The organism is Tersicoccus phoenicis (genome assembly GCF_001968835.1).
GTDB classification, from domain to species: domain Bacteria; phylum Actinomycetota; class Actinomycetes; order Actinomycetales; family Micrococcaceae; genus Tersicoccus; species Tersicoccus phoenicis.
In genome coordinates this window covers 1-54,918 of record NZ_MRDE01000078.1, presented here as the reverse complement: position 1 = coordinate 54,918, position 54,918 = coordinate 1, and the positions used below count along the sequence as shown (strand labels likewise).

Sequence of the window (54,918 nt, the reverse complement as noted above, 5' to 3'; positions counted from 1 at the left end):
GCGGCGGCGAACGCCTTGATGCCGAGGATGAAACCGCCGTTGTACTGCACGCCCGACGGGACCTTCATGACGTAGAACAGGGCCGCGGCTCCCGCCAGCACACCACCGATGATGAACGTGGTGACGATGATCCGTTCCTTGTTCACGCCCATCAACGTCGCCGTGTCCGGGCTCTGGGCGACGGCCCGGATCCCGCGTCCGGTCTTGGACCGGGAGATGAACTGGTCGACCACGACCATCATGACCACCGCGGCCACGATGATGACGATCTGCTGGCTGTCGATGATGGTGCCGAACACGTCGAACACCGGGGTGGGCCGGAACATGATCACCGCGGGTTCGGCGGACGGACCCCGCCAGATGAAGAAGATGTACTGGATCACGAAGGACATGCCGATGGCGGTGATGAGGAACACCAGCCGGGGGGCGTTGCGTCTGCGCAGCGGCCGGTAGGCGATGCGTTCGAGCAGGAAAGCGGTCACCGCCGACGCGACCATGGCGACCAGCATGGCGATGACCAGGTTGATCAGAATAGCCCAGAACCCCAGTTGGGGGATGGACGGGCCGAAGCCGAAGCCCAGGGTCAAGGTGAACACGATGGCGTAGCACCCGACGATGAACACCTCGGAGTGGGCGAAGTTGATCAGGTTCAGCACGCCGTAGACCAGCGTGTAGCCGAGGGCCACGAGGGCGTAGATGGCGCCGAAGGTGAGGCCGTCGAACGTCGCGGGCCAGAAGTTGGCCACCAGCGTGTCGACGTCGAAACTGATCCAGTCACTGGCCATGGGCACGGCGGTCAGGGTTGCGAGCATGGACATCCTTTGGGAGGACGGGAACGGGCAGCGGAGCGGCGGTCCGCGCGCAGCGGTGCCGCGGGTCAGCGCCCGGCGCTGACCCGCGGCACCGCGGCCACGCGGCTCAGCCGATCTTGCCGACGGGGACGATCTTGCCGCCCTCGACCTTGTAGCCGTAGACGTCCGGCTTGGCCAGCTCACCGGTGGAGTCCCACTTGTAGGTCTTGGACAGACCGGGCTTGTCGTAGCTCTTCACCCAGTCCAGCAGCGCCGGCCGAGTGGTCTTGCCCGCGTCGATACCGGCCAGCAGCACCGTGGTCGCGTCGTACCCCTCGATGGAGTACGTACCCGGTGCGGCCCCGTTGGACACCTTCTTGTAGGCGTCCGCGAAGGACGGGATCAGCTCGCCGGGGATGCACGGGCAGGTGAAGTACGCGCCGTCGGACGCGTCGCCGGCCAGCTTGATGAACTGGTCGTCCTTCAGGCCGTCCGGGCCGAGGAACACCCCGGTGTAGCCCTTGCCGACCAGTTGCTGCTGGAACGGCGCCCCCTCCGCGTAGTAGCCGGAGTAGAAGACCGCGTCGGGCTTCGCGTTGATGATCTTGGAGATCACCGCGGAGAAGTCCTTCTGCCCGGTGGTCACCTTGTCGGTGCCGACGACGGCGTCACCGAGCGCCTTGGTGGTGGCGTCGCCGAGGCCGATGCCGTAGTCCGAGTCGTCCTGGACCACGTAGACCTTCTTGGCCTGCAGCTTCCCGGTCAGGAAGCTGGCCGCGGCGGGACCCTGCACGGCGTCGTTGCCGAGGCCTCGGAAGAAGGTCTTCCAGCCGTTCTGGGTCAGGCCCGGGTTGGTGGCCGCCGGCGTGATGTGCACCAGGCCCTTCTGCTCGAAGATGTTGCCGGTCGCCTTCGACTCACCGGAGAAGGGCAGCCCGACGACGCCGACGATGTTGTTCTCGCTGACGGCCTGCGTGACCGGGCCGGTGGCCTTGTTCGGGTCGCCCTCGGTGTCGAACTTCTTGAACTGCACCTGGCAGTTCGGGTTCGCGGCGTTGTGCTCGTTGATGGCCAGCTGCACGCCGTTGTAGATGTTCACGCCCAGCTGGGCGTTCGGACCGGTCTGCGCGCCCACGTACGCCAAGGTCGTGGACGGGTTACAGGTGGCTTTGCCGTTGCCCTTGGGCAGCACCGCGCCCTGCGGCGTGTCGATCGAGCTGATGGCCGGCAGGTTGACCCGTCCGCTGCCGCCTCCCGCCTGGCTGGCCCCCCCGGAAGCGCCCCCGCTCCCGGCACCCGGATTGGCGCAGCCGGCCAGGGCCAACGCGGCGATGGTCCCCGCAGCCAGTGTGGTCAAGGTTTTCCTCGACGCCATGGTGATTCCGCCTCTCACGACGAATCGGCAGCCGTTCCGAACGGTGGCTGCGCCCGATATGTGTGGTTGACACTACACACAAATTCGTCTCGCGGTGGTGAAGGTCACATTTCCGTGCTGTTGCGTGGCGGCTCTCTTGCGATCTGCGTCACCGAGTACTACCTTTTCTCTTGGTTGAGTCAGGTCGACTCAACTCAGGAGTAGCCTGCAGAGGGAAGGAGCCCGCCATGCCCATGAACTACGACCCCTTCCGGGAGCTGGATCGTGTCGCGTCCACGCTGTTCCCGGGACGGCAGAGCCCCAGCCGCATGCCCATGGACCTGTACCGGGAAGGCAGCCGCTATGTGCTCAGTGCCGACCTGCCCGGCATCGACCCGGCCAGCGTCGACATCGACGTCGACGGCCAGTTGCTGACCATCCGCGCCGAACGCCGCCTGCCCAAGGTGGAGGACGTCAAGTGGATCGCACAGGAGCGCCAGTCCCAGTCGTTCCTGCGCCAGCTCAACCTGGGCCAGGGCATCGACGTCGAGAACATCACCGCTCATTACGAGCACGGAGTGCTGTCGGTGCTGATCCCGGTCAGCCCGCGGGAGCGGCCCCGCAAGATCCAGGTGACGACCGGCGACGCCGACACCGTCGTGGGAGAGGTCACCCCCGGCTCCGGCGGCTCGTCGGGCCACTCCCCGGACGAACCGAACGATCCGGCGGCGAACACCGGGGATGACGAGGTCACCGAGGCTCGGTGATCTTCCTACCGTGGGCGGGCCGTCGGGGAACCGAACGACGGCCCGTCCCGCTGCCGTCGACCGGTGAGCGCCGGTGGCCGCGGGTTCACACGGCCGGGGGCGCCACGTTGAAGTCGAGCAGCTCGGCGCGGTGGCCCTCGATCCGCACCGTGGTGACGGAGCCGTTGCGGACCTCGGGGAAGACCGTGCGGTACCGGTCGATGTCGATCCACAGCAGCGCGCACAGCAGCAGCCGGATCAGCGTGCCGTGGGTGACGACGAGGACGTGGCCGTCGGGGTACTGGGCCTCGATCTCGCGGAGCGCGTCGGAGCCGCGGGCGATCGCCGTCGCACCCGGCTCGCCGCCCGGCAGCGGGATCACGCCGGGGTGCGCGAAGTGGGCGGCGCTCTCCTCGGGGAACCGCTCGTCCATCTCGGCATGGGTCAACCCCTCGCCCTGCCCGAAGTCCACCTCCCCCAGACGCGCGTCGGTGATCAGGTTCAGCCCGAGCGCCTCCGCGGCCGGCGCGGCGGTGTCGATGGCCCGGCGCAGGGTGGAGGACCAGACGCCGGCGAACGTCTCCTCCGTGGGCCGGGCCGTCGCCCACGCCGCCAGCGCCCGTGCCTGCCCGTGTCCGAGGTCGGTCAGTGCGACGTCGGAGACTCCGGCGTAGCGGTTCTCGTCCTGCCAGGGGGTGCGGCCGTGCCGCACGAGGGAGAAGGTGGTCACGGCCTCAACGGTACCGCCGCGCTCACCGTCGGACGAGGGCGTCGAGGATCCCGTTCAGCGTGGTCGAGGGCCGCATCACCGTGAACACCTTCGCCTCGTCCGGGCGGTAGTAGCCGCCCAGGTCCACGGGCGAGCCCTGCACCGCGAGCAACTCGTCGGTGATGGCCTGCTCGTTCTCCGCCAGTGCCGCCGCGGTGGGCGCGAACGCGGCGGCCAGCTCGGCGTCGTCGTCCTGGTCGGCCAACTCCTGCGCCCAGTACCGGGCCAGGTAGTAGTGGCTGCCCCGGTTGTCCAGCTCCCCCACCTTCCGGCTCGGGGACTTGTTCTCCAGCAGGAAGGTCCCGGTGGCCCGATCCAGGGTGTCCGCGAGCACCTGGGCCCGCGCGTTGCCGGTGGTCGTGGCGAGGTGCTCGAAGCTGACCGCCAGGGCGAGGAACTCCCCGAGGCTGTCCCAGCGCAGGTGGTTCTCCTTGACCAGCTGCTGGACGTGTTTCGGGGCGGAGCCGCCGGCGCCCGTCTCGAACAGCCCGCCGCCGTTGATCAGCGGGACGATCGAGAGCATCTTGGCGCTGGTGCCGAGCTCGAGGATCGGGAACAGGTCGGTCAGGTAGTCGCGCAGCACGTTGCCGGTGACCGAGATGGTGTCCTCGCCGGCCCGCAGCCGCTTCAGGGTGAAGGCGGTGGCCCCGACCGGGGCCATGATCTCGATCTGCAGGCCCGCGGTGTCGTGGTCGGTCAGGTACTGCCGCACCTTGGCGATCAGGTTGGCGTCGTGGGCGCGGGTCTCGTCCAGCCAGAACACGGCCGGCGTCGCCGAGGCGCGGGCCCGGGTGACGGCCAGCTTGACCCAGTCCTGGATCGGCACGTCCTTCGTCTGGCAGGCGCGCCAGACGTCGCCGGGCTCGACGGCGTGTTCGATCAGGGCGCGGCCGGCCGCGTCGACGACCTTGACGGTGCCGGGCTCGGTGATCTCGAACGTCTTGTCGTGGCTGCCGTACTCCTCGGCGGCCTGGGCCATCAGGCCGACGTTGGGGACGGTGCCCATGGTCACCGGGTCGAAGGCGCCGTTCGCGCGGCAGTCCTCGATGACGGTCTGGTAGACACCGGAGTAGGAGCTGTCCGGCAGCACGGCCAGGGTGTCGGCCTCCTCGCCGTCGGGGCCCCACATGTGGCCGGACGTGCGGATCATGGCCGGCATGGAGGCGTCGACGATGACGTCGGAGGGCACGTGCAGGTTGGTGATGCCGCGGTCGGAGTCGACCATGGCCAGCCGCGGGCCCTCCTCCAGGCCCTTCTCGATGAGCGCCTCGACGCCCTCCCTGACGTCGTCGGGCAGGTCGTCCAGGCCCGACAGGATCGCGGCCAGGCCGTGGTTGGCGCTCAGGCCGGCGGCGGCCAGATCCTCGCCGTAGGTGTCGAACAGCTCGGCGAAGTAGGCGCGCACGGTGTGGCCGAACAGGATGGGGTCGGAGATCTTCATCATGGTGGCCTTCAGGTGCACGGAGAACAGCACGCCCTCGTCCTTGGCGCGCTGCACCTGGGCGGCGAGGAACCGATCCAGCGCGGCGGCGCGCATCACGGTGCCGTCGACGACCTCACCGGCCAGGACGGGCACCTCCTTGAGCACCCGCTCGGTGCCGTCGGCGGCGACGAACACGATGGACACGGTGCCGGTGTCGTCGATCACGACGGACTGCTCGTTGGAGCGGAAGTCGTTCTCGCCCATGGTGGCGACGTTCGTCTTCGACTCACCGCTCCAGGCGCCCATCCGGTGCGGGTTCTTCCGGGCGTAGTTCTTCACCGACGCCGGTGCTCGCCGGTCGGAGTTGCCCTCACGCAGCACGGGGTTGACCGCGGAGCCCTTGATCCTGTCGTACCGGGCGCGGATCTCCCGCTCCTCGTCCGAGGCCGGCTCGTCCGGGTAGCCCGGCACGGCGTAGCCCTGGCTGTGCAGCTCGGCGATCGCGGCCTTCAGCTGCGGCACGGACGCGCTGATGTTGGGCAGCTTGATGATGTTGGCCTCGGGCGTCTTCGCCAGGTCGCCGAGTTCGGCCAGGGCATCCGGGGTGCGCTGGTCCTCGGTCAGGTGATCACCGAAGGCGGCGATGATGCGGCCGGACAACGAGATGTCGCGGGTCTCCACGTCCACCCCCACCGTGGAGGCGAAGGCCTCGATGACCGGCAGGAACGAGTGCGTGGCGAGCATCGGCGCCTCGTCCGTGTGGGTGTAGATGATCGTGGACATGAAGAGGTATCTCCTGGCGACGGTGGACGGTGGATGAGCTGGGGATCCCAGCCGTTCTCGATGCTACCCGGTGGCTGGTGGACGGCGGTCGGCACCTCTATGCGGCGAGTCAGTGGAAGAAGTGGCGGGCGCCGGTGACGTACATGGTCACCCCGGCGGCGTCGGCCGCGGCGATCACCTCGTCGTCGCGAATGGAGCCCCCGGACTGGACGACCGCGCGCACACCGGCGTCGAACAGGATCTGGGGGCCGTCGGCGAACGGGAAGAAGGCGTCCGAGGCGGCCACGGACCCGGTCACCCGGTCGACCCGCGCGCCGTCGGGCCCGGCGGGGGCGAGCTCGCGGGCGCGCTCGACGGCCAGCCGGCACGAGTCGACACGGTTCACCTGCCCCATGCCGACCCCGATGCTGGCGCCGTCGCGGGCCAGCAGGATGGCGTTGGACTTCGCCGCACGGCAGGCGCGCCACGCGAAGGACAGGTCGGCGAGGGTGGTCGCGTCGGCCGGCTCCCCCGCGACCAGCGTCCAGGTGACGGGGTCGTCACCGTCGGCGTCGAGCCGGTCGGTGATCTGGACGAGCACGCCGCCGGAGACCTGCCGGATCTCGGCCGGGTAGCGGCCGAAGCCCTCGGGCAGGGCGAGCAGGCGGATGTTCTTCTTCGCGGTCAGGATCTCCAGGGCCGCCGGCTCGAACCCGGGGGCGATGACGACCTCGGTGAAGACGTCCTTCAGGGTGGCGGCCATGCCGGCGGTGACGACCCGGTTGGCGGCCACCACGCCGCCGTACGCGGAGACCGGGTCGCAGGCGTGGGCCTTGGCGTGGGCGTCGGCGATGGGGTCCTCGGCCGCGGGGTCGCCGACGGCGATGCCGCACGGGTTGGCGTGCTTGATGACGGCGACGGCCGGTTCCTCGAAGTCGAAGGCGGCGCGCAGGGCGGCGTCGGCGTCGACGAAGTTGTTGTAGCTCATCGCCTTGCCGTGCAGCTGGTCCGCCTGGGCGATACCCGCCGGAGCCGCCTTGTCGGCGTAGAGCGCGGCCTGCTGGTGGGGGTTCTCCCCGTAGCGCAGTACCTCGGAACGCTCCAGCGCCAGCCCCGCGTACGCCGGCCAGCTGATCGTCCCGTTCTCGTCCTCGTCGAGGAACTGCCCGGCGGTCCAGGTGGCCACGGCGTTGTCGTAGCTGGCGGTGTGGGCGAAGGCGCGGGCGGCGAGCCGGCGGCGCGCGGCCAGGTCGAAGCCGCCGGCCGTCGCGGCCCGGACCACGTCCGGGTAGCTGGCCGGGTCGACGACGACGGCCACGCTGGCGTGGTTCTTCGCGGCGGCGCGGACCATTGAGGGACCGCCGATGTCGATCTGCTCGACGATCTCGTCCGCCGCCGCCCCGGAGGCGACGGTGTCGACGAAGGGGTAGAGGTTGACGATCACCAGGTCGAACGGCTCAACCTCGAGCTCGTGCAGCTGGGCGACGTGCTCGGGTCGGCGCCGGTCGGCGAGGATCCCGGCGTGTACCCGGGGGTGCAGGGTCTTGACCCGGCCGTCGAGGGTCTCGGGGAAGCCGGTGACGTCGGCGACCTCGGTGACCGGGACCCCGGCGGCGGCGATGGCCTTCGCCGTCGACCCGGTGGAGACGATCCGCACACCCGCCGCGTGCAGGCCGACGGCCAGCTCGGGCAGCCCGGTCTTGTCGTAGACGGAGATCAGGGCGCGGCGGAGGGGGACGACGTCGAACTGCTGCAGGCTCACGGGCGGTCTCCGGTCGGTCGGGAGCGGGATCGCCCTCAGCTTAGGCGGCGCCGCCCGGCCCGGGCACGTCCGTGACGACAGCCCCCGGGTGGATGCGGTCGAGGCGTGGCACGCTGTCCGCATGGAGTGGACGGACGACGTGTCCCGCGGCGCCTGGATCGGCGAGCGAACGCGCTGGGGCTCGACGGTGACCGGGACGGTGCCCGCCGGTTACCCGATGTACGCGCGGGTGTTCCACCCGGTGCCGGTGTCGTGGGTGGCCACCGACCCGGAGCAGATCGCCGCGATGCCGGTGCCGCCCGAGAGACCCGACGAACTGCGCGACGCGCCGAGGTACACGGAGGAGCAGTGGACGTGGGCGCGGGCGGCCGAAGCGCTCGGGACGACCATGCACGCCACCGCCCGCATCGGCAGCGCGATCGACGTCGACAGCACCCTGGTCGGCGGCACTCGGGAGGCGATCAGCGCGGTGGCCCGGTCGGCCGCGGTCGAGGCGCTGGTCGTCCGGCCCGACGACGACCTGTCCGCCTTCGCCGACCACGTCGACGGCTGAGCCCGACGGTTCCGCCGCGGGCGGCTCAGGCACCGGCGGGACGGGTGCTCGCCGGGAAGGCTCGGAAGGGTGGACGGCGCGTCCCCCGCGTCGTCGGTCATGAGCGGATGCTACCCGGCGCGTGACCCACGACACGCGCGAATGCGCTACAGTGGCTCCCATCTCCGGCGCCCCGTGGTGACGCAGCATGCTATCCCGGTCGGAGGTCGCCCGCTCGTCGCGGGAATCACGCCAGGAAAGAGGTCCACCGTGACCAGTCCTACCCATATCCAGAATGCCCCGCTGCCCGCCGGCGATGCCGTCGTCCAGGACCTGCCCTGGCGCTGGGGCGTGCAGGGGAAGATCTTCCTCATCGGCGGCCTCGGCTTCATGTTCGACGCCTGGGACGTCACCCTCAACGGCTTCCTCATCCCGCTGCTCTCCGCGGACTGGCAGCTCAGTCCCGGCCAGGCGGCGTGGGTGGGCACCGCCAACCTGATCGGCATGGCCGTCGGAGCGTTCGCGTGGGGCGGCATCGCCGACGCGGTGGGCCGCAAGCGTGCGTTCACCCTGACGCTGCTGATCTTCTCCGTCTTCACCCTGCTGGGGGCCCTCTCCCCCGATCTGCTCTGGTTCTGCGTGTTCCGATTCATCGCCGGGTTCGGCCTGGGCGGCTGCATCCCGGTCGACTACGCCCTGGTCGGCGAGTTCACGCCGCGGAAGCACCGCGGCCGCGTGCTGACCGCCATGGACGGCTGGTGGCCGGTCGGCGCCACCCTGTGCGGCGTCGTCTCCGCCGCGCTCGTGGCCGCCTTCGCCGACTGGCGCCCGCTGATGTTGGTGATGATCGTCCCGGCGCTGCTCGTCTTCTGGGTGCGCACCGGGGTGCCCGAGTCGCCTTTGTTCCTGGTGAGCAAGGGTCGCAGGGAGGAGGCCCGCACCGTGATCGACGGCCTGATCGCTCGCACCGGTGCGACCGTCGGCCCCTGGCGGCTACCCGACCCGGAGGAGGCGCCGAAGCTGGCGATCGGTTCCCTCACCAAGCAGGTGGGGCTGTTGTGGCGGTTCGACTGGAAGGTCACCCTGACGGCGTGGAGCCTGTTCGTCACCATCTTGCTCGTCTATTACGGCGCCCTGACCTGGATGCCGTCCATCCTGGTCAAGGCCGGCTACCCGGAGTCCAGCGCGTTCCTGCGCACGGCGGGCATGACGGCGATCGGCCTGGTCGGTGCGCTCGTCGCGGCCGCCCTGGTCGAGCGGCTCGGCCGGAAGTGGCTACTCGGGATCGCCGGCCCGCTCTCGGCGCTGAGCCTGGTGGTGTTCGCCCTGTTCCTGGACGCCGAGGCACCGCTGGCCGCCAACGCGATGCTGCTCTTCTTCGGCTTCATCGTCCAGGTGGCCATCCCGGTCCTCTACACCTACGTCTCCGAGCTGTACCCGACCCAGCTGCGCGGCTCCGGCTTCGGCTGGGCGTCGACGGCGTCACGCGTCGGCGCCGGCCTGGTGCCGTTGATCTTCGGGTCGCTGCTGTGGCCGGTCCTGGGCCTGCCGCTGACGTTCGCCGTCACCGGTGCGCTCGTCGTCGTCGCCGTCGTGGTGATGGCGGTGTGGGCGCCGGAGACCCGCGGCCGGGAGCTGACGACGCTGGAACACTGACCCCCTCTCAGACCCGGGCGCGGACGCCGTCCACGGCCTGCCGCACCAGCTCGTCCACCGGTCGGGCGATGTCCAGCACGAAGCCGGGCTCGTCGTCGGCCAGCGGTTCCAGCGTCTCCAGTTGGGACGCGAGCAGGCTGGGAGGCATGAAGTGGCCGCTGCGCCCCTCCATCCGCTCGCGCAGCACGTCCAGGGTGCCGGCCAGGTGCACGAACACCGTGGCCGGCGCCTCGGTGAGGATGGCGTTCCGGTAGACGCGCCTCAGGGCCGAGCAGGCGATGACCAGACCACCGCCGGACGTGGCCAGGCGCTCCCCGACGGTCTGCAGCCAAGGCCAGCGGTCCTCGTCGGTCAGCGGGGTGCCGGCGGCCATCTTGCGCACATTCTCGATGGGGTGCAGGCCGTCACCGTCGACGAACGGGACGCCCAACTCGTCGGCAATGAGCGCGCCGATGGTGGTCTTGCCGGACCCGGATACTCCCATCACGACGACGTGCGGGACGGCCCGTTCCTCAGCGATGGGGGCGGCGTCGGCGTCGCTCACCAGTCGTGCACCGTTCCGTCGGCGAGCCGGTTGTAGGGCAGGTAGGCGGCCTGGTACGCGTACTTCGCGGCCTCCTCCTCGTTCAACTCGACGCCCAGGCCCGGTTCGTCGCCCGGGTGCAGCAGGCCCTCGACGAAGGTCAGCGACTGCTCGAACACGCTGTTCGTCGTCGGGGAGTGTTCCATGTACTCCTGCAAGCCGAAGTTGTGGATCGCCATCCCGACGTGCATCTGGGCGGCCAGGCCGACCGGGGAGACGTCGGTGGGGCCGTGGAAGCCGGACTTGACCTGGTAGACCGCGGCGAAGTCCATCACCTTCTTCAGCGGGGTGATGCCGCCGAAATGGGTGGACGCGCACCGGACGTAGTCGATCAGCTGCTCGCTGATCAGGTCCTTGATGTCGTAGATGGTGTTGAACACCTCGCCGATCGCCAGCGGCGTCGTCGTGTGCTGGCGGACCAGCCGCAGGGCGTCCTGGTTCTCCGCCGGGGTGCAGTCCTCCAGCCAGAACAGGTCGTACGGTTCCAGGTCCTTGCCCAGCTTCGCCGCCTGCAGCGGCGTCATCCGGTGATGCCCGTCGTGCAGCAGGGCCAGTTCGGGACCGAACTCGTTGCGCACCGCCTCGAACACGCCGGGCAGGTGCCGCAGGTAGGCGCGGGTGTCCCAGTCCTCCTCGACCGGCAGCGCGGTCCGCTGGGCGGGCTCGTAGTCGTACCGTTCGCCGGAGGCCTGGGTCTGCGCGGCCACCCCGTAGAGGGCCTTGATGCCCGGGACGGAGGTCTGCACGCGGATCGCGGTGAACCCGTGCTCCTTCTCGTGCCGGATCGAGTCGAACAGTTCGGGCAGGTCCCGGCCGGAGGCGTGCCCGTAGGTGGACAGGCCGCGCCGGGAGGCACCGCCGAGCAGCTGGTACACGGGCATCCCGGCGACCTTGCCCTTGATGTCCCACAGGGCCATGTCCACGGCGGCGATCGCGGCCATGGTCACGGGGCCGCGCCGCCAGTAGCCGGAGCGGTAGAGGAACTGCCAGGTGTCCTCGATGTTGGCGGGGTCGCGGTTCAGGAGCAGCGGGACGACGTGCTCCTTCAGGTACGCGGCGACGGACAGTTCCCGGCCGTTGAGGGTGGCGTCACCGAGTCCGGTCACCCCCTCGTCCGTCGTCACCTTCAGGGTGACGAAGTTGCGGGTCGGGCTGGTGACGACGACGTCGGCTGCGACGATCTTCATGGTCGGTCTCCTTCTGCGTGGTGCGGGTGGTGCGGTGATGCTCACCGGGTCGAGCCGTCGGGCGGGGTCTGCCGGCCCGGGTGGGACCCGGTCTCGCGCTCCAGCTGTTCCTCGAGGACGACGGGGATCCGGCCGGTCTCGCGGCGGATCCGGATCTCGTCGACGATGTCCGCGTGCACCTGGTCGGTGAGCGGGTAGGCCAGCATGACGATCAGGGCGAGCAGGGAGAGCACCGCGGGGACGAGCCCGGCCGTGGTCTGGATCCCCCCGAGGGCCCGGTCCGACTGCTGTGCGGCGCCGGCGACGTAGCCGCCGAGAGCAAGGCCCCACCCGGCGATGCCGCCGCCGATGGCCTGACCGCACTTGCGGGTGAAGGAGAACACCGCGTAGATCGAACCCTCCGACCGGACACCGGTCTTCCACTCACCGTACTCCACGGTGTCCGCCTCGAGCGCGAAGACGACCACGTTGTTCGCGAGCACACCCAACAAGGAGATGACCAGGCCGATGAAGCCGACCGCGGGAGTGCTGTGCGGGGCGAGCCACACGATCAGCCCGCCGACGACGACGAGCCCAGCGAACGCCATGTACAGGGTCTTCTTGCCGAAGCGGCGCACCAGCGACGGCATGACGGCGACGAAGGCGAAGGTCAGGACCAGCTGGATGAGCGCGAGGACCGGGAAGAGGCCCGGGGCGCGCAGCACGTCGCGGATGTAGAACAGCTGCACGGTGTTCAGGGCGAGGAAGGCGCTGAGAAACAGCACCGACGAGAGCATCAGGAGCAGCAGCGGCTTGTTCCGGCCGACCGAGCGGAGGCTGTCCCGCAACGAGACGCGGGCCACGGGCCGCTGCACGCGCTCGCGAGCGGTGAAGAAGCAGACCATGTAGAGCGCGAAGCCGATGACGATCGCGACGAGCAGCACGGTCGTGAAGATGCCCTGCAGATCCGCCCCCGCCTTGAGCAGCGGCGAGACGAAGGTGCCGAGCGCCGCACTGACGAGGGTCGCGCCGACCACGCGTGCGGCGGCCAGCTTGGCACGGTCGCCGCTGACCTGGGTCATCGCCGCCGCCATCGAACCGTAGGGGATGTTGACGAGCGAGTACGCCAGTCCCATGCCCGCATAGGTCAGATAGGCGTAGACCAGCATGCCCGACTGCCCGACGGCAGGGACCTGGAAGCTGAGGAACGCGAGGATCAATAGCGGGATCGACCCAAAGGCGATGAACGGCCGGAACTTGCCCCAGCGGGTCACCTTCGCGGCATCGACGACCCGGCCGGCGAACACGTCGGCGAAGGCGTCGAAGATGCGGACGACGAGCAGCAGGGTGCCCGCCGCGGCAGCGGAGATGCCCGCGACGTCGGTGTAGTAGACGAGCAGGAACATCGTCGTGGTGGTGAACGCGACGTTGTTGGCGGCGTCACCGGCCCCGTAACCGGCGACCTGCCACCAGGGCAGCGGCCGGTGCGCGGCGTCGATCGGGGCCGCCGGCACGGCGGCGCTGGGCTGCTTCATGAGGGCTCCTTTGCCCACGGCGGAGTCCGAGGACTCCGGAGGATGAGAACGGTTCGGCCGAGAGGCCGCGGCCCGCGGTACTGCACGTGGCCTGTCTCACCATGGTGGGCGCGTCCGCATCACGGACGAAGAAGTTTCCAGCAGTTGCCGCCCGCAGGCCGGACCGAGTCGGCACGTCGAGTCGGCAAGCTCGCCGGGAGCGGCCTCAGCCGAGCGGCCTCAGCGGGGCGCGCCGGGGACGGGCCGGGCGGGGGTCGAGCTGCGTTCGACCAGGCGGGTGGGCAGCAGCACGGGCCGGTCCACCGCCGGGTGGCCGCCGCGCTCGAGCGCGAGCAGATGGTGGACGGCGGTCGCGCCGATCCGCACCAGCGGGGTGCCGATGCTGGTCAGGGCGGGGACGACGAGGCCGGCGAGGACCGAGTCGTCGAAGCCGACGACGGCGACGTCCTCGGGCACGCGCAGGCCGGCGGCCAGCACGGCGCGCTGGAACCCGATGGCCATCAGATCGTTGTACGCGAGCACGGCCGGGGTCCGTCGGGTCAGCCACGTGGCGGCTGCCGCCTCCCCGCCGGCGATGTCCGGGGCGAAGGGGCCCAGCTGCCGGACCGACAGCGCAAGGCCGGGAGCGGCGTCGACGAGAGCGCGCCAGCGCACGCCGTTCGCCCACGATGCCTCGGGCCCGGCGAGGTAGGCCACCCGGGTGCGCCCGATCGTGGCGAACAGCTCGGCGGCGCGCCGGATGCCGGTGCTGTCCCCCACGACGCAGGGCACGCCGGTGACGAACCGGTTGAGCACGACCGTCGGCTTCTGCCGGGCGATCAACCGGATCCCCGCGTCCGGCATCCGGGAACTGGTCAGCAGCAAACCGTCCACGGAGTCCAGGACCCGCTCCAGGATGCCCCGCTCGAGCCGGTCCGATTCCTGCGTGTTGGCCAGCAGCAAGGTGTAGCCGGCGGCCGTGACGGCTTCTTCCGCGCCGCGGATGATGTCGAGGAACACCGGGTTCGTGATGTCGGCGACCAGCAGGGCGATGGTGCGAGCGCGCCTGCGCTCGGCGGGGCCGCGTCGCTGGGTCATCTCCGGCCGGTACCCGACCTGGTCGGCCGCCTGCCTGACCTTCTCGGCGGTGGCCGCGGTGACCCGGCCGGGCCGGGCGAAGGCCCGCGACACGGTCGACGGAGCCACCCCCGCGGCCCGGGCTACGTCGTAGATGGTCACCCGCTGCGCACGGGCGGAACCGGCTTCTCCCGGCGGCCCGTCGACGTTCACGGCCGGTTCCTCAGGGGGAACTCACGTCGGCGGGAGCGACGTCGGCTCCGGCGGCGGCTCCGGGGGCTCCGGCGGCTCCGGCGGCTGGTCCCGATGCGGTCAGGCCGGTGAGGACGTCGAGGAGGAGCCGGTGTTCGACCTCCTTGAGCCGGGCGTGCAGTGACCCCTCGTCCTCGCCCGGCCGGATGTCCACGGCACGTTGGGCGAGGATCGGGCCGGTGTCCACCCCGTCGTCGACGACGTGCACGGTGACGCCGGTGACCTTCGCGCCGTAGGCCAGCGCGTCGCGTACCCCGTGGGCGCCCGGGAAAGCCGGTAGCAGTGCCGGGTGCGTATTGATGATGCGGAAGCGGCGAACCACGTCGGGTCCGACGATGCGCATGAAGCCGGCGAACAGGACGAGGTCGGGATCCCGCTCGGCGATGGCCGACTCGAGCGCCTCGTTCCAGGCCGCCCGGTCGACGAATCCCCCGCGGGGCACCGTGAAGGTCGGCACGCCGGCGCGGGCGGCACGATCGACACCGCCGCAGCCGGGCACGTCGGTGCCGACGGCGACGACATCGACGTCGAGCGCTCCGTCCGCCACCGCGTCCAGGACCGACTGCAGTCCCGTCCCCGAACCGGACACCATGACGAGCAGACGCATGCGCACAGTCTAGGAGTTCGCCGAACAGGTGCGGTGACGGCGGCTCAGGAGCTCGGCTGCAGGTCCTCGACCTCGACGGTCGCCGAGACCGGGTCCCGCGCGGGCACCTCCTCGAGCGGCGGCTGGCGCTCCAGCCACGGGCCCACGACGTAGCCGATGACCACTCCGACCGCCACCTCGGCGGCGATGAGCACGGCGGTCGAACCGACGGGGGGGCCGAGATCGGTGAGGCGCCCGAGGCCGATACCGCCGCCGGAGAGCCGGGCCGCCAGGCCCATCAGCAGCCCGGCGACGACCCCGACGGCACCAGCCAGGGCGAGCGTGGACAGGGGCGCGGAGACCCAGCGCACGCGGATCCGCAGGGCGAGCCAGTCGTCCAGGTGGTTCTCGGCCTCCCGCAGGAACCACCAGCCGGCGAGCATGCCCGCGACGACGGGGATCAGCAGGGTGAGCAGGGCCAAGGCGGAGGTGGACGTCGGTACCGCACCGAGGACGGGCACGGTGGGCAGGGCGCCGAGGTCGGTGGTGAACGGGTTGACCGTGGTGCCGGTGCCGAGCTGGAAGCCCGCTCCGGAAGCGTACGAAGCCGCCCAGACGGCGAGGTTCGGCAACACGGAGAGCTGGCCGATGGTCAGAGCGGTGGACCCCACCACACCGGGGTGCAAGGCCTCCGTGATCGTGATGACGTCGGCCCAGCGCACCGCGAGGGTGACGGTCAGCAGCACCGCGCCGGCCGCAAGGGTCGCCAGCACCGCGAGGCAGCCGGCCCGGAGCACCGACCGCAGGTACGATCCCGCCCAGCGTGAACGCTGGCTGCTGCGCGCGATCCGGGCGGCCGTGTCGACGCCCACGAGCCGGCACCAGGAACCGGCCTCGCGCCTGGCTCCGGCGATCAGGCCGACGGCGACCGGGACCAGCGGGACCAGCGCACCGACCGGCGTCGGGACCGACACCTCCGGCGTGGAGCAGATGTACGCGGTGGCGGCGCCGGCGAGAGCGTAGACGCCCAGGGCACCGAGGACGGCCTGCCACAGCTGGTCGGTGTAGGAGGCGCGTGCCAGGCGCCGGCCACCACGCCAGGCGAGCAGCAGGGGGACCAGCGTGCCGCCCAGCGGGATCAGGGAGAACAGGCCGGTGCCCCCGCCGCTGGACACCGTGAGCGGCGCGCCGTGCAGTAGCAGCCACACCTGACCGGCGAGCCGTGCAGCGGAGACGGCGGATCGATCCGCGAAACCGCCCGCGCCCCAGGCGGCGAACACCGGCACCAGGACCAGCACCGCGCTGATCAGGGCGGCCTGCAGGAACACGACGGCGCCCTGCAACCACAGCGGCATCGGCAGGTGGCGGTGACCGCGCGGCCCCAGTGTCATCTTCATCGACATCATGGTCCCACCGGGTGACGCCAGGACCGGGCAGGCAACGCCGCCGACCCGCCGAAACGCCCCTCTCGGCACGCCGGGACGTGTCCCGGTGTGTCGAGAGGCGATGCGGGTTCACGGGAGGTTCACGAACGCGTTGCCGGCACCTGGACGGCCCGTCGCTTCCACCGGTGACGCTGGGCGCGTGCGCATCGCGATCGTGGCCGAATCCTTCCTGCCCCACATGAACGGCGTCACCAACTCCCTCCTGCACGTGCTCGAGCATCTCGCCCGGCGCGGCGACGACGTGCTCGTCGTGGCGCCGTCGGGCTCGACCGTGGCCCCCTACGTGCCCGACCAGCTCGCCGGGTTCCTGCCCGCGGTGCTGCCCGCGGTGCTGTCCTCGGTGGTGTTCGAGGACGAGGGGCCGGCACAGGTGCACGGCTTCCCCGTTCGCCGGCTGCCGTCGTTCGCGCTCGCGGGATATCCGGACGTGCGGGTGGCGGCGGGCACCGTGGGGCGGGTCCGACGGCTGCTGGGCGACTTCGCGCCCGACGTCGTGCACGTGGCGTCCCCGTTCGTGCTGGGGTGGCGCGGCGTGCTGGCGGCGGACCAGCTCGGCGTCCCGACGGTGGCGGTCTATCAGACGGAGATGCCGGCCTACGCCACCCGGTACGGGGTGCCGTGGCTCGAACCGCGACTGTGGCAACGAGTGCAGGACATCCACCGGGCGGCGACCCTGACCCTGGTGCCGTCCACGTTCGCACACGACCAGCTGGTGAAGCACGGGATCCCCCGGCTGCGGCGGTGGGGCCGCGGGGTGGACACCACCGGGTTCAACCCGAACCGGCGGGACGACGCGCTGCGGGCGGAGCTGGCACCGAACGGCGAACGGCTGGTGGGCTACGTCGGCCGGCTGGCGGCCGAGAAGCAGGTGGAGGATCTGGCCGTGCTCACCGACGTGCCGGGGGTGCGGCTCGTCGTCGTCGGATCCGGTCCCTTGAAGGAAGCGCTTCGCGAGAGACTGCCGGGCGCCTGGTTCGCCGGCTTCCGATCCGGGACAGACCTCGCCCGGGTCGTCGCCTCCCTGGACGTCTTCGTCCACCCCGGCGAGTCGGAGACGTTCTGCCAGACCATTCAGGAGGCAATGGCCTCGGGCGTGCCGGTCGTGGCGACGGGCCGCGGCGGCCCGCTGGACCTGGTGGACTCCTCCCGGACCGGGTGGTTGTACCGACCCGGCGATCTGGTGGGCCTGCGGGAACGGGTGCTGGACCTGGCCGGCGACGACGCGAAGCGTGCCGCGTTCGCCCGGGCCGCGCACGCCTCGGTGCAGCAGCGCACCTGGCCGGTGCTGTGCGACCAGCTCATCGGCCACTACGAGGAGGCGATGACGATGCGTCCGCAGGCGCGCCCGGGCGGGGAACGGCCGATGCTGCGGACCCGTCGCGGCTGACGCCGCCGTCGTCGCATCCTCGCGGTCGGACGCCGGGGGCGGATTGTCCGGCGGAGTCGGTCGAGCGGTTCGATCAGTGGTGGAGCCGAGTACGGTCCGTGAGGACGCTTCCGCCCTCGACGCGGGTCGTTATGCTGGGGCTGAGGCCGGTGGGCCCCACAACCACGATCACGAGACCGGGAGACAGGCATGAAACTGAGCAACATTCCGCTGCGACTGGTGACGGGTGCCTTCATCCTCAACTCGGGGCTCGGCAAGCGGGACCTCGACGGTGGCTCCGCGGCCGGGCTGCAGGGCATGGCCAGCAACGCCATCCCGGAGTTGAAGGACATGAAGCCGGAGACCTTCGGCAAGATGCTCAGCTACACCGAGATCGCCGTCGGCTCGGCGTTGCTGTTCCCGGCCGTGCCGGCCCGCCTCGCCGGCCTCGCGCTCGGCGCCTTCTCGGCGGGCATGCTCACCATGTACCTGCGCACCGAGGGCATGACCCAGCAGGACGGCATCCGGCCGACCCAGCAGGGCACCGCCCTGGCCAAGGACGTGTGGATGGCCGGTATCGCCGCATCCCTGCTCATCGGCGGCGGGAAAAAGCGCCACTAGGCCGGATCCGCCGGGCGCCGTCGCCGCCGCTCAGATGCTGGTGCGCAGCACCACGGCCGACCACCCCGGCATCCCGGCATCCCCGTGAGCGAGGCCGCCCTCGACGGTGCTCAGCAGCACCTCGTCGACGTCGCCCACCGGCACGGACCGCTCGGAGGAACCCAGGTTCACGGCGACCACGACGTCCCCGGCCCCGGCGATCCCGGCCCGCCGTAACACGAGCCACCGTTCCTCCTCGGAGAAGTCGACGGAGATCGACCGGAAGTCCGGCTGCGTCAACTCCGGCGTCGCCTGCCGGAGGTCGATCAACGAGCGGTACAGGGCCAGCAGCCGGGCGTGATCGCCGTCGGCGGCCTCCGCCCAGTTCAGCTTCGAGTTGGTGAACGTGCTCGGCGCCTGCGGATCGGGCACCGTGGATTCGTCCCAGCCCATCTGCGCGAACTCGCTGGTCCGGCCCTTCGACACGGCCTCGCCGAGCTCAGGCTCGGGGTGGGCGGTGAAGAACTGCCACGGCGTGGACGCGCCCCACTCCTCCCCCATGAACAGCATGGGCGTGAACGGCGCGGTCAGGTTGAGCACCGCCGCGACCGCCAGCCGATCGTAGGGCAGGGTGGCCGAGAGCCGGTCCCCGGTGGCGCGGTTGCCCACCTGATCGTGGTTCTGGATGCAGGTGACCAGCCGCCACGCGGGCGTCGTGAACGGGTCGATCGGGCGCCCGTGGTGCCGGCCCCGGAACGAGGAGTACGTCCCGTCGTGGAAGAAGCCGTCCCGCAGCACCTTCGCCAGCGCGGACAGCGGCGCGAAGTCCGCGTAGTAGCCGACGGTCTCACCGGTGACGGCGGCGTGCACCGCGTGGTGGAAGTCGTCGCTCCACTGGCCGGCACAGCCGAGGCCGTGCTCGGTCCGCGGCGTGATCATCCGCGGGTCGTTCAGGTCGGACTCGGCGACGGCGAACAGCGGTTTGCCGGTCGCCACCCCGATGGTGTCCACCACCCGGTTGATCTCCTCGAGCAGGTGCACCGCGCGGCGGTCCTCGAGGGCGTGGACGGCGTCCAGCCGGAGCCCGTCCACGTGGTAGTCGCCCAGCCACATCGCCACGTTGTCCAGGATGTAGGCCCGGACCTCGTCCGAGTCGGTCCCGTCCAGGTTCATCGAGTCGCCCCACGGGTTGACCGCGGAGGAGTGCAGGTAGGGGCCGAACCGGCCCAGGTAGTTCCCGGACGGCCCGAGGTGGTTGTAGACGACGTCCTGGATCACGGCCAGCCCACGCCCGTGGGCGGCGTCGACGAAGCGCTGGTAGGCGGCCGGTCCCCCGTAGACCTCCGCCACGGTGAACCAGGCCACGCCGTCGTACCCCCAGTTGTGTTCCCCGTTGAAGCCGTTGACGGGCAGCAGTTCGATCGCGTGGACGCCGAGGTCGACGAGGTGGTCCAACCGGTCGATCGCCGCGTCCAGGGTGCCCTCGGGGGTGAAGGTGCCCAGGTGCAACTCGTACAGCACGGAGCCGGCGAGCCGGCGTCCGGCCCAGGTGCCGTCGCTCCACCGGTGGGAGGACGGGTCGACGGTCCGGGACAGGCCGTGCACCCCGTCCGGCTGGCGGCGGGAGCGCGGGTCCGGCAGCGGCGTGGGGTCGTCGTCGAGCAGATACCCGTAGTCGACCTCCCCGGTGGGGGCGTCCGCGGAGGCGAGGGTCCACCAGCCGGAGCCGGACGAGGCGTCCTCCGCGCCGTCGGACCCCGCTCGGTGCATCGGCAGGTCACGGCCGTCAGCCCGTAGGGTCACCTGCTCGGCGAACGGTGCCCAGACGTCGAATCGGTTCCGGTTCATGCGGGGTCTCCTCCGGTGGGCAGCAGCAGGGCGATCCCGAGGTCGCCGAGGACGTCGGCGGCGCGCACCTGGCCGGCGGGAACCGCTCGCCCGGTGAGCGCGTCGACGGTCGGAACGGCGAGGGAGAGCACGGTATCGCCGAGACCGCCGCGGGCCGCCAGACCGACGGGCAGTCGGATGGCGACGGTGACGGCACCGGGACGGTCCCCGCCGCGATCGAAGGCGACGACGTGGTCGGCCGCGGTGCCGGCGACGCTGACCGGACGGTAGCCGGTGAACAGCCCGGGCCGATCCCGGCGGGCGTGCAGGGCGGTCCGCACGACGTGCAGTTTGGCGACCCCGTCCGGCCCGATCTCGGGCTGCGCGGCGAACTCGAGTTCGGCCAGGGCCGTGGCCCGGGACGCGTAGTCGACGGGCCGCCGGTTGTCGGGATCGACCAGGGAGAAGTCCCAGAACTCGGTGCCCTGGTAGACGTCGGGGACGCCGGGCATGGTCAGCTGGACCAGCTTGGCCGCCAGCGCGTTGCGGTAGCCGGGTGCCTCGATGGCACCGACGAGGTCCTCGATGGTGCGCGTGACCTCCGGCCGGTCGTGGACGGCGTCGACGGCGGCGGTCAGGGCGGCCTCGAAGTCCGTGTCTTGGTCGGTCCACGTGGTGCTGGTGCCGGCTTCGCGGGCGGCCTTCAGGGCGTAGTCCCGCAACCGTTCCCGGCTGATCGGCCAGGCTCCGACGGCGGCCTGCCACACGAGGTTCGCGATCGGGGCGTCCGGGATCGGCACGAGTTCCTGCAACCGGGTGAACGTGTGCGCCCAGCGGTCCGGGATCTCGGAGAGCACCGAGATCCGGGCGCGGGTGTCCTCGCTGCGTTTGGTGTCGTGGGTGGTCAGCGCGCTCATCGCCAGCGGCCACGCGGCGGCCCGCTCGGTCATCTTCGCGTGGAACGCGTCGACGCCGATGCTGAACACCGAGGGATCGGCGCCGACCTCGGTCAGGGACGTCAGGCGCGTGTACCGGTAGAACGCGGTGTCCTCGACGCCCTTGGCCATCACCATGCCGGAGGTCTGCTGGAAGCGGCGTGCCACCGGCTGGGTCTCGTCCTGCAGCAGGCCGACCAAGACGTCGACGACGTCGGCGAGGTCGGGGCGGTGGTCGACGGCCAGGTGCGCCGCTTCGTGCAGGTGCGCGGCGCCGTCCTCGGGCAGGTAACTGCGGTAGACGGGGAAGCAGGCGAGCAGTTCCGCCAGGGCGTCCTGGGCGCTGGCCGGGTCCAGCCCGGTGTCGGCGGGCAGTTCCCGCACCAGGCGCCGGGTCTCGGCCAACAGCGTGTGGTCGGCGAAGTCGCGTTTGGTGCCGTGGATCAGCTGCGGCCAGTCGACCGCGCCGGTGACGGCGTCCAGGCCGGCCTCCCCGGCCGGGTCCGTGAACAACCGGTCCACGTCGGCGAGCGCGTCGTAGCCGGTGGTGCCCGCCGTCGCCCAGCCGGAAGGCAGCCGCTCCCCGGGTTCGAGGATCTTCTCCACCAGCACGTACACCCCGCCGGTGGCGTCGGCGAGCGCGTCCAGGTAGGCCGCGGGGTCGCGTAACCCGTCGGGATGGTCGATCCGTAACCCGTCGACCAGGCCGTCGGCCACCCAGCGCCGGATCTCGGCGTGGGAGGCGTCGAACACCTCGGCGTCCTCGACCCGGACCCCGGCGAGGGTGGCGATGGAGAAGAACCGCCGATAGTTCAGTTCCGCGTCCCCGCGCCGCCAGTCCGCCAGTTCGTAGTGCTGCCGGCCGTGCACGGTGGCCGCGTCCGCGCCGTCGTCCGCAGTGCCGGCCGCGACCGGGAACCGGTGGTCGTAGTAGGCCAACTGCCCGTCGACCAGCTGGAGTCTCTGCACGTCCGAGGCGGAGCCGAGCACGGGCAGCAGCAGCCGGCCGTCGTTGGCGTCCCAGTCGATGTCGAAGGCCCGGGCGTACGGGGAGGAGTGCCCCTCGGCCAGCACCGACCACCACCACGGGTTGTCGGCCGGGGTGGCCACCCCCTGGTGGTTGGGCACGATGTCGACGAGCACGCCCATCCCGGCGTCGTGCGCCGCGGTGGCCAGCGCCTCCAGAGCGGCCGCCCCGCCCCGGGGCTCGTCCACGGTGGTCGGGTCGGTCACGTCGTAGCCGTGGGTCGACCCCTTCTCCGCGGTAAGGATCGGCGACAGGTAGACCCAGTCCACGCCGAGCTGCCGGAGGTAGTCCAGCTGCTCGGTCGCGTCGGTGAGGGTGTATCCCTCATGGATCTGCAGGCGGTAGGTCGAACGCGGTGCTTTCATGTCCTCGGGATCCGTGGGGGGCGGGGGGCGGTCGGCCGTCAGGACTGCGCCTCCGTCGTGTTCTGCGTCAGCACGGCCAGCGACGCGGCGACGGAGTGATCGGGTTCGACTTCCGGCTCGATGAAGGCGCGCAGCACGACCATCGACCGTTCGGCGACGACGCACTCCTGGCCGGCCTCGTGCACCACGTCCTCCTCCGCGGTGCCGGCCGTGTCGATGACCTCCGCCCACTTCTGGCCCAGGTCCGCGGGCGGCAGGTGGAAGGTCACCGGCTCGGGACTGGAGTTGAAGTACAGCAGGAAGTTGTCGTCGGTGATCTCCCGACCCGTTGCGTCGACACCCTGGATGCCGTTGCCGTTGAGCCACATGCCGAAGGACCGGCTCAGGGCGTTGTCCCAGTCCGAGGGCACCATGCTGGTGCCGTCGGTGTTGAGCCAGGCGATGTCCGGCAGGGACGTCTTGGTGCCCGGCTCCACCGGCCGGCCGTCGAAGAAGTACCGGCGACGGAAGGTGGGGTGATCGGCGCGCAGCTTGTTGACGGCGGCGGTGAACTCGACGAGGGGCAGGTCCGCCTTGTCCCAGTGCATCCACGTCAGCTCGGAGTCCTGACAGTAGGTGTTGTTGTTCCCGCCCTGGGTGCGGCCCAGCTCGTCGCCGTGCAGCAGCATGGGCACGCCCTGGGAGAGCAGCAGGGTGGCGATGAAGTTGCGTTGCTGCCGGGCGCGCAGGGCGAGCACGGCCTCGTCGTCGGTCTCCCCCTCGATCCCGCTGTTCCAGGACCGGTTGTGGGACTCCCCGTCGTTGTTGTCCTCGCCGTTGGCCTCGTTGTGCTTCTCGTTGTAGGAGACGAGGTCCCGCAGGGTGAACCCGTCGTGCGCGGTGACGAAGTTGATCGAGGCCACCGGTCGGCGGGCGGAACGCTCGTACAGATCGGCGGAGCCGCTGAGCCGGGAGGCGAACTCACCCAGGGTGGACGGCTCACCGCGCCAGAAGTCCCGGACGGTGTCCCGGTACTTGCCGTTCCACTCGGTCCACTGGGGCGGAAAGTTGCCCACCTGATAGCCGCCCGGGCCGATGTCCCACGGCTCGGCGATCAGCTTGACCTGGGAGACGACCGGATCCTGCTGGATGAGTTCGAAGAACGTGGACAGCTTGTCCACGTCGTAGAACTCGCGAGCCAGAGTGGAGGCCAGGTCGAAGCGGAAGCCGTCCACGTGCATCTCCGTCACCCAGTAGCGGAGGGAGTCCATCAGCAGCTGCAGAGAATGCGGGTGACGCACGTTCAAGGTGTTTCCCGTGCCCGTGTAGTCCATGTAGTACCGCTTGTCGTCCTCCACCAGCCGGTAGTAGGCCGGGTTGTCGATGCCTTTGAAGGAGAGCACCGGCCCCAGGTGATTGCCCTCCGCGGTGTGGTTGTAGACGACGTCGAGGATGACCTCGATGCCGGCCCGGTGCAGGGCGCGGACCATCGCCTTGAACTCCTGCACCTGGGCGCCCCGGTCCCCGGTCGAGCAGTAGGCGTTGTGCGGGGCGAAGAAGCCGATGGTGTTGTAGCCCCAGTAGTTCGACAGGCCCTTGTCCAGCAGGGTGGAGTCGTTGACGAACTGGTGCACCGGCATCAGCTCGATCGCGGTGACGCCGAGCTTCTGCAGGTGGGCGATCACCGCCGGGTGGTAGACACCGGCGTACGTGCCCCGCTGCTCCTCCGGCACCTCCGGGTGCAGCTGGGTCAGACCCTTGACGTGCGCCTCGTAGATGACCGACTTCGGGTACGGGATCCGGGGCAGCCGGTCCCCGTCCCAGTCGAAGAACGGGTTGATCACGACGCCGTGCATCATGTGCGTGCCGGAGTCCTCGTCGTTCCGGGAGTTCGGATCACCGAAGTGGTAGGGGAAGAGGGACTCGTCCCAGTCGATCGCCCCGGCGACGGCCTTGGCGTACGGGTCGAGCAGCAGCTTCTGGGGGTTGCAGCGCAGCCCCTGGGCCGGATCGTAGGGCCCCTCGATCCGGTAACCGTACCGCTGGCCGGGCTGGACGTGCGGCAGGTAGCAGTGCCAGACGTAGCCGTCGACCTCCTGTAGCTCGACGCGTTCCTCCTTGCCGCGGGGGCCGATCAGGCACAGGGTCACCTTCTCGGCGACCTCGCTGAACAGGGCGAAGTTCGTGCCCGTCCCGTCATAGGTGGCACCCAGCGGATAGGGGTTACCGGGCCAGACTTCCATGCACACTCCCGTGCTCGACAGACATGATCAGCGACAACGCTACCCGTTCGCGGCACCGATCCGGTCACGTTCCTGGTCAGATCGTCAGCAAGCTGTTGATCGGCGTGCGATTCCGCGGCCACAGTTCCGCCAGTGGGACCGTTCCTACTGCCGAGGCGGTGGCAGTTCCACGCCTTTCGGTAGTACCTGTCCCATCGGGGACGAGCTCGGCGAGGGCGGAACTCAGCCGGTCAGGACGGCGCGCACCGCGGCGGGGACCGCGTCGATGACGGCGGTGGCGTGCACCGGCCCGCCGGCGCCGCTGCCCGCGGGATCGTGGGCGGCGATCCGGCCCGCCCGTCCGTGCACGGCCGCGGCGGTCGCGGCGGCGGCCGCCCAGCGCGCGTTCCCGCCGAGCCCGGCGGCCTCGGCCGCTTCCGGGTGCTCGGCGACGCCCGCGAGCACGGCGCCGAGGACGCCGGCGAGTACGTCCCCGCTGCCGGCGGTGGACAGCCAGGGGGTGGCGTCGGCCTGGCTGAACACGGTGCCGTCCGGCCCGGCGACCAGGGTGGTCGCGCCCTTGAGCAGCACCGTGCACCCGGTCCGTTGAGCCGCCAGACGTGCGTGGTGCAGGGGCCGGGCTTCGACGTCGGCTCGGTCCACCGTCTCGCCGCGGTCGGCCAGCAGCTGCGCGAGTTCCCCGGCATGAGGGGTGAGGACGAGGTGCGCGGCCCCGGCCTCCGGGAGCACGCTGATGCCGCCGGCGTCGACCACGGCCGGGTGCCCGTGTTCGACGGCGGCCGCGAGGGCGGCGCGGACCCGGGCGAGCTGGCCCTCGTCGTCGTTGGTGCCGGGGCCGGCGAGCCAGGCCTGGACGTGCACGTCTCCGGGCTGCTGCTCGCTGCAGACGGCGTCCGGAGTGCGCAGGTTGATCGCGTGGCCGACGGCGGCGGGACCGAGGTAGCGGACCATGCCGACGCCGGCGGCGGCCGCGGCGGCGGTGGTGAGCAGCGCCGCCCCGGGGTACTGGGCGGAGCCGGCGATCACGCCCAGGACACCGCGGCTGTACTTCTGCGCACTGCGGCCGGGCGTGGGCCACAGGGCTCCCAGGTCCGCGGTCTGCAGCCGGCGCAGCGCGGGGGACGGCAGCTCGGCCTCGATGCCGATCGGTACCACGGTGAGGGTCCCGCGCGCCGCTTCGCCGGCCCCGGCCAGGTGCCCCACCTTGGCGCCGCCGAAGGTGGCGGTCGCGTCCGCGGTCACGGCTGCTCCGGCGGCCTCGCCGGTGTCGGCGTCGACGCCGGAGGCAATGTCGCAGGCGAGCACGGCGACACGCCCGGCGCGGCGGAGTTCCTCCAGGTGGGCGGCGAGCGACGCGGCGGGCTCCCGCAGGCCACCCGAACCGCCGGTGCCGAGGATGCCGTCGATGACGACGTCGGCGCCCGCGAGCAGCCGCCGGGCCGCATCCAGGCCGTGCTCGTGCCCGGCGTCGCGGGTCGCCAACGGCCCAACCACGGCACCGCCAGCGGCGCGCACCGCGGCCAGGCCCGCCTCGTGGGCGCGGTCGGCGACGAGCACCGCGGCCGGGGCCAGCCCGCGCCGGGCGAGCAGCGCGGCGGCCCACAGGGCGTCACCCCCGTTGTTGCCGGCCCCGGCGAGCGCCACCACCCGTGCCCCGTACCGGGGCCGGTGACGAACGTCCAGCAGCGCCAGGGCGGCGCCGGCCAGGCCGTGAGCGGCGCGGCGCATCAGCGCTGCCCCGTCCCCGGCGTCGAGCCGGGGTTGTTCGGCGGCACGGATCTGCGTGCCGGTCCAGGCCTCGAGCATGGTCCGTTCCTTCTCCTGAGTGCGGCGACCGCCCGGCGTGTTTTCAGTCGCCCTCGGCGATCACCATGCCGGTGGCGATGTCGCCGTCGTGGCTGATGGACACGTGCCAGCGGTCGATGCCGCGAAACCGGGCGGCGGCCGCCACACTGTCGCACATCCCCAGGCTCGGCGCTCCGGCGTCGTCGGTCTCCACCCAGCAGTGCTGCCAGTTCATCCCGGCCGGCGCGCCGAGCGCCTTCGCGGTGGCTTCCTTGACCGCGAACCGGGCCGCGAGGGAGCGCACGTGCAGACCGCGCTCGGACGGCACGAACAGCCGTTCGACCAGCCGCGGCGTGCGGGCCAGCTGCGCGGCGAACCGCTCGACGGCGACCACGTCCACCCCGATGCCGCGGATTGCCACCGGGCTACTCGACCGTGACCGACTTGGCCAGGTTGCGGGGCTGGTCCACGTCGTAACCCTTGGAGTCGGCCAGTTCACAGGCGAACAGCTGCAGCGGCACGGTGGTCAGCAGCGGGGCGAGCAGGACCGGGGTCCGCGGCACCCGGATCACCTCGTTGGCGTACGGGGTCACCGCCTCGTCGCCCTCCTCCGCGATCACGATGGTGATGGCGCCGCGGGCGCGCACCTCCTGGATGTTGGAGACGACCTTTGCGTGCAGCGAGTCGCGGCCGCGCGGGGACGGCACGATGACGAACACCGGCTGCCCCTCCTCGACCAGGGCGATCGGGCCGTGCTTGAGTTCCCCGGCGGCGAAGCCCTCCGCGTGGATGTAGGCGATCTCCTTGAGCTTCAACGCGCCCTCGAGCGCCACCGGGTAGCCCACGTGCCGGCCGAGGAAGAGCACCGAGTCCGCGTCCGACATCCGCCGGGCCAGGTCCGTGACCTTGCCGGCGGCGTCGAGCACGGTCTGGATCTTGGCCGGGACCTGCTGCAGCTCGTGCAGCACCTCCCGCACCTCGTCGGCGAACTTGGTGCCGCGCAGCTGGGCCAGGTACAGGCCGAGCAGGTAGGCGGCGGCGATCTGGGACAGGAACGCCTTGGTGGAGGCGACCGCGATCTCGGGGCCGGCGTGCGTGTAGATCACGGCGTCGGACTCGCGCGGGATGGTCGAGCCGTTGGTGTTGCAGATGGCGACGACCTTCGCGCCCTGTTCGCGGGCGTGCCGGACGGCCATCAGGGTGTCCATCGTCTCGCCCGACTGGGAGAACGCGACGACGAGGGTCTTCTCGTTCACGATCGGGTCCCGGTAGCGGAACTCGTGGGCGAGTTCGACCTCGGTGGGGATCCGGCACCAGTGTTCGATGGCGTACTTGGCGACCTGGCCGGCGTACGCGGCGGTGCCGCAGGCGACGACGACGATCTTGTCGACGGCGCGCAGGATCGACTCGTCGATGCGCAGTTCGTCCAGCATCAAGTTGCCCTGCGGGTCGAGCCGGCCCATCAGGGTCTGCTCGACGGCGGAGGGCTGCTCGTTGATCTCCTTGAGCATGAAAGAGGAGTACCCGTCCTTCTCGGCGGCGGCGACGTCCCAGTCGACCTCGTACTCCGTGCCCTCGGCCGGGTTGCCACCGAAGTCGGTGATCTCCATCGCCTCGGGGGTGATGGTGACGATCTGGTCCTGACCGAGTTCGACGGCGCGGCGCGTGTAGTCGATGAAACCGGCGACGTCCGAGCCCAGGAAGTTCTCGCCCTCGCCCAGGCCCACGACCAGCGGAGAGCTGCGGCGGGCGGCGACGACGACGTCGGCGGCGTCCGCGTGCACGGTGAGCAGCGTGAAGGCGCCCTCCAGCCGCTGGCAGGCACGCTGCATGGCGACGGTCAGCCGCTGCCCGGGGTCGGCCACCTCGTCGATCAGCGACCGGTACAGGCAGGCCAGCAGGACGGCGGCGACCTCGGTGTCCGTCTCGGAGACGAACACGTGACCGGAGTCGGCCAGCTCGGCCTTCAACTCCGCGAAGTTCTCGATGATGCCGTTGTGGATGACGGCGAGCCGGCCGTCATCGGCCAGGTGCGGGTGGGCGTTGCGGTCGGTCGGGCCGCCGTGGGTGGCCCACCGGGTGTGCCCGATGCCGGTGCTGGCGTCGGGCAGGGACTCGCGCTCGATCTCGCCGACGAGGTTGGCGAGCTTGCCGGACTTCTTCCGGGCATCGATGGTGCCGTCGGCGACGACGGCGACGCCGGCGGAGTCGTAGCCGCGGTACTCGAGCCGGCGCAGCCCCTCGAGGACGACGTCCAGGGCGGTGTGGGCGTGCCCGGGACGCCCGACGTATCCAACGATTCCACACATACCCGCCAGCCTACCGGGGCGGGCGGGTCCGCCCGGACAGGCCGCCCCCGGTGTGGCGGCGGTGCGGGCGGGTCAAGTGGACGGCGCCCTCGCGGGCGGGCAGAATCGAGACGATGAGCGTGGAGCCCGCGGGCCTCGTCCCGACCCTGCCCCCCCGTGTCCCTTCCCTGGAGCACGGGGTGAGCCCGTTCATCGAACTGGACCGTCCCACGTGGGCGCGGCTGTCCACGGAGATCGACTCCCCGCTCAACCAGGAGGACATCGACCGGCTGCGCGGCACCGGGGATCCGCTGGATCTGGACGAGATCCGGGACGTGTACCTGCCGCTGTCGCGGCTGCTGAACCTCTACGTGGAAGCGGCCGGGCACACCCACAACGTGACCACCACGTTCCTCGGCGAGCGCACGCACCGCACCCCGTTCGTCATCGCCGTCGCCGGGTCGGTCGCCGTCGGGAAGTCGACCATCGCCCGGGTGCTGCGGGAGATGCTCCGTCGCTGGCCCAGCACGCCCGACGTGCAGCTGGTGACCACCGACGGCTTCCTGCTGCCGAACGCGGAACTGCAGCGCCGGGGCCTGATGGAGCGCAAGGGGTTCCCCGAGTCGTACGACCAGCGTGCCCTGCTGCGTTTCGTCGCCGCGGTCAAGAGCGGTGCCGAGGAGGTGCGGGCCCCCTGGTACTCACACCTGGTGTACGACATCGTGCCCGACCGGGAGGTCGTGGTGCGGCGTCCGGACGTGCTGATCGTCGAGGGCCTGAACGTGCTGCAACCGGCTCGCCGGCATCGGGACGGCCGGGTGGGCCTGGCCCTGAGCGACTACTTCGACTTCTCGCTGTACGTGGACGCCCGTACCGCTGACATCGAGAACTGGTACATCCACCGGTTCCGGCAGCTGCGCACGTCGGCGTTCGCCGATCCGCAGTCCTACTTCCGCCGGTTCGCCACCCTCTCCGACAGCGACGCGGAGGCCACGGCGCGCGGTTTCTGGCGCGGCATCAACGAGCCGAACCTGGTGCAGAACGTACTGCCGACCCGGGGCCGGGCGCAGCTGGTGCTGAGCAAGGACGCCGATCACTCCGTCCGCCGCGTCCTGCTGCGGAAGACCTGAGATGCGCCGGGCCGTTCGGACGATGGCCGTGGCCGCCGCGGTGGCGGCGGCGCTGCTGTTGAGCGCCTGCGACCGTCCCGCGCCGAGCCCTTCCCCCGATCCGTCCACGACCGGCCCGTCGTCGCCCGCTCCTTCCAGCACGGAGCCCTCCAGCACGGACAGCACCGGCACGGACGGCGGTACGGCGCCGGCAACCGGGCTCCCCGGCCGTCCCATTCCGACGCCGTCGCCCTTCACCCCCGTCCGGCCGGACCGCGGAGGGGACCGGATCCCGCCGGACCCCAACCCGACCCGCTGAGCCGGGGCTCGCCGGGCCCTGGCGTCACGGTACGCTGCTGCCCATGCTGCAGGGTTTCAAGGAATTCATCATGAAGGGCAACGTGCTGGACCTGGCCGTTGCCGTGATCATCGGGGCCGCGTTCTCCCAGGTCATCACCGCGTTGGTGCAGAGCGTGCTGATGCCGCTGATCGCGGCGCTGGTCGGCTCCCCGAACTTCGACAGTTTCGCCCGCGTCACCCTCAACGGCAACGACGTCGAATTCGGTGTCCTGCTCACCGCGATCGTCAACTTCCTGCTGGTCGCCGCGGCCGTCTACTTCGCGATCGTCCTGCCGATGAACAAGCTGATCGAACGGCGCAACCGCCGGCTCGGCATCGTGCCGGGCGACGCGCCCGCCGACCCGCAGGTGCAGCTGCTCACCGAGATCCGCGACGCGCTCACGACCAACCGCGCGTAGCGCGCGGGACCGGCGCTCAGACCTTTTCGACCAGGGCGACGCTGTCCCGCACCGCCTGGGCGAGGGACTCCGCCTCGGTGCGCGCGGTGTCCATGTCCGCGGCCTCGACCATCACCCGGACCACCGGCTCGGTGCCGGAGGGCCGCAACAGCACGCGTCCGGTCTCCCCCAGCCGCTGCTCGGTCGCGGCGATCACGGCCAGCAGCTCGGCGTGGGTGGCGGCACGGGACTTGTCCACGCCCTTGACGTTGATCAGCACCTGGGGCAGACGGGTCATCTGGGCGGCCAGCGCCGACAGGGGCCGCCCGGTGGCGGCCACCTGCGCGGCGAGCTGCAAGCCGGTGAGCACCCCGTCGCCCGTGGTGGCGTGGTCGGCGAAGATGACGTGCCCGGACTGTTCCCCGCCGAGGGAGTAACCGCCCTCGCGCATCCGTTCCAGCACGTACCGGTCACCGACGCCGGTCTCCTCGATCCGGATGCCGGCGTCGCGCAAGGCCAGTTTGAGGCCGAGATTGCTCATCACGGTCGCCACCAGCACGTCGTCGCGCAGGCTCTCCCGCCGCTTGAGGGCGAGGGCGAGGATGGCCATGATCTGGTCGCCGTCGACCGTCTCTCCGCGCTCGTCGACGGCCAGGCAGCGGTCCGCGTCCCCGTCGTGCGCGATGCCCAGGTCCGCTCCGTGCGCGAGGACGGCGGCGCTCAGGGCGTCCAGGTGCGTCGACCCCACCCCGTCGTTGATATTGATCCCGTCCGGGTCGGCGCCGATCACGATCACCCGGGCGCCCGCGTCGGCGAAGGCCTGCGGGGAGCAGCCGCTGGCGGCACCGTTCGCGCAGTCCACGACGACGGTCAGGCCGTCGAGGCGGGCGGGCAGCGTGGCGAGCAGGTGCAGCACGTAGCGGTCCTCGGCATCGGCGAACCGCTGGATCCGCCCGACGTCGGCCCCGGTGGGCCGCCGGCGGTCCGCGCCGCGGAAGACGGCCTCGATCTCGTCCTCGACCGCGTCCGGCAGCTTCTGGCCGCCGCGGGCGAAGAACTTGATGCCGTTGTCGGGCGCGGGGTTGTGGGAGGCGGAGATCATCACGCCGAAGTCCGCGTCGATGTCGGCGACGAGGAAGGCCGCGGCCGGCGTCGGCAGCACCCCGGCGTCGTAGACGTCCACGCCCTCGCTGGCCAGCCCTGCCGCGGTGGCGGCGGCGATGAACTCGCCACTGACCCGCGGGTCACGGGCCAGCACCGCTCGGGGCCGCACGCCGTGCTCCGTGCGGTCGTGGCCGAGCACCTGCGCGGCGGCCTGGGCGAGCCCGAGGGCCAGCTCCGCCGTCAGGGTGCCGTTCGCCAGGCCGCGGACTCCATCGGTTCCGAACAATCTAGACATCGCCACTCATCATAGCCGGGGACCGGAACGACACCGGCGCTCGGGCCCGGTGTCGTTCCGGTCCGGCGTCGTTGCCGGCGCGTCGCGCCGGCGTTCGTCCCGGCACGACGAAACGGCCGGTCGCCCTGGGCGACCGGCCGTCCGGGTGCGGGCAGCGGGATGAGTCCGCCGCCGCGCAGGATCAGCGCTTCGAGTACTGCGGCGCCTTGCGGGCCTTCTTCAGGCCGGCCTTCTTGCGCTCGATCACGCGGGCGTCGCGGGTGAGGAAACCGGCCTTCTTCAGGGTCGGGCGGTTGTTCTCCCGGTCGATCTCGTTCAGGGCACGGGCGATGCCCAGCCGCAGCGCACCGGCCTGGCCGGAGGCGCCGCCGCCGTCGATCCGGGCGATGACGTCGTACGAACCCTCGAGTTCGAGGATGCGGAACGGGTCGTTGACTTCCTGCTGGTGCAACTTGTTCGGGAAGTAGTTCGCCAGCTCCCGGCCGTTGATCTGCCACGAGCCGGAGCCCGGGATGAGCCGGACACGGGCGATGGCCTCCTTGCGGCGACCCACGGCGGCACCGGGCACGGTCAGGGCCGGACGGGCGGTGGCGGGGGCCTCGGCGCCGGCGGGCGCGGACTCGCTGGTGTAGCTGGTCAGATTGTCCTCGCCGGCGGCGATGGTCTGCTCGTCGTTCTGAGCCACGATTCTCCTTGGGTGTGCGGGGCCCGCGACTACTGCGCGACCTGGGTGATGGCGAACGTCTGCGGCTGCTGCGCCGCGTGGGGGTGTTCGGGCCCGACGTAGATCTTCAGCTTGGCCAGCTGCTTGGCGGCGAGCGAATTCTTCGGCAGCATGCCCTTGACGGCCTTCTCCACCGCGCGAGCCGGGTTCTTCTCCAGCAGCTCGGCGTAGCTGACCGACTTCAGGCCACCCGGGTACCCGGAGTGCCGGTAGGCGCGTTTCTGCTCGGCCTTCGCGCCGGTCAGCGCTACCTTGTCGGCGTTGACGATGATGACGAAGTCGCCGGTGTCCATGTGGGGCGCGAAGGTCGGCTTGTGCTTCCCGCGCAGCAGCGTTGCGGTCTGGCTGGCAAGGCGACCCAGGACGACGTCGGTGGCGTCGATGACGTGCCACTTGCGGTCGATGTCACCGGGCTTCGGAGTGTACGTTCGCACGTTGTTTGCCTTCGTTTCGATACAGTTCGTGGTGGCGCAACTGTGGACGCGCCGAGGTCGGTGCGACGGGAGACGGCCAGGTGAGGGCTGGGCATCATTTCCCCTGATCCTCGACCGGCGCAACCCCGTCGACGGTGTCCTGCAACCGGACGCGACGTGGGTGCGCGTGATCCGGGCAGGACACGCACAACAGCTGACCACATTACCGGTTCCGGGGCCTGCGGGTCAAAGCGGATCCCGCCACCCGCCGCCAGCTCGTCCGAAGCGGGCTCAGTCGAGCGGGTCGCGCCGGGCGCGGGTGGCCGTGGCCCGGGCGGCGAGTTCCTCGGCCGCCGGGTAAGTGACTTCCTCCAGGACCAGCGGGTGCGGCGGCGCCAGCCGGATGGCGGAGTCCCGGATCCGCGCGTCGAGCCGCTCCCGCAGCCACCCGGTGTCCCGCCGACCGTCGCCCACGTGCAGAGCGGCACCGATCAGGCCACGCACCATGTGGTGGCAGAACGCGTCCGCGACGACGTCGGCGACGACGACGCCGTCCGGCTGCCGGACGAACCGGAACCGCTGTAGGTCCCGCACCGTGGTCGCGTGGTCCCGGGGCTTGCAGAAGGGCAAGAAGTCGGCCACTCCGGTGACAGCCGACGCAGACCCGTTGAGGGCGTCGACGTCCAGCGGCTCCGGATGCCACAGGGTGCTGCCGCGGACCAGCGGGTCGCGACCGGCGGCCGGGTCGGCGATCCGGTAGCTGTACCGCCGGGAGAGCGCCGAGAACCGTGCGTCGAAGCCCGACGGCGCGGTCGCGGCGCTGTGCACGACGATCGCCCCGGCCGCGTGCGGACCGATGTCGCTCAGCACCCGACCGAGCACCCCGCGCAACCGCCGCAGCAACGCGTCGGCCGGGTCCCCGCCGTGCCGGCGCCCTAGTCCGTCCCATTCCGCAGGCGTGACGTCGAGATGGGCGACCTGGCCGCGCGCGTGCACGCCGGCGTCCGTGCGCCCGGCCACGGTCAGCCGCGCCGGCCTGCGCAGCAGCAGGGTCAGGCCGGCTTCCAGGGCGCCCTGCACCGTCGGCGCGGTCGGCTGGGTGGCCCAGCCGGCGAAGGGGCTTCCGTCATAGGCGATGCCGAGGCGGATCCGCAGGCTCCGGCGGTCCGGTTCGTCCGCCGGTCCGGTGCTCGCCGCGGGCGCGGGCTGCTCGCTCATGCTCTCCTCGGAATCGGGTGGCTCGGACGCACGATGCCCGTGCCCACCGGCAAGAACGCACGATGCCCGCCCCCGCAGGCGGGGGGCGGGCATCGACGCGCGATCACGGGCGAGGTCAGGCCTTCTCGGCGTCGCCCTCGGCAGCGTCGTCCGTGGCGGCCGGAGCCTCGGCCGCAGCCGCGGTGGTCTCCTCATCGACCGGCGCGGCGGCCTCCTCGGCGGGGGTCACGTCGGCCGTGCTGTCCTCGGCCGGCACCGGCGGCGCGGCCGGGGCGACGGTGGCACCACGACGGGTGGCGGTCTCCGCCTCCGCGACGGTGGCCTGCCGGGCGGACACCGGCTCGAGGACGAGCTCGATCACGGCCATCGGCGCGTTGTCACCCTTGCGGGGGCCGATCTTGATGATCCGCGTGTAGCCGCCGTCGCGCTTAGACACGGCGGGCGCGATCTCGGTGAAGAGCTCGTGCACGACGGTCTTGTTGCTGATCACGGCCAGCACACGCCGGCGGGACGCCAGATCCCCGCGCTTGGCGAAGGTGACCAGCCGCTCGGCGAACGGGCGGAGGCGCTTGGCCTTCGTCACGGTGGTGGTGATCCGGCGGTGCTCGAACAGCGAGGACGCCAGGTTGGCCAGCATGAGGCGCTCGTGGGCGGGGCCGCCTCCGAGGCGCGGGCCCTTGGTGGGGGTGGGCATGGTTGTTCTCCTCTAGAAACGGCGGGTCAGAGTTCGTCGTCGCCGTACTCGGCGTCGTCCTCTTCCAGGGCGGCACGGGCGGCCAGGTCGAAGCCGGGGGGCGAGTCCTTGAGCGAGAGACCCAGCTCCAGCAGCTTGGCCTTGACCTCGTCGATGGACTTGGCGCCGAAGTTCCGGATGTCCATCAGGTCCGCCTCCGACCGCGCGACGAGCTCACCCACGCTGTGGATGCCCTCCCGCTTGAGGCAGTTGTACGAACGGACCGTCAGTTCCAGGTCCTCGATCGGCAGGGCCATGTCGGCCGCCAGCGCGGCGTCCGTCGGCGACGGCCCGATCTCGATGCCCTCGGCGGCGGTGTTCAGCTCCCGGGCCAGTCCGAACAGTTCCACCAGGGTGGTGCCGGCGGAGGCCACGGCGTCGCGCGGGCTGATCGCCGGCTTGGTCTCGACGTCCACGACCAGGCTGTCGAAGTCGGTGCGCTGCTCGACGCGGGTAGCCTCCACACGGAAGGTGACCTTGAGCACCGGCGAGTAGATGGAATCGACCGGGACCCGGCCGATCTCGGCGTCGAACGACTTGTTCTGTGCCGCCGAGACGTAGCCGCGGCCGCGCTCGATGGTCAGCTCGACCTCGAACTTGCCCTTGTCGTTCAGGGTGGCGATGTGCAGGTCCGGGTTGTGGAACTCCACCCCGGCCGGCGGGGCGATGTCCGCGGCGGTCACGACGCCGGGGCCCTGCTTGCGCAGGTAGGCGACGACGGGCTCGTCGTGCTCCGAGGAGACGGAGAGCTGCTTGATGTTCAGGATGATCTCGGTGACGTCCTCCTTGACACCGGGCACCGTGGTGAACTCATGCAGCACACCGTCGATGCGGATGCTGGTGACGGCGGCGCCGGGGATGGAGGAGAGCAGGGTCCGACGCAGCGAGTTGCCGAGTGTGTAACCGAAACCGGGCTCGAGCGGCTCGATGGTGAAACGGGAGCGCGTCTCGGAGACGACGTCTTCCGTGAGGGTGGGGCGCTGTGCAATGAGCACTTCGGGGGTTTCCTTTCAGCGAGCGACCGCTATATGACGCAACACAGTGATGGAATGACCGCGTCCGGTCACCGGTGCGGCGTGCGCAGCACACCGGGGCCGCGGGACGTGACACGACCGAGCGACCGGATCCGCGATGCGGACCCGGTCGCCGGGATGAATCAGACGCGGCGGCGCTTCGGCGGCCGGCAGCCGTTGTGGGCGCTGGGGGTGACGTCCTGGATGGTGCCGACCTCCAGGCCGGTGGCCTGGAGGGACCGGATCGCGGTCTCGCGGCCGGAGCCGGGGCCCTTGACGAAGACGTCGACCTTCTTGACGCCGTGCTCCTGGGCACGCTTGGCCGCGGATTCCGCCGCCATCTGCGCGGCGTACGGCGTGGACTTGCGGGAGCCCTTGAATCCGACCTCGCCGGCCGAGGCCCAGGAGATCACGGCACCGGTGGGATCGGTGATGGACACGATGGTGTTGTTGAAGGTGCTCTTGATGTGCGCCTGACCGAGCGTGATGTTCTTCTTGTCCTTGCGGCGCGGCTTGCGCACCGCCGTGCGGTTCTTCGGGGGCATGTCTACTCTCCTGGGATGGGATCTGCGTTCGCGAGCGGTCCGCTGCGGGTCAGCGGGCCTTCTTCTTGCCGGCCACGGTGCGCTTCGGGCCCTTGCGGGTACGCGCGTTGGTCTTCGTGCGCTGACCGCGCACCGGCAGGCCGCGGCGGTGCCGCAGACCCTCGTAGCTGCCGATCTCGACCTTGCGGCGGATGTCGGCGGCCACCTCGCGGCGGAGATCGCCCTCGACCCGGAAGTTGCCCTCGATGTAGTCACGCAGCTGGACGAGTTGGTCGTCCGTCAGGTCCTTCACCCGGACGTCCGGGCTGATCCCGGTCTCGGCCAGGGTCTGGTGCGCGCGGGTGCGGCCCATGCCGTAGATGTAGGTGAGCGCGATCTCGACCCGCTTCTCACGGGGAATGTCGACGCCAGCGAGACGTGCCATGTGGCGGTTCTCCTTGCTTCTTCCGGAGGTCTGGAGCATCACCGTCCGCGACGTCCCGTCGCGGTCCTCGGCCTCCGGGACCGGGGGTGTGCGAGCCGTGCCCGCGGTGGTGCTGGTGTGGCCGACGCCGACGGCGCCGAGGTGGGTGCAGGTGCACCCGGAAGCGGCCCAGGGCCTCCCGAGGGAGGTCAGCCCTGGCGCTGCTTGTGGCGTGGGTTCTCGCAGATCACCATGACCCGCCCGTTGCGGCGGATCACCTTGCACTTGTCGCAGATCGGCTTCACGCTCGGTTGGACCTTCATGTCTTTCCTTTGCGTTTACTTGTAGCGGTAGACGATGCGGCCGCGGGACAGGTCGTAGGGAGAGAGCTCCACCACCACGCGGTCCTCGGGGAGGATCCGGATGTAGTGCTGACGCATCTTCCCGGAGATGTGGGCGAGCACCAGGTGACCGTTGGACAGCTCCACCCGGAACGTGGCGTTGGGCAGCGCCTCGGTCACTGTGCCCTCGATCTCGATGACACCGTCTTTCTTGGCCATGAACTCCGCTATCGTTTTCTCGTCCGCTCCGGTCGGAGCGGTGGGACGTTCCCAGTTGTCGGACCTCTGCCGACGGCGGCATCGAGGCGAGACCCGGAGACCGGACTCTCCCCGGCCGGCAACAGGGCCCAGACAACCAACGGTCTATCCTACACCACCGCCGGCCGGTCGCTGACGCCGCCGGCTGCGTGCGGCACGGCGGAGGTCATCGCCTGGACCGTCGTCGCTCGGCGACCGGCGAGCGGGTCGGTGAACCCGGTCTTAACCGTCACCGAACAGTTGGACAGCAGTCCGGGAAGATGCCGCGAACTCGGCCTGTGACGCCTCGATCGCATGCTGAAGTGTCCGTGGTCGGTCCGCGCGAACCGGTCCCCGGTGGGGCGTGCTTCGCGGGTACCGACCGCGACCGTGTCCCCGAACTCGAGGTAGTCCGTATGACCTGGCTCAAGCCCCACGAGCCTGCCCCCGGGAGTCCCAGCCGCGGCGATCTCGTTCGGCGACGGCATGTCACCGGCCGTGACCGGCGCGACTTCGTCGTCTTCCTCGCTCTCGCCCTGCCCAACCTGATCCTGATCGCGGCGTTCACCTACCGCCCACTGATCAGCAACCTCTACTTCTCGACCCTGAACTGGACCCTCGGTTCGCCCACCGCGAGCGTCGTCGGGCTGGGCAACTACGTCACCTTCTTCACCTCGCCGGATGCGGCCGCCGTCCTGGGTACCACCGCGATCTTCACGATCGTGACGGTGGGCGGATCGATGGTTCTGGGCCTGCTGGTGTCGCTGGCCCTGAACCTGAAGATCCGGGGCACCACCTTCGCCCGCTCGGCGGTCTTCGCGCCGTTCGTTCTCTCCGGGGTCGGTGTCGGTCTGGTCTGGTTGTTCATCTTCGACCCGGTGTACGGCGCCCTGGCCTGGATCCTCCGCGGCTTGGGTCAGTCGAGCCCACAGTGGATCAACGACCCCCAGCTCGCTCTGACCATGGTCATCGTCGTGTACGTGTGGAAGAACCTCGGCTACTGCGCCGTGGTGTACCTCGCCGGCCTGCAGTCCCTGCCGAACGACGTGATGGAGGCCGCTCAGCTGGACGGAGCGGGAAGCGTCCGTCGGTTCGTCAGCATCGCGTTCCCGCTCCTGTCCCCCACCACGTTCTTCCTGCTGATCACGTCCCTGCTCAGTTCCCTGCAGGCCTTCGACCTGATCCGGGTGATGACCCCGCTGGGCAACGGCACCAGCACGTTGATCTTCGAGGCCTACAAGCAGGCCTTCGGCGCGTACAACCGCGCCGGCTACTCGGCGACCATCTCCGTCATCCTCTTCGTCATCCTCCTGGCCATGACCGGCCTGCAGTTGCGCTTCGTCGAGCGGAAGGTGCACTACGCGTGAGCACGGCGACCCACCCCTACCCGACGGCCGTGACCGGACCCGCGGACGCCCCTCCCACCCGGGAACGGCCCCTGTCCTGGACCAATATCGCCAGAACGATCGCCGGCGGCTACGTGCCGCTGGTGATCGCGACCCTGGTCGTGTTCCTACCGCTGCTGTGGATGGTGCTGTCCTCGTTCAAGACCCCGGGCGAGATCATCACCACCGACCTGCGGGTGCTGCCGAAGGGACTGGACTTCAGCAATTATGCGAGCGCGACCACGACGGTCCCGTTCGGTCGGTTCTTCCTCAACAGCGTGATCGTGACGACCGTCGGCTCCGTGGTGAAGGTGGCTCTGGCCATCGCCACCGCCTACGCCCTGGTGTTCGTCCGGTTCCCGTTCCGACGGGTCATCTTCATGCTGATCCTGGTCGCTCTGATGGTCCCGCCGCAGGTGTCGATCCTGCCGAACTACATCCTCGTCGCCGGCCTCGGCGGCCAGAACACCTACTGGGGCATCATCCTGCCGGGCCTCGGTACGGCGTTCGGCACCTTCCTGCTGCGCCAGCACTTCATGACGCTGCCCGCGTCCATCCTCGAAGCGGCCGAGCTCGACGGCGCAGGGCACTGGCGCCGGCTCTGGCGGATCGTGGTGCCGGTATCCGTGCCGAGCATCGCGACGGTGGCGCTGGTGACCATCGTGACGGAGTGGAACGACTACATCTGGCCCCTGATCATCGTCGACAAGCCGGGCATGATGACTCTCCCGGTGGGGCTGACCCTGCTGCAGAACTCCGAGAGCGGATCGGCCGGCTGGGGCATCATGATGGCCGGCGCCGTCCTGGTCGTCGTTCCCGTGCTCGTCATCTTCGCCGCTCTCCAGCGCTACATCGTCGCCGGACTCACCCAGGGCTCGGTGACCGGCTGAACGCCGATCGCCTCGTCATCGAAACGAAAACACCCACGAAAGGCAGCACCATGTCGCCGTTCTCGACGCACCACCTCGACCGACGTTCCTTCCTCTCCCTCGCCGCCCTCGGGGCGGGCGCCGCGACGCTCGCGGCCTGCGGCGGCCCCTCCACCGGTTCCGGCGCAGCGACGGCCCAAGCGGACCTCGACTTCTCCGGGGTGAAACCGGCGAGCACGATCACCTTCTGGTCCAACCACCCCGGCAAGTCCGAGGAGGTCGAGAAGTCCATCATCGCGAAGTTCCACGCCGCTCAGAGCGACATCCGGGTCAACATGGTCACGGCGGGGGCGAACTACGAGGAGGTCGCCCAGAAGTTCCAGACGGCGCAGCAGGGCGGCGAGTTGCCCAACGTGGTGATCTTCTCCGACGCGTGGTGGTTCCGCTACTTCCTCAACGGCTCCATCATCCCCCTGGACGGCGTGTTCGAGCAGCTGAACGTGAGCACGTCCGATTACCGCAAGCAGCTGCTCGCCGACTATCAGTACGCCGGCAAGCAGTGGGCGGTTCCGTACGCGCGCTCCACCCCGCTGTTCTACTACAACAAGAACCACTTCAAGGCGGCCGGCCTGCCGGACCGGGCACCGAAGACCTGGCAGGAATTCGCGCAGTGGGCGCCCAGGATCAAGGCCGCCAACCCCGGCATCCAGAACGTCTACCAGCACCCTGCCCTGGCGGACTACGCGGGCTGGACGCTGCAGAACCAGCTCTGGGGTGAGGGGGCGGCGTGGAGCGACAAGTTCTCGCTCACCGCGAACTCCGACAAGACCGTCAAGGCCATGCAGATGGTCCAGGACACCGTGTACAAGGACAAGTGGGCCGGTGTCTCCTCCAAGGATGCGTCCGCCGACCTCTCCGCCGGTGCGGTCTCGGCCACGATGAGTTCGACCGGGTCCCTGGTCGGCGTGTTGAAGGCCGCCACGTTCGACGTCGGCGTCGGGTTCCTGCCCGGCGGCTCGGTCAACGCCACGAACGTGTGCCCGACCGGGGGCGCCGGCCTGGGCATCCCGAAGAACAACACGAAGGAGCAGCAGCTCGCCGCCGCCACCTTCTTGAAGTTCCTCACCTCCCCGGAGAGCACGGCGGCGTTCTCCGCGGCGACCGGCTACATGCCGGTCCGCGAGTCCGCGGACATGAGCGCCGTGCTCGCGAAGACCCCGCAGATCAGGACCGCGCTCGACCAGCTGGCCGTCACCCGCCAGCAGGACTACGCCCGGGTGTTCCTCCCGGGGGCGGACCAGGAGATGGCGAAGGCCGCCGGGAAGATCCTCACCCAGCAGGGGGACGTCACCGCGGCGCTGGGCGACCTGCAGAAGACGCTGCAGGGGATCTACGACACCGACGTGAAGCCGCGCCTGAACGCCTGAGAACTCCCGCGCGACGAGTCCCCGCGACCACTCACAGGGGGGCTCGTCGGTTCGGGGCCCCCGCGACTACCACGCGGGGGCCTCGTCAGCTCGGGGGCGGTTACGGAGCCACCGGGGTAACGCCGTACGCCGCGAGCCGGGCGGCCCCGCCGTCCGACGCCGTGAGCACCCAGATGCCGTCCTCGTGCCGGGCCACGGAGTGTTCCCAGTGGGCGGCGCGGGCGCCGTCGACGGTCACCACCGTCCAGCCGTCCTCCAGGACCGTCGTCTCCAGACCCCCGGCGACGAGCATCGGTTCGATGGCCAGGCACATGCCGGGCCGTACCTTCGCCCCCCGGTCCCGGGCCCGGTAGTTCAGCACGTCCGGGGGCTGGTGCATGGCGGTGCCGATGCCGTGGCCGACGTAGTCCTCGAGGATGCCGAACCGTTCCCCCGCCAGGTCGGTCACCCGGTCATCGATCGCGGCACCGATGTCCCCGACCCGGGTCGCGGTCGCGAACGCGGCGACACCGGCCCACAGGGCTTCCTCGGTGACCCGGGACAGCTCGACGTCGGCGGGGTCGGCGGCACCGACGACCAGGGTGCGGGCGCTGTCCCCGTGCCAGCCGTCCACGATCGCGCCGCCGTCGATGGAGACCAGGTCGCCGCCGGCCAACCGGTGCTCGCCCGGGATGCCGTGTACGACCTGCTGGTTGACGGAGATGCACAGGGTCGCCGGGTAGCCGTGGTAGCCGAGGAAGTTCGACGTCGCGCCGGCGGCACGGATCACCGCTGCGGCGGCCGCGTCGATCTCGCCCGTGCTGACCCCGATCCCGGCGGCGGCGACGGCGGCGTCCAGCGCGGCGGAGGTGACCCGCCCGGCTTCGGCCATCCGGGTCATCTGCTCCCGGGTCTTGTACTCGATGCCGGGCCGGGCGAAGGGGGCCATGCTCAGCCTCGACCGCCGACGACGCGGCTCATGGCGGCCATCACCCGGTCGGTGACCTCGTCGATCGCCCCGAGGCCGTCGACCGCCACGAGGATCCCACGGGCCGCGTACTCCCGCACGACGGCGGAGGTCTCCCGCTCGTAGAGGTCCAACCGGCGCCGGACCACCTTCTCGTTGTCATCCGTCCGGCCTTCCTCGGCGGCACGGCTGAGCAACCGGCGCACGAGTTCCTCGTGGTCGGCGGTCAACTGGAGAACGATGTCGAGGCCGGTGCTGCCGGCGGCGAGGATGGCGTCGAGCTCCTCCACCTGCGCGCTCGTGCGCGGGTAACCGTCGAGCAGGAAACCGCCGGCGACGTCCGGCTCCGCGAGGCGCTCCCGGACCATGTTGTTGGTCACCGAATCCGGCACGAAGTCGCCGGAGTCCAGGTAGGTCTTCGCCTCGATACCGAGCGGGGTGCGCTGTTTGACGTTGGCCCGGAAGATGTCGCCGGTGGAGATGGCCACGATACCGAGCCGCTCGCTGATCCGCCCCGCCTGGGTGCCCTTGCCGGACCCCGGAGGCCCGATGATCAACATCCGCACGCCCGCGGCCGCCAGCGTCTCGGTCTCTGCCTGTCCGTCCGTCTGGGTCATCGCAGGAGCCCTTCGTAGTGCCGTTGCTGCAGTTGCGCGTCGATCTGCTTCACCGTCTCGAGCCCGACACCGACGATGATGAGCAGTGAGGTGCCCCCGAACGGGAAGTTCTGGTTCGCCTGGAACAGCACCAGAGCGATCAGCGGGATCAGGGAGACCAGGGCCAGGTAGATCGCGCCCGGCAGGGTGATCCGGGACAGGACGTACTGCAGGTACTGCTCGGTCGGCCGACCGGCACGGATGCCGGGGATGAATCCTCCGTACTTCTTCATGTTGTCGCTCACCTCGGTGGGGTTGAAGGTGATGGACACGTAGAAGTACGTGAAGAAGATGATGAGCAAGGCGTACAGGGCCATGTACAGCGGGTGGTCGCCGCGGGTGAGGTAGTTGTTGATCCACACCACCCAGGCGGCCGGCTCCTGCCCGGCCTGCGGGGTGTTGAACTGCGCCAGCAGCGACGGCAGGTAGAGCATCGACGACGCGAAGATCACGGGGATCACGCCGGCCATGTTGACCTTGATCGGGATGTACGTCGTGGTGCCACCGACGGTCCGCCGGCCCACCATCCGTTTAGCGTACTGGACCGGGATCCGTCGCTGGGACTGCTCGACGAAGACGACGGCGGCGACGACCACCAGGCCGAGGGCGAGCACCACCAGGAACGTGCCCCAGCCCTTGGTGGTCAGGATCGCCCCCAGCGAGCTCGGGAAGCCGGCCGCGATCGAGGTGAAGATCAGCACGGACATGCCGTTGCCGACACCCTTCTCGGTCACCAGTTCACCGAGCCACATGATCAGGCCGGTCCCGGCCGTGAGCGTCGCGATCAGCAACACGATGGTCGCCGGGTCGGCGCTCGGGATCACCGGGTACGGGCAGTTGTTCAGCAGCGCACCGGACCGGGCGAGAGTCACGATCGTGGTGGCGTTCAGCACGCCGAGCCCGATGGTCAGATACCGGGTGTACTGGGTGAGTTTGCCCTGGCCGGTCTGCCCCTCCTCCCACAGCGTCTGGAAGTAAGGAATCACGACGCGCAGCAACTGGATGATGATGCTTGCGGTGATGTACGGCATGATGCCGAGCGCGAAGATGGACACCTGCAGCAGCGCACCGCCACTGAACAGGTTGACCAGCTGGTACACGCCGCCCGAGGTGTTGCCGAGGGCGAGGCATTGCTGCACGTTGGCGTAGTCGACGCCCGGCGAGGGAACATAAGCTCCGGCCCGGTAGATGGCGATCACCGCCAGCGTGAACAACAACTTGCGTCGCAGATCGGGCGTCCGGAACGCCCGTCCAAGTGCGCTGAGCAAGTGTCCTCCTGGAGAAAGTCAAGGGGTGGGAGCGGTGACCGTGGGCCACAGCTTGCCAGTGTATCGGTAGTCGTGCGCACCTTCAGATGCGACGAACTCCCGGCCGACGGATGTCCCATCGACCGGGAGTTCGACTCACGGACGGTCGCTCTCGGCGACCGGTCCGGTCCGGGTGGTCCTGGACCGCCCGGTCTACAACGCGGTGGTGCTGCCGCCGGCGGCGGCGATCTTCTCGACGGCGCTGGCCGAGAACGCGTTCGCGGTGACGTTGACCGCGACGCCGATCTCACCCGAGCCGAGGACCTTCACCGGCTGGTTCTTGCGGACCGCACCCCGGGCGACCAGCGCGTCGACGTCCACGGTGCCACCGGCCGGGAACAGCTCCGCGAGCTTGTCCAGGTTGACCACCTGGAACTCGACGCGGAAGGGGTTCGTGAAGCCGCGCAGCTTCGGCATCCGCATGTGCAGCGGGAGCTGCCCACCGGCGAAGCCGGGGCGGACCTGGTACCGGGCCTTCGTGCCCTTGGTGCCGCGACCGGCGGTCTTGCCCTTGGAGCCCTCGCCGCGACCGACGCGGGTGCGAGCGGTCTTCGCTCCCGGGGCCGGCCTGAGGTGGTGGACCTTCAGCGCGTGGGTGGACACCGGGGACTCGACCGTTGCGTCGAGGTCGGTGTTCGTGCTTGCTTCGTGGTTCGCGGTGCTCATTTCGCCTCCTCGACCTTCACCAGGTGGGACACCGTGTGGATCATGCCCAGGGTCACCGCGTCGGCGTCACGCTCGACCGTGTGGCCGATGCGCTTGAGGCCGAGCGAACGCAGCGTGTCCCGCTGGTTCTGCTTGCCCCCGATCACGGACCGGGTCTGGGTCACCTTCAGTTTGCCTTCGTACGTCGGCGCAGCCATGTCACGCACCTGCCTTCTGGATCGACCGCAGCAGCGGCGCGGGGACGACCTCGTCCATGGGCAGGCCTCGACGGCTCGCCACCGCGCGCGGCTCCTCGAGGCCCTTGAGGGCGGCCACCGTCGCGTGCACGATGTTGATGGCGTTGGAGGAACCCAACGACTTGGAGAGCACGTCGTGGATGCCGGCGCACTCGAGCACGGCACGGACCGGGCCGCCGGCGATCACACCGGTACCCGGGGTGGCCGGACGCAGCATGACGACACCCGCGGCCGCCTCGCCCTGCACCCGGTGCGGGATGGTGCGGTCCTCGATGCGGGGGACGCGGAAGAACGACTTCTTCGCCTCCTCGACGCCCTTGGCGATCGCGGCCGGCACCTCCTTGGCCTTGCCGTAGCCGACACCGACGAGCCCGTTGCCGTCGCCGACGACGACCAGCGCGGTGAAGGAGAACCGGCGGCCGCCCTTGACGACCTTGGCCACGCGGTTGATGTTCACGACGCGCTCGAGGAACTTGTCCCGATCGTCGTCCCGGCCACCACGGCCACCGCGGCCACCGCGACCGCTGTCCCGGCCACGGCCGCCGCGATCACCACGACCACCACGGTCGCCGCCGCGGCCGCCGCGGTCACCGTCGGTGCGGGTGCTGTCCTGGGCGGCGCCGGCGGTACCCGCCGTGGCCACCTCTGCGTTGTTCACCACAGTGTCCTTCTCGTTGTTCTGCTCGCTCACAGTGCCAGCCCCTTCTCGCGGGCGCCCTCAGCTACCGCGGCCACTCGGCCGTGGTACTTGTTGCCCGCGCGATCGAACACGACGCTCGCCACACCGGCGGCCTGGGCGCGTTCCGCGACCAGTTCGCCGACCCGGCGGGCCTTGGCGGTCTTGTCGGCCTCGAGGGACCGCAGGTCGGCTTCCAGGGTCGACGCCGACGCGAGGGTGAGCCCCCGGGTGTCGTCGACGACCTGGACGAACACGTGCCGGCTCGAGCGGGTGACCACCAGCCGCGGCCGGACGGTCGTGCCCTTGATGTGCTTCCGGCCGCGGACCTGACGGCGGGCACGGGCAGCGGCCTTGCTCCTGCCCTTGATGACGGAGATCCCGATGGGAGTCATGGTTACTTACCAGCCTTTCCGACCTTGCGGCGGATCTGCTCGCCTGCGTACCGGATGCCCTTGCCCTTGTAGGGGTCGGGACGGCGCAGTTTGCGGATGTTCGCGGCGACCTCGCCGACGCGCTGCTTGTCGATGCCGGCGACGGTGAGCCGGTTCGGCCCCTCCACCGTGAAGGTGATGCCGTCCGGCGCCTTGACCGGGACCGGGTGGGAGTACCCGAGCGCGAACTCGAGGTCCGCGCCCCGCGCCTGGACGCGGTAACCGGTGCCGACGATCTCCAGCTTCTTCTCGTAGCCGGCGGTGACGCCGACGACGAGGTTGTTCAGCAGGGACCGGGTCAGGCCGTGCAGCGAGCGGGACTCCCGCTCGTCGTCGGGTCGGGTGACGCTCAGCGTGCCCTCGTCCAGCGCGACCTCGATGGGGCTGGCCACGGTGTGGCTCAGTTCGCCCTTGGGGCCCTTGACGCTGACGTGGTTGCCGTCGATGGTGACATCGACACCGGCGGGCACGGCGATCGGGAGACGTCCGATTCGTGACATGGTGCTTCGCTTCCTTTCGTGTGCCCGCGACTACCAGACGTAGGCGAGGACTTCCCCGCCGACGCCCTTCTTGGCAGCCTGCTTGTCGGTCAGCAGACCGGAGGAGGTGGACAGGATCGCGATGCCCAGACCGCCGAGCACGTGCGGCAGGTTCGTGGACTTCGCGTACACCCGGAGACCGGGCTTGGAGATGCGGCGCACCCCCGCGATGGCACGCTCACGGTTCGGGCCGAACTTCAGCGCGATGGTGAGGTTCTTCCCCACCCGGGCGTCCTCCTCGGACCATTCGGCGATGTAGCCCTCGGTCTTGAGGATGTCGGCGACGCGGCCCTTCAGTTTGCTGTAGGGCATGGTCACCGTGTCGTGGTGAGCGGAGTTGGCGTTGCGCAGGCGCGTGAGCATGTCTGCGACGGGATCTGTCATGGTCATGGGGCTGGTTGCCCTTCCTCGACGTGGTTTCCGTACTCGGGCTCCTGACGGGGCCTTCGTGCGGACCTGCGACGTAGTGGTGTCAGTCGGTGGTGAAGGGGAAGCCCAGTGCGCGCAGCAGCGAGCGTCCCTCGTCGTCGGTGGTGGCCGTGGTCACCACGGTGATGTCCATGCCCCGCGTCCGATCGATCCGGTCCTGGTCGATCTCGTGGAACATGACCTGCTCGGTCAGGCCGAAAGTGTAGTTGCCGTGCCCGTCGAACTGCTTCGGGCTCAGCCCGCGGAAGTCCCGGATGCGGGGAAGCGCCAGGCTGACCAGGCGGTCCACGAACTCCCACATGCGGTCACCGCGCAGAGTGGCGTGGGTGCCGATCGGCATCCCCTCGCGCAGCTTGAACTGCGCGATCGACTTGCGGGCCATCGTGACCATCGGCTTCTGGCCGGTGATCGCGGTCAGGTCGCGCACGGCGCCCTCGATCAGCTTCGAGTCCTTCGCCGCGTCACCGACACCCATGTTCACCACGACCTTGACCAGGCCGGGAACCTGCATCGGGTTCGTGTAGGAGAACTCCTCGCGCAACTTCGCGATGATCTCCTCGCGGTACTTCGTCTTCAGCCGCGGAGCGATCTTCTCCGCGGCGGCACCAGCGGTGCTGTTCATCTCAGTCGTCTCGCTCATCACAGGTCCTTACCGGAGGCCTTGGCCACGCGGATACGCACGGTGCGCTGCCGGCCGTCACGCTCGACGGTCTCGATGCGGTAGCCCACCCGGGTCGGCTTCTTGGTCTCGGGGTCGACGACCGCCACGTTCGAGATGTGGATCGGCGCCTCGACGTGCTCGATGCCGCCGGTGCGGGTGCCGCGGTCGCTCTGCCCGGCCTTCGTGTGCTTGGTGACCCGGTTGATGCCCTCGACGAGGACCCGGTTGGTCTCGGGGAACACCCGCAGGACCTTGCCCTGCTTGCCCCGGTCACCGCCGCGCTCGGCGTTGGCTCCACTGATCACCTGGACCAGGTCGCCCTTCTTGATCTTGAACTTCTGAGCCATGGTCAGAGCACCTCCGGCGCCAGCGAGATGATCTTCATGAACCGCTTGTCGCGCAGCTCCCGCCCGACGGGCCCGAAGATGCGGGTGCCGCGGGGGTCGCCGTCGTTCCTCAGGATCACTGCGGCGTTCTCGTCGAACTTGATGTAGGACCCGTCGGGACGACGGCGCTCCTTCTTGGTGCGGACGATGACGGCCTTGACGACGTCACCCTTCTTCACGTTGCCACCGGGGATCGCGTCCTTGACGGTGGCGACGATCACGTCACCGATGCCCGCGTAGCGACGTCCGGAACCACCGAGAACACGGATGGTGAGAATTTCCTTCGCCCCCGTGTTGTCGGCGACCTTCAGTCGCGACTCCTGCTGAATCACTGTGTACTCCTGTCGTCGTGCCGGTTCTTCCCGTCCGCCGGAACGGACCCGTTGCCGGAAGGGAGGGGAAGCCTGGCCGAACGGATATGGTCTGCGCGGGCCGTCCGGACCCGCCTGCCCCTGGGTTACTTGGCCTTCTCGACGACCTCGACCAGCCGCCACCGCTTGGTGGCGGACAACGGCCGCGTCTCGCTGATCAACACCAGGTCGCCGATGCCGGCGGTGTTCTGCTCGTCGTGCGCCTTGACCTTGGAGGTCCGGCGCAACACCTTCCCGTACAGGGCGTGCTTGACGCGGTCCTCCACCTCGACGACGACGGTCTTGTCCATCTTGTCGGACACGACGTAGCCGCGCCGGGTCTTCCGGTAGCCGCGGGACTTGCCGGCGGCCGGAGCCGCCGCGTTCTCGGTCACGTTCTCACTCACTTGGTCTCATCCTCGCTCGCTGCGGCGGGCTCGTCCGCCGGAGTCTCGTCGGCCTTCTTCGACCGCCGGGTGGCCTTCTTCTCGGGCTGCGCCGGCTCGACGGCCTTCGCCACGCTCGGCCGGATGCCCAGCTCCCGCTCGCGCAGCAGCGTGTAGATGCGGGCGATGTCCCGCTTGACCGCCTTGAGCCGGCCGTGGTTCTCCAGCTGCCCGGTCGCGGACTGGAAGCGCAGGTTGAACAGCTCTTCCTTCGACTTGCGCAGCTCCTCGGTCAGCCGATCGTTGTCCAACTCGGCGAGCTGTTCGATGGCCAGGTCCTTGGTTCCCACTGCCATGTCTATTCACCACCTTCGCGGCGCACGATGCGCGCCTTGCACGGGAGCTTGTGGATGGCCAGGCGCAGGGCCTCGCGCGCCACCTCGTCGGTGACACCGGAGAGCTCGAAGAGCACGCGTCCGGGCTTGACGTTGGCGACCCACCATTCGGGCGAGCCCTTACCGGATCCCATGCGGGTCTCGGCGGGCTTCTTGGTCAGCGGGCGGTCCGGGTAGATGTTGATCCAGACCTTCCCGCCACGCTTGATGTGACGGGTCATGGCAATACGAGCGGCCTCGATCTGCCGGTTGGTGATGTAGGCAGGGCTGAGCGCCTGGATGCCGTAGTCACCGAACGTCACCTCGGTACCGCCCGTGGCCTGCCCGGAGCGACCCGGGTGGTGCTGCTTGCGGTACTTCACTCGGCGTGGGATCAGCATTTACTGCTCTCCTCCTTCAGCGGCGGGTGCAGCGGCACCGGCCGGGGCGTTCTCGGTTGCCGCGGGGGCCTGGCCCTCGGGACGGTCGCCACGACGACGACGGTCGCCGCCACCGGCGCGGCCACCACGGTCGCCGCGGTCTCCCCGCTCACCACGGCCACGGGACGGCGCCGCAGCGGCCTGCGCCGCGAGCTCCTTGGCGGTCACGTCGCCCTTGTAGATCCAGACCTTCACACCGATGCGGCCGAAGGTGGTCTTCGCCTCGAAGAAGCCGTAGTCGATGTTCGCGCGCAGCGTGTGCAGCGGCACCCGGCCCTCACGGTAGAACTCCGACCGGCTCATCTCGGCACCGCCGAGGCGACCGGAGCACTGGATGCGGATGCCCTTGGCACCGGCCCGCTGCGCGGACTGCATGGCCTTCTTCATCGCGCGCCGGAACGCCACGCGGGACGCGAGCTGCTCGGCGACGCCCTGCGCGACCAGCTGAGCCTCGATCTCGGGGTTCTTCACCTCGAGGATGTTCAGCTGGACCTGCTTGCCGGTGAGCTTCTCCAGTTCGCCACGGATCCGGTCCGCCTCGGCGCCGCGGCGGCCGATGACGATGCCCGGACGGGCGGTGTGGATGTCGACGCGGACCCGGTCGCGGGTGCGCTCGATCTCGACCTTGGCGATACCGGCCCGGTCCATGCCCTTGGACATCAGCGCCCGGATCTTCACGTCCTCACGGACGAAGTCCTTGTACCGCTGGCCGGCCTTGGTGCTGTCGGCGTACCAGTGCGACACATGGTCGGTGGTGATCCCGAGGCGGAAGCCGTGCGGGTTGACTTTCTGTCCCACTTAGCGGACCTCCTCGTTCTGGGGCGTGGCGACGACGACGGTGATGTGGCTCGTGCGCTTGTTGATGCGGTAGGCGCGGCCCTGGGCGCGCGGCTGGAACCGCTTCATGGTCGGGCCCTCGTCGACGAACGCCTCGGAGACCACCACGTCGTCCTCGTTGAAAGCGACACTGTGCCGGTCGGCCTGCACGCGGGCGTTGGCCAGTGCGGACGCCACCACCTTGTAGACCGGCTCGGAGGCGCTCTGCGGGGCGAACTTCAGGATCGCCAGCGCCTCGTTCGCCTGCTTGCCACGAATCAGGTTGACGACGCGCCGGGCCTTCATCGGCGTGACGCGGATGTGCCGCGCGACTGCCTTGGCTTCCATTGCTTTCCTTCTCTCGTCTTGACGAAGGGCGGCGCCTAGCGGCGCTTGCCCTTCCGGTCGTCCTTCACGTGGCCGCGGAACGTCCGGGTCGGAGCGAACTCACCGAGCTTGTGACCGACCATGGACTCGGTGACGAACACCGGCACGTGCTTGCGCCCGTCGTGCACGGCGATCGTGTGACCGAGCATGTCGGGGATGATCATCGACCGGCGGGACCAGGTCTTGATGACGTTCTTGGTGCCCTTGTCGTTCTCGTTGGCGACCTTCACGAAGAGGTGCTGGTCGACGAAGGGGCCCTTCTTCAGGCTGCGAGGCATTGTCCGCCGCTCCTATCGCTTGTTCTTGCCGGTACGACGGCGACGCACAATCAGCTTGTCGCTCTCCTTGTTCGGACGGCGGGTCCGCCCCTCCGGCTTGCCGTTCGGGTTCACCGGGTGCCGGCCACCGGAGGTCTTGCCCTCGCCACCACCGTGCGGGTGGTCGACCGGGTTCATGGCGACACCGCGCACGGTCGGGCGGATGCCCCGCCACCGGTTCCGGCCGGCCTTGCCCCAGCTGATGTTCGACTGCTCGGCGTTGCCCACCTCGCCGACCGTGGCGCGGCAGCGCACGTCCACGTTGCGGATCTCACCGGACGGCAGACGCAGTTGGCCGTACCGTCCCTCCTTGGCCACCAGCTGCACGGAGGCGCCGGCGGACCGGGCCAGCTTGGCACCGCCACCGGGTCGCAGCTCCACCGCGTGCACCACGGTGCCGACGGGGATGTTCCGCAGCGGCAGGTTGTTGCCGGGCTTGATGTCGGCGCCCGCGCCCGACTCCACGAAGTCGCCCTGCTTGAGCCGGTTCGGCGCGACGATGTAGCGCTTCGTGCCGTCGACGTAGTGCAACAGCGCGATCCGTGCGGTGCGGTTCGGGTCGTACTCGATCTCCGCGACGCGCGCATCGACGCCGTCCTTGTCGTGCCGGCGGAAGTCGATCAGGCGGTACTGGCGCTTGTGGCCGCCACCCTTGTGCCGGGTGGTGATCTTGCCGCTGTTGTTCCGGCCGCCCTTCTTGGGCAGCGGGCGGACCAGCGACTTCTCCGGAGTGCTCCGGGTGATCTCTGCGAAGTCGGCGACGGACGAGCCTCGCCGGCCCGGCGTCGTCGGCTTGTACTTACGGATAGCCATGGGTTCTCTTGTTCCTCGCTGAAGTGGTCTCCGCTCAGCCGAGCGGACCGCCGAAGATGTCGATCGTGCCCTGCTTCAGGGTGATGATGGCGCGCTTGGTGCCCTTGCGCTGGCCCCAGCCGAACCGGGTGCGCTTGCGCTTACCGGGCCGGTTCAGGGTGTTCACGGACTCGACCGAGACGGAGAAGATCTTCTCGATCGCGTGCTTGATCTCGGTCTTGTTCGACCGGGGGTCCACCAGGAAGGTGTACTTGCCCTCGTCGATCAGGCCGTAGCTCTTCTCCGAGACGACCGGCGCGAGGATGATGTCCCGCGGGTTCTTCTCGTGGATGGCGCTGGTGGTCTGGGTGCTCACTTGGCTTCCTCCTCCGGCGTGCCCGCGATCGCCGACCTGCCCGCGGCCGCGGCCACGAACGCCTCGTACGCGGCCTGGGTGAAGACGACGTCGTCGGCGATCAGCACGTCGTAGGTGTTCAGCTGGTCGGCGTACAGCGCGTGCACGTCCGGCAGGTTCCGCACGGACAGGGCCGTCACGTCGTTGCCGCGCTCCAGGACGACGAGCACGGACCTGCGCTCGGTGAGTCCTCCGAGCACCGCGAGCGCAGCCTTGGTGGACGCGGTGGTCCCGTCGACGAGGCTGCTGACCACGTGCACCCGGCCGTACCGGGCGCGGTCGGACAGCGCACCGCGCAGCGCGGCGGCCTTCATCTTCTTGGGGGTGCGCTGGGAGTAGTCCCGCGGAGTCGGGCCGTGCACGACGCCGCCGCCGGTCATGTGCGGGGCGCGGACCGAGCCCTGCCGGGCACGCCCGGTGCCCTTCTGCTTGAAGGGCTTGCGGCCGGCGCCGGCCACCTCGCCGCGGGTCTTCGTGCTGTGCGTGCCCTGGCGGGCGGCGGCCAGCTGGGCCACGACGACCTGGTGCAGCAGCGGCACGTTGGTCTGGACGTCGAAGATCTCCGCCGGCAGGTCGACCGCGACGGTCTTCTCACTCTGTGTAGTAGCCATGAGTTGTTACGCTCCCTGAGTTTCGTTGGCCTTGACGGCGGAACGGACCAGGACGACCGAGCCGCGCGGGCCAGGGACGGCGCCCTTGAGCAGCAGCAGCGAGTTCCCGGCGTCGACGCCGTGCACGAGCAGGTTCAGGGTGGTCTGTCGGACCGCGCCCATCCGGCCGGCCATCCGCAGCCCCTTGAACACGCGACCGGGGGTCGACGCCCCGCCGATCGAACCCGGCTTGCGGTGGTTCTTGTGCGCACCGTGCGAGGCGCCCACGCCGGAGAAGCCGTGCCGCTTCATCACGCCGGCGAAGCCCTTGCCCTTGGTGGTGCCGATCACGTCGACGCGCTGGCCGGCGCCGAACGTCTCGACGGTGAGTTCCTGGCCGAGCCGGTAGTCGGCGGCGTCCGCGGTACGCAGTTCCACGACGTGCCGGCGGGGGGTGACACCGGCCTTCGCGAAGTGACCGGCCAGCGGCTGGGTCACCTTGCGCGGGTCGATGGCGCCGAAGCCGATCTGGACGGCGCTGTAACCGTCGGTCTGCGCGTCGCGCAGCGCCGTGATGACGTTCGAGTCGGCCTTGACGACGGTCACCGGCACGAGACGGTTGTTCTCGTCCCAGACCTGGGTCATGCCCAGCTTGACGCCCAGCAGCCCCTTCACCTGGCGGGTGAGATGGTGTGTCATGTCGATGCGATCCTCAGAGTTTGATTTCGATGTTCACGTCGGCCGGCAGGTCGAGCCGCATCAGCGAGTCGACGGCCTTCGGCGTGGGGTCGATGATGTCGATCAGACGCTTGTGGGTGCGCATCTCGAAGTGCTCGCGGCTGTCCTTGTACTTGTGCGGCGAACGGATCACGCAGTACACGTTCTTCTCGGTGGGCAGCGGAACCGGGCCCACCACCGTCGCACCGGCGCGCGTCACCGTCTCCACGATCTTCCGGGCTGAGACGTCAATGACCTCGTGGTCATAGGACTTCAGCCGAATGCGGATCTTCTGTCCCGCCATGGCGTCGCCACTCTCTTTCTGCACGTGCTCTCTTGTGGAAGTCAATCCCTTGTCAGGTGCGCCGGCCCTCGCCTGCGCACCGCCGTCACCTGGGTTGAATCCGGACGATTCCGGGTTCCTCAACCCACCGCGGCTCCGACCCCCGCACTCGGGCGTGTCGCCAGTCTGGCTCGACCCGCTCCCGATTTCGGTTGTGGGGTGTCATGTTCTGGCCCTGTCACGGACCTGCCCGCCGGGCGGTCCCCCCGCCGTCCGGCGTCGTGGACGCTCCGGCGGGGCATCGTTCGAGCGATGCCGCCCGTGATGGACGTGGCAGGGCGCGCAAACAACTTGTCCAGTCTGCCAGACGCACCGTTCATCCCGCAAATCGCCGACGTGCCTCAGCTTCTTTGAGCGCGGGGGTCGGGCCGGTGCCTCAGCTTCTTTGAGCGCGTAGTCCCCGGTGGGCGGGGCAGGCTTGCCGATGTGGAAGGCAAGATTCCGATGGCCGCGAGGCGACACGTCACCAACAAGCTCCGGGCCGCGTACGCGAGAGCGTCAAGGCCTGATAAGGCGAAGATCCTCGATGAGGTGATGGCGACCACGGGGATGGGCCGGTCGACGGCACGGCGGATGCTGACCGGTCCGCGCTTGCCGGCCCCGGCCGAGCAGGTCGACAAGCGCCGGCTGCGGCCGAAGGGTTACAGCGACGAGTCACGGCTGCTGCTG

The 54,918-nt window shown here is 70.2% G+C and carries 62 protein-coding genes (1 of these 62 only partly in view); 11 read left to right on the top strand and 51 right to left on the bottom strand.

Annotated features, from left to right (window positions below; translation table 11 throughout):
* Window positions 1-812, bottom strand: the 5' portion of a protein-coding gene (locus BKD30_RS13905; protein WP_076705529.1) for a branched-chain amino acid ABC transporter permease. It extends 196 nt beyond the left edge of the window; only the first 812 of its 1,008 coding nucleotides appear in the window; its start codon is at window positions 810-812; its stop codon lies beyond the left edge, outside the window.
* A 106-nt stretch (window positions 813-918) separates the two neighbouring features.
* Window positions 919-2,148, bottom strand: a complete 1,230-nt coding sequence (locus BKD30_RS13900) for a branched-chain amino acid ABC transporter substrate-binding protein (RefSeq protein WP_235861713.1) — start codon at window positions 2,146-2,148, stop codon at window positions 919-921.
* Window positions 2,149-2,393: 245 nt separating this feature from the next.
* On the opposite strand from BKD30_RS13900, the gene BKD30_RS13895 reads away from it, so the two are divergent.
* Window positions 2,394-2,912 carry an Hsp20/alpha crystallin family protein gene (locus BKD30_RS13895; RefSeq protein ID WP_083956541.1) on the top strand — a complete coding sequence of 173 codons (519 nt, stop codon included), beginning with the start codon at window positions 2,394-2,396 and terminating at the stop codon, window positions 2,910-2,912.
* An 85-nt stretch (window positions 2,913-2,997) separates the two neighbouring features.
* On the opposite strand, the gene BKD30_RS13890 is transcribed toward BKD30_RS13895, so the two are convergent.
* From BKD30_RS13890 to purH, 3 genes are all read right to left on the bottom strand, one after another.
* Entirely contained in the window at window positions 2,998-3,621 is a 624-nt protein-coding gene (locus BKD30_RS13890; protein ID WP_076705527.1) for a histidine phosphatase family protein, read from the bottom strand.
* Window positions 3,622-3,643: 22 nt separating this feature from the next.
* On the bottom strand, window positions 3,644-5,866 hold the full coding sequence (locus BKD30_RS13885; protein WP_076705526.1) for an NADP-dependent isocitrate dehydrogenase: 2,223 nt from the start codon (window positions 5,864-5,866) through the stop codon (window positions 3,644-3,646).
* Between the two features lie 109 nt (window positions 5,867-5,975).
* Window positions 5,976-7,607, bottom strand: coding sequence for a bifunctional phosphoribosylaminoimidazolecarboxamide formyltransferase/IMP cyclohydrolase (purH, locus tag BKD30_RS13880; protein ID WP_076705524.1), 1,632 nt, complete (start codon window positions 7,605-7,607; stop codon window positions 5,976-5,978).
* Window positions 7,608-7,728: 121 nt separating this feature from the next.
* Here purH and BKD30_RS13875 point away from each other — a divergent pair, with 121 nt between their 5' ends.
* Together BKD30_RS13875 and BKD30_RS13870 are read left to right on the top strand one after the other, a co-directional pair.
* Window positions 7,729-8,160 (top strand): hypothetical protein, encoded by a 432-nt coding sequence (locus BKD30_RS13875; protein WP_083956537.1) that lies wholly within the window; start codon window positions 7,729-7,731, stop codon window positions 8,158-8,160.
* 249 nt (window positions 8,161-8,409) lie between these two features.
* Window positions 8,410-9,795 carry an MFS transporter gene (locus tag BKD30_RS13870; protein WP_235861711.1) on the top strand — a complete coding sequence of 462 codons (1,386 nt, stop codon included), beginning with the start codon at window positions 8,410-8,412 and terminating at the stop codon, window positions 9,793-9,795.
* Between the two features lie 7 nt (window positions 9,796-9,802).
* On the opposite strand, the gene BKD30_RS13865 is transcribed toward BKD30_RS13870, so the two are convergent.
* From BKD30_RS13865 to BKD30_RS13840, 6 genes are all read right to left on the bottom strand, one after another.
* Complete coding sequence (locus BKD30_RS13865) at window positions 9,803-10,339, bottom strand: gluconokinase (RefSeq protein ID WP_235861709.1); 537 nt, start codon at window positions 10,337-10,339, stop codon at window positions 9,803-9,805.
* On the bottom strand, window positions 10,336-11,565 hold the full coding sequence (gene manD, locus BKD30_RS13860; RefSeq protein ID WP_076705518.1) for a D-mannonate dehydratase ManD: 1,230 nt from the start codon (window positions 11,563-11,565) through the stop codon (window positions 10,336-10,338). Before manD ends, BKD30_RS13865 begins: the two co-directional genes overlap by 4 nt.
* Window positions 11,566-11,606: 41 nt before the next feature.
* The gene (gene uidB / locus BKD30_RS13855; protein ID WP_076705516.1) at window positions 11,607-13,079 is read right to left on the bottom strand and encodes a glucuronide transporter; all 1,473 of its coding nucleotides are present in this window, start codon (window positions 13,077-13,079) and stop codon (window positions 11,607-11,609) included.
* Between the two features lie 219 nt (window positions 13,080-13,298).
* Window positions 13,299-14,348: a LacI family DNA-binding transcriptional regulator gene (locus BKD30_RS13850; protein WP_076705514.1), complete on the bottom strand. Its 1,050-nt coding sequence runs from the start codon at window positions 14,346-14,348 to the stop codon at window positions 13,299-13,301.
* 10 nt (window positions 14,349-14,358) lie between these two features.
* Complete coding sequence (gene purN, locus BKD30_RS13845; RefSeq protein ID WP_076705512.1) at window positions 14,359-14,994, bottom strand: phosphoribosylglycinamide formyltransferase; 636 nt, start codon at window positions 14,992-14,994, stop codon at window positions 14,359-14,361.
* 44 nt (window positions 14,995-15,038) lie between these two features.
* The gene (locus BKD30_RS13840; protein WP_076705510.1) at window positions 15,039-16,370 is read right to left on the bottom strand and encodes a cell division protein PerM; all 1,332 of its coding nucleotides are present in this window, start codon (window positions 16,368-16,370) and stop codon (window positions 15,039-15,041) included.
* A 187-nt stretch (window positions 16,371-16,557) separates the two neighbouring features.
* On the opposite strand from BKD30_RS13840, the gene BKD30_RS13835 reads away from it, so the two are divergent.
* Both BKD30_RS13835 and BKD30_RS13830 read left to right on the top strand, forming a co-directional pair.
* On the top strand, window positions 16,558-17,805 hold the full coding sequence (locus BKD30_RS13835; RefSeq protein WP_076705508.1) for a glycosyltransferase family 4 protein: 1,248 nt from the start codon (window positions 16,558-16,560) through the stop codon (window positions 17,803-17,805).
* 189 nt (window positions 17,806-17,994) lie between these two features.
* Complete coding sequence (locus tag BKD30_RS13830; protein ID WP_076705506.1) at window positions 17,995-18,405, top strand: hypothetical protein; 411 nt, start codon at window positions 17,995-17,997, stop codon at window positions 18,403-18,405.
* Window positions 18,406-18,435: 30 nt separating this feature from the next.
* On the opposite strand, the gene treZ is transcribed toward BKD30_RS13830, so the two are convergent.
* The 6 genes from treZ to glmS form a co-directional block, all read right to left on the bottom strand.
* Complete coding sequence (gene treZ / locus BKD30_RS13825; RefSeq protein WP_076705504.1) at window positions 18,436-20,232, bottom strand: malto-oligosyltrehalose trehalohydrolase; 1,797 nt, start codon at window positions 20,230-20,232, stop codon at window positions 18,436-18,438.
* The gene (treY, locus tag BKD30_RS13820; protein ID WP_076705502.1) at window positions 20,229-22,538 is read right to left on the bottom strand and encodes a malto-oligosyltrehalose synthase; all 2,310 of its coding nucleotides are present in this window, start codon (window positions 22,536-22,538) and stop codon (window positions 20,229-20,231) included. The genes treZ and treY overlap by 4 nt, the downstream gene beginning before the upstream one ends.
* Before the next feature lie 38 nt (window positions 22,539-22,576).
* On the bottom strand, window positions 22,577-24,760 hold the full coding sequence (gene glgX / locus BKD30_RS13815) for a glycogen debranching protein GlgX (protein WP_076705500.1): 2,184 nt from the start codon (window positions 24,758-24,760) through the stop codon (window positions 22,577-22,579).
* Between the two features lie 222 nt (window positions 24,761-24,982).
* Entirely contained in the window at window positions 24,983-26,566 is a 1,584-nt protein-coding gene (locus tag BKD30_RS13810; protein WP_076705498.1) for a bifunctional ADP-dependent NAD(P)H-hydrate dehydratase/NAD(P)H-hydrate epimerase, read from the bottom strand.
* Between the two features lie 43 nt (window positions 26,567-26,609).
* Window positions 26,610-26,960 carry a holo-ACP synthase gene (locus BKD30_RS13805; protein WP_076705564.1) on the bottom strand — a complete coding sequence of 117 codons (351 nt, stop codon included), beginning with the start codon at window positions 26,958-26,960 and terminating at the stop codon, window positions 26,610-26,612.
* 10 nt (window positions 26,961-26,970) lie between these two features.
* Window positions 26,971-28,854 (bottom strand): glutamine--fructose-6-phosphate transaminase (isomerizing), encoded by a 1,884-nt coding sequence (gene glmS / locus BKD30_RS13800; RefSeq protein WP_076705496.1) that lies wholly within the window; start codon window positions 28,852-28,854, stop codon window positions 26,971-26,973.
* A 113-nt stretch (window positions 28,855-28,967) separates the two neighbouring features.
* On the opposite strand from glmS, the gene coaA reads away from it, so the two are divergent.
* Together coaA and mscL are read left to right on the top strand one after the other, a co-directional pair.
* Window positions 28,968-29,963 (top strand): type I pantothenate kinase, encoded by a 996-nt coding sequence (gene coaA, locus BKD30_RS13795; protein WP_083956534.1) that lies wholly within the window; start codon window positions 28,968-28,970, stop codon window positions 29,961-29,963.
* Window positions 29,964-30,304: 341 nt separating this feature from the next.
* Complete coding sequence (gene mscL, locus BKD30_RS13785) at window positions 30,305-30,700, top strand: large conductance mechanosensitive channel protein MscL (RefSeq protein WP_076705492.1); 396 nt, start codon at window positions 30,305-30,307, stop codon at window positions 30,698-30,700.
* A 16-nt stretch (window positions 30,701-30,716) separates the two neighbouring features.
* On the opposite strand, the gene glmM is transcribed toward mscL, so the two are convergent.
* The 11 genes from glmM to BKD30_RS16890 all read right to left on the bottom strand — a co-directional run bounded on the left by glmM (window position 30,717) and on the right by BKD30_RS16890 (window position 37,959).
* On the bottom strand, window positions 30,717-32,078 hold the full coding sequence (glmM, locus tag BKD30_RS13780) for a phosphoglucosamine mutase (protein WP_076705490.1): 1,362 nt from the start codon (window positions 32,076-32,078) through the stop codon (window positions 30,717-30,719).
* A gap of 181 nt (window positions 32,079-32,259) precedes the next feature.
* Complete coding sequence (gene rpsI, locus BKD30_RS13775) at window positions 32,260-32,763, bottom strand: 30S ribosomal protein S9 (protein WP_076705488.1); 504 nt, start codon at window positions 32,761-32,763, stop codon at window positions 32,260-32,262.
* A gap of 29 nt (window positions 32,764-32,792) precedes the next feature.
* Window positions 32,793-33,236 carry a 50S ribosomal protein L13 gene (gene rplM / locus BKD30_RS13770; protein ID WP_076705487.1) on the bottom strand — a complete coding sequence of 148 codons (444 nt, stop codon included), beginning with the start codon at window positions 33,234-33,236 and terminating at the stop codon, window positions 32,793-32,795.
* Between the two features lie 270 nt (window positions 33,237-33,506).
* On the bottom strand, window positions 33,507-34,433 hold the full coding sequence (locus BKD30_RS13765) for a tRNA pseudouridine synthase A (protein WP_083956532.1): 927 nt from the start codon (window positions 34,431-34,433) through the stop codon (window positions 33,507-33,509).
* A gap of 115 nt (window positions 34,434-34,548) precedes the next feature.
* A complete protein-coding gene (gene rplQ / locus BKD30_RS13760) occupies window positions 34,549-35,127 on the bottom strand; it encodes a 50S ribosomal protein L17 (RefSeq protein WP_076705486.1) in 579 nt (192 codons plus the stop codon).
* Between the two features lie 26 nt (window positions 35,128-35,153).
* Complete coding sequence (locus tag BKD30_RS13755) at window positions 35,154-36,161, bottom strand: DNA-directed RNA polymerase subunit alpha (RefSeq protein ID WP_076705485.1); 1,008 nt, start codon at window positions 36,159-36,161, stop codon at window positions 35,154-35,156.
* Between the two features lie 161 nt (window positions 36,162-36,322).
* Window positions 36,323-36,724: a 30S ribosomal protein S11 gene (gene rpsK / locus BKD30_RS13750; protein ID WP_076705484.1), complete on the bottom strand. Its 402-nt coding sequence runs from the start codon at window positions 36,722-36,724 to the stop codon at window positions 36,323-36,325.
* 49 nt (window positions 36,725-36,773) lie between these two features.
* Complete coding sequence (gene rpsM / locus BKD30_RS13745; protein ID WP_076705483.1) at window positions 36,774-37,148, bottom strand: 30S ribosomal protein S13; 375 nt, start codon at window positions 37,146-37,148, stop codon at window positions 36,774-36,776.
* A gap of 188 nt (window positions 37,149-37,336) precedes the next feature.
* Complete coding sequence (gene rpmJ / locus BKD30_RS13740) at window positions 37,337-37,450, bottom strand: 50S ribosomal protein L36 (RefSeq protein ID WP_017833320.1); 114 nt, start codon at window positions 37,448-37,450, stop codon at window positions 37,337-37,339.
* Between the two features lie 15 nt (window positions 37,451-37,465).
* Window positions 37,466-37,687, bottom strand: a complete 222-nt coding sequence (gene infA, locus BKD30_RS13735; RefSeq protein WP_076693529.1) for a translation initiation factor IF-1 — start codon at window positions 37,685-37,687, stop codon at window positions 37,466-37,468.
* Window positions 37,688-37,836: 149 nt separating this feature from the next.
* Window positions 37,837-37,959, bottom strand: a complete 123-nt coding sequence (locus tag BKD30_RS16890; RefSeq protein WP_268874389.1) for a hypothetical protein — start codon at window positions 37,957-37,959, stop codon at window positions 37,837-37,839.
* Window positions 37,960-38,121: 162 nt separating this feature from the next.
* Here BKD30_RS16890 and BKD30_RS13725 point away from each other — a divergent pair, with 162 nt between their 5' ends.
* Genes BKD30_RS13725 through BKD30_RS13715 form a run of 3 tightly spaced genes read left to right on the top strand, consistent with a single transcriptional unit; the run spans window position 38,122 to window position 41,386 of the window.
* Window positions 38,122-39,072 (top strand): carbohydrate ABC transporter permease, encoded by a 951-nt coding sequence (locus tag BKD30_RS13725; RefSeq protein ID WP_083956530.1) that lies wholly within the window; start codon window positions 38,122-38,124, stop codon window positions 39,070-39,072.
* A gap of 29 nt (window positions 39,073-39,101) precedes the next feature.
* Window positions 39,102-39,980 carry a carbohydrate ABC transporter permease gene (locus BKD30_RS13720; protein ID WP_076705557.1) on the top strand — a complete coding sequence of 293 codons (879 nt, stop codon included), beginning with the start codon at window positions 39,102-39,104 and terminating at the stop codon, window positions 39,978-39,980.
* A gap of 50 nt (window positions 39,981-40,030) precedes the next feature.
* On the top strand, window positions 40,031-41,386 hold the full coding sequence (locus BKD30_RS13715; RefSeq protein ID WP_076705480.1) for an ABC transporter substrate-binding protein: 1,356 nt from the start codon (window positions 40,031-40,033) through the stop codon (window positions 41,384-41,386).
* A gap of 100 nt (window positions 41,387-41,486) precedes the next feature.
* Here BKD30_RS13715 and map read toward each other — a convergent pair whose 3' ends face one another.
* From map to rpsJ, 23 genes are all read right to left on the bottom strand, one after another.
* Window positions 41,487-42,314, bottom strand: coding sequence for a type I methionyl aminopeptidase (gene map / locus BKD30_RS13710; protein WP_076705478.1), 828 nt, complete (start codon window positions 42,312-42,314; stop codon window positions 41,487-41,489).
* 2 nt (window positions 42,315-42,316) lie between these two features.
* A complete protein-coding gene (locus tag BKD30_RS13705) occupies window positions 42,317-42,892 on the bottom strand; it encodes an adenylate kinase (protein WP_076705556.1) in 576 nt (191 codons plus the stop codon).
* A 53-nt stretch (window positions 42,893-42,945) separates the two neighbouring features.
* Complete coding sequence (gene secY, locus BKD30_RS13700; protein ID WP_076705476.1) at window positions 42,946-44,256, bottom strand: preprotein translocase subunit SecY; 1,311 nt, start codon at window positions 44,254-44,256, stop codon at window positions 42,946-42,948.
* A 192-nt stretch (window positions 44,257-44,448) separates the two neighbouring features.
* Window positions 44,449-44,961 carry a 50S ribosomal protein L15 gene (gene rplO, locus BKD30_RS13695; RefSeq protein ID WP_083956526.1) on the bottom strand — a complete coding sequence of 171 codons (513 nt, stop codon included), beginning with the start codon at window positions 44,959-44,961 and terminating at the stop codon, window positions 44,449-44,451.
* Window positions 44,958-45,158: a 50S ribosomal protein L30 gene (gene rpmD / locus BKD30_RS13690; protein ID WP_076705475.1), complete on the bottom strand. Its 201-nt coding sequence runs from the start codon at window positions 45,156-45,158 to the stop codon at window positions 44,958-44,960. The genes rplO and rpmD overlap by 4 nt, the downstream gene beginning before the upstream one ends.
* 1 nt (window position 45,159) lies before the next feature.
* Entirely contained in the window at window positions 45,160-45,888 is a 729-nt protein-coding gene (rpsE, locus tag BKD30_RS13685; RefSeq protein WP_076705473.1) for a 30S ribosomal protein S5, read from the bottom strand.
* Window positions 45,885-46,268 (bottom strand): 50S ribosomal protein L18, encoded by a 384-nt coding sequence (gene rplR, locus BKD30_RS13680; protein WP_408033384.1) that lies wholly within the window; start codon window positions 46,266-46,268, stop codon window positions 45,885-45,887. Before rplR ends, rpsE begins: the two co-directional genes overlap by 4 nt.
* 2 nt (window positions 46,269-46,270) lie before the next feature.
* A complete protein-coding gene (gene rplF, locus BKD30_RS13675) occupies window positions 46,271-46,807 on the bottom strand; it encodes a 50S ribosomal protein L6 (protein ID WP_076705471.1) in 537 nt (178 codons plus the stop codon).
* A 30-nt stretch (window positions 46,808-46,837) separates the two neighbouring features.
* Window positions 46,838-47,236 (bottom strand): 30S ribosomal protein S8, encoded by a 399-nt coding sequence (rpsH, locus tag BKD30_RS13670; protein WP_076705469.1) that lies wholly within the window; start codon window positions 47,234-47,236, stop codon window positions 46,838-46,840.
* An 82-nt stretch (window positions 47,237-47,318) separates the two neighbouring features.
* Window positions 47,319-47,897 carry a 50S ribosomal protein L5 gene (gene rplE, locus BKD30_RS13665; RefSeq protein WP_076705550.1) on the bottom strand — a complete coding sequence of 193 codons (579 nt, stop codon included), beginning with the start codon at window positions 47,895-47,897 and terminating at the stop codon, window positions 47,319-47,321.
* Between the two features lie 17 nt (window positions 47,898-47,914).
* Window positions 47,915-48,283: a 50S ribosomal protein L24 gene (rplX, locus tag BKD30_RS13660; protein WP_076705467.1), complete on the bottom strand. Its 369-nt coding sequence runs from the start codon at window positions 48,281-48,283 to the stop codon at window positions 47,915-47,917.
* Between the two features lie 2 nt (window positions 48,284-48,285).
* Window positions 48,286-48,654: a 50S ribosomal protein L14 gene (rplN, locus tag BKD30_RS13655; RefSeq protein WP_076705465.1), complete on the bottom strand. Its 369-nt coding sequence runs from the start codon at window positions 48,652-48,654 to the stop codon at window positions 48,286-48,288.
* A gap of 125 nt (window positions 48,655-48,779) precedes the next feature.
* Window positions 48,780-49,079, bottom strand: coding sequence for a 30S ribosomal protein S17 (gene rpsQ / locus BKD30_RS13650; protein WP_076705463.1), 300 nt, complete (start codon window positions 49,077-49,079; stop codon window positions 48,780-48,782).
* On the bottom strand, window positions 49,076-49,414 hold the full coding sequence (rpmC, locus tag BKD30_RS13645) for a 50S ribosomal protein L29 (protein ID WP_076705460.1): 339 nt from the start codon (window positions 49,412-49,414) through the stop codon (window positions 49,076-49,078). The genes rpsQ and rpmC overlap by 4 nt, the downstream gene beginning before the upstream one ends.
* A gap of 2 nt (window positions 49,415-49,416) precedes the next feature.
* Window positions 49,417-49,833 carry a 50S ribosomal protein L16 gene (gene rplP, locus BKD30_RS13640; protein WP_076705459.1) on the bottom strand — a complete coding sequence of 139 codons (417 nt, stop codon included), beginning with the start codon at window positions 49,831-49,833 and terminating at the stop codon, window positions 49,417-49,419.
* Entirely contained in the window at window positions 49,834-50,670 is an 837-nt protein-coding gene (gene rpsC, locus BKD30_RS13635; RefSeq protein WP_076705457.1) for a 30S ribosomal protein S3, read from the bottom strand. It lies immediately after the preceding gene.
* The gene (gene rplV / locus BKD30_RS13630; protein WP_076705455.1) at window positions 50,671-51,036 is read right to left on the bottom strand and encodes a 50S ribosomal protein L22; all 366 of its coding nucleotides are present in this window, start codon (window positions 51,034-51,036) and stop codon (window positions 50,671-50,673) included.
* Between the two features lie 35 nt (window positions 51,037-51,071).
* Window positions 51,072-51,353 carry a 30S ribosomal protein S19 gene (gene rpsS, locus BKD30_RS13625; RefSeq protein WP_076705453.1) on the bottom strand — a complete coding sequence of 94 codons (282 nt, stop codon included), beginning with the start codon at window positions 51,351-51,353 and terminating at the stop codon, window positions 51,072-51,074.
* A 12-nt stretch (window positions 51,354-51,365) separates the two neighbouring features.
* The gene (gene rplB / locus BKD30_RS13620; RefSeq protein WP_076705451.1) at window positions 51,366-52,205 is read right to left on the bottom strand and encodes a 50S ribosomal protein L2; all 840 of its coding nucleotides are present in this window, start codon (window positions 52,203-52,205) and stop codon (window positions 51,366-51,368) included.
* 34 nt (window positions 52,206-52,239) lie between these two features.
* Window positions 52,240-52,536, bottom strand: coding sequence for a 50S ribosomal protein L23 (rplW, locus tag BKD30_RS13615; protein ID WP_143588208.1), 297 nt, complete (start codon window positions 52,534-52,536; stop codon window positions 52,240-52,242).
* A gap of 20 nt (window positions 52,537-52,556) precedes the next feature.
* Window positions 52,557-53,210 carry a 50S ribosomal protein L4 gene (gene rplD / locus BKD30_RS13610; protein WP_076705447.1) on the bottom strand — a complete coding sequence of 218 codons (654 nt, stop codon included), beginning with the start codon at window positions 53,208-53,210 and terminating at the stop codon, window positions 52,557-52,559.
* Between the two features lie 6 nt (window positions 53,211-53,216).
* Window positions 53,217-53,888, bottom strand: a complete 672-nt coding sequence (rplC, locus tag BKD30_RS13605) for a 50S ribosomal protein L3 (RefSeq protein ID WP_076705445.1) — start codon at window positions 53,886-53,888, stop codon at window positions 53,217-53,219.
* Window positions 53,889-53,901: 13 nt separating this feature from the next.
* The gene (rpsJ, locus tag BKD30_RS13600; protein WP_003803825.1) at window positions 53,902-54,210 is read right to left on the bottom strand and encodes a 30S ribosomal protein S10; all 309 of its coding nucleotides are present in this window, start codon (window positions 54,208-54,210) and stop codon (window positions 53,902-53,904) included.
* 483 nt (window positions 54,211-54,693) lie between these two features.
* Here rpsJ and BKD30_RS16530 point away from each other — a divergent pair.
* Window positions 54,694-54,918 (top strand): hypothetical protein (locus tag BKD30_RS16530; protein ID WP_218189311.1); only part of this gene is annotated, 225 nt, incomplete at its 3' end.

Coding starts and splice junctions, on each gene's coding strand:
- BKD30_RS13725 (WP_083956530.1), top strand. CDS start 38,122: ATGACCTGGCTCAAGCCCCACGAGCCTGCCCCCGGGAGTCCCAGCCGC.
- treY (WP_076705502.1), bottom strand. CDS start 22,538: ATGAAAGCACCGCGTTCGACCTACCGCCTGCAGATCCATGAGGGATAC.
- glmM (WP_076705490.1), bottom strand. CDS start 32,078: ATGTCTAGATTGTTCGGAACCGATGGAGTCCGCGGCCTGGCGAACGGC.
- rplF (WP_076705471.1), bottom strand. CDS start 46,807: ATGTCACGAATCGGACGTCTCCCGATCGCCGTGCCCGCCGGTGTCGAT.
- rplE (WP_076705550.1), bottom strand. CDS start 47,897: ATGAACAGCACCGCTGGTGCCGCCGCGGAGAAGATCGCTCCGCGGCTG.
- BKD30_RS13705 (WP_076705556.1), bottom strand. CDS start 42,892: ATGTTGATCATCGGGCCTCCGGGGTCCGGCAAGGGCACCCAGGCGGGG.
- infA (WP_076693529.1), bottom strand. CDS start 37,687: ATGGCCAAGAAAGACGGTGTCATCGAGATCGAGGGCACAGTGACCGAG.
- coaA (WP_083956534.1), top strand. CDS start 28,968: ATGAGCGTGGAGCCCGCGGGCCTCGTCCCGACCCTGCCCCCCCGTGTC.
- glgX (WP_076705500.1), bottom strand. CDS start 24,760: ATGGAAGTCTGGCCCGGTAACCCCTATCCGCTGGGTGCCACCTATGAC.
- purN (WP_076705512.1), bottom strand. CDS start 14,994: ATGCGTCTGCTCGTCATGGTGTCCGGTTCGGGGACGGGACTGCAGTCG.
- rplX (WP_076705467.1), bottom strand. CDS start 48,283: ATGGCTCAGAAGTTCAAGATCAAGAAGGGCGACCTGGTCCAGGTGATC.
- BKD30_RS13830 (WP_076705506.1), top strand. CDS start 17,995: ATGAAACTGAGCAACATTCCGCTGCGACTGGTGACGGGTGCCTTCATC.
- glmS (WP_076705496.1), bottom strand. CDS start 28,854: ATGTGTGGAATCGTTGGATACGTCGGGCGTCCCGGGCACGCCCACACC.
- rplO (WP_083956526.1), bottom strand. CDS start 44,961: ATGAGCACCGCGAACCACGAAGCAAGCACGAACACCGACCTCGACGCA.
- treZ (WP_076705504.1), bottom strand. CDS start 20,232: ATGAACCGGAACCGATTCGACGTCTGGGCACCGTTCGCCGAGCAGGTG.
- rplB (WP_076705451.1), bottom strand. CDS start 52,205: ATGGCTATCCGTAAGTACAAGCCGACGACGCCGGGCCGGCGAGGCTCG.
- rpmJ (WP_017833320.1), bottom strand. CDS start 37,450: ATGAAGGTCCAACCGAGCGTGAAGCCGATCTGCGACAAGTGCAAGGTG.
- rplD (WP_076705447.1), bottom strand. CDS start 53,210: ATGGCTACTACACAGAGTGAGAAGACCGTCGCGGTCGACCTGCCGGCG.
- BKD30_RS13875 (WP_083956537.1), top strand. CDS start 7,729: ATGGAGTGGACGGACGACGTGTCCCGCGGCGCCTGGATCGGCGAGCGA.
- rplP (WP_076705459.1), bottom strand. CDS start 49,833: ATGCTGATCCCACGCCGAGTGAAGTACCGCAAGCAGCACCACCCGGGT.
- BKD30_RS13765 (WP_083956532.1), bottom strand. CDS start 34,433: ATGAGCGAGCAGCCCGCGCCCGCGGCGAGCACCGGACCGGCGGACGAA.
- rplQ (WP_076705486.1), bottom strand. CDS start 35,127: ATGCCCACCCCCACCAAGGGCCCGCGCCTCGGAGGCGGCCCCGCCCAC.
- rpmD (WP_076705475.1), bottom strand. CDS start 45,158: ATGGCTGCGCCGACGTACGAAGGCAAACTGAAGGTGACCCAGACCCGG.
- BKD30_RS13885 (WP_076705526.1), bottom strand. CDS start 5,866: ATGTCCACGATCATCTACACCCACACGGACGAGGCGCCGATGCTCGCC.
- mscL (WP_076705492.1), top strand. CDS start 30,305: ATGCTGCAGGGTTTCAAGGAATTCATCATGAAGGGCAACGTGCTGGAC.
- BKD30_RS13895 (WP_083956541.1), top strand. CDS start 2,394: ATGCCCATGAACTACGACCCCTTCCGGGAGCTGGATCGTGTCGCGTCC.
- rpsH (WP_076705469.1), bottom strand. CDS start 47,236: ATGACCATGACAGATCCCGTCGCAGACATGCTCACGCGCCTGCGCAAC.
- rplV (WP_076705455.1), bottom strand. CDS start 51,036: ATGGAAGCCAAGGCAGTCGCGCGGCACATCCGCGTCACGCCGATGAAG.
- rplR (WP_408033384.1), bottom strand. CDS start 46,268: ATGACTCCCATCGGGATCTCCGTCATCAAGGGCAGGAGCAAGGCCGCT.
- BKD30_RS13715 (WP_076705480.1), top strand. CDS start 40,031: ATGTCGCCGTTCTCGACGCACCACCTCGACCGACGTTCCTTCCTCTCC.
- BKD30_RS13840 (WP_076705510.1), bottom strand. CDS start 16,370: ATGAAGATGACACTGGGGCCGCGCGGTCACCGCCACCTGCCGATGCCG.
- rpmC (WP_076705460.1), bottom strand. CDS start 49,414: ATGGCAGTGGGAACCAAGGACCTGGCCATCGAACAGCTCGCCGAGTTG.
- rpsM (WP_076705483.1), bottom strand. CDS start 37,148: ATGGCACGTCTCGCTGGCGTCGACATTCCCCGTGAGAAGCGGGTCGAG.
- rpsK (WP_076705484.1), bottom strand. CDS start 36,724: ATGCCCCCGAAGAACCGCACGGCGGTGCGCAAGCCGCGCCGCAAGGAC.
- rplC (WP_076705445.1), bottom strand. CDS start 53,888: ATGACACACCATCTCACCCGCCAGGTGAAGGGGCTGCTGGGCGTCAAG.
- map (WP_076705478.1), bottom strand. CDS start 42,314: ATGGCCCCCTTCGCCCGGCCCGGCATCGAGTACAAGACCCGGGAGCAG.
- BKD30_RS13810 (WP_076705498.1), bottom strand. CDS start 26,566: ATGCTCGAGGCCTGGACCGGCACGCAGATCCGTGCCGCCGAACAACCC.
- rpsJ (WP_003803825.1), bottom strand. CDS start 54,210: ATGGCGGGACAGAAGATCCGCATTCGGCTGAAGTCCTATGACCACGAG.
- manD (WP_076705518.1), bottom strand. CDS start 11,565: ATGAAGATCGTCGCAGCCGACGTCGTCGTCACCAGCCCGACCCGCAAC.
- rpsS (WP_076705453.1), bottom strand. CDS start 51,353: ATGCCTCGCAGCCTGAAGAAGGGCCCCTTCGTCGACCAGCACCTCTTC.
- uidB (WP_076705516.1), bottom strand. CDS start 13,079: ATGAAGCAGCCCAGCGCCGCCGTGCCGGCGGCCCCGATCGACGCCGCG.